Origin of the sequence: Arthrobacter sp. 754, assembly GCF_040548695.1 — a bacterium.
GTDB lineage: Bacteria > Actinomycetota > Actinomycetes > Actinomycetales > Micrococcaceae > Arthrobacter.
Genome location: NZ_JBEPSC010000005.1, coordinates 402,429 through 447,261, shown reverse-complemented (window position 1 = coordinate 447,261; position 44,833 = coordinate 402,429). Strand labels below are relative to the sequence as shown.

The 44,833-nt window shown below is 64.9% G+C and carries 44 protein-coding genes and 3 pseudogenes (1 of these 47 running past the window's edge); 15 read left to right on the top strand and 32 right to left on the bottom strand.

The window, feature by feature from the left end:
* From ABIA70_RS16745 to tatA, 6 genes and pseudogenes are all read left to right on the top strand, one after another.
* Positions 1 to 132: pseudogene (locus ABIA70_RS16745) on the top strand (carbohydrate ABC transporter permease); the annotation flags it as partial.
* A gap of 102 nt (positions 133 to 234) precedes the next feature.
* Positions 235 to 2,226: a polysaccharide lyase family protein gene (locus ABIA70_RS16740; RefSeq protein ID WP_354148690.1), complete on the top strand. Its 1,992-nt coding sequence runs from the start codon at positions 235 to 237 to the stop codon at positions 2,224 to 2,226.
* Positions 2,227 to 2,303: 77 nt separating this feature from the next.
* Complete coding sequence (locus tag ABIA70_RS16735) at positions 2,304 to 4,325, top strand: beta-galactosidase (RefSeq protein ID WP_354148689.1); 2,022 nt, start codon at positions 2,304 to 2,306, stop codon at positions 4,323 to 4,325.
* A gap of 57 nt (positions 4,326 to 4,382) precedes the next feature.
* Positions 4,383 to 5,423: a family 43 glycosylhydrolase gene (locus ABIA70_RS16730; protein ID WP_354148688.1), complete on the top strand. Its 1,041-nt coding sequence runs from the start codon at positions 4,383 to 4,385 to the stop codon at positions 5,421 to 5,423.
* Positions 5,424 to 5,433: 10 nt separating this feature from the next.
* Positions 5,434 to 6,408 (top strand): hypothetical protein, encoded by a 975-nt coding sequence (locus ABIA70_RS16725; RefSeq protein WP_354148687.1) that lies wholly within the window; start codon positions 5,434 to 5,436, stop codon positions 6,406 to 6,408.
* A 53-nt stretch (positions 6,409 to 6,461) separates the two neighbouring features.
* On the top strand, positions 6,462 to 6,695 hold the full coding sequence (gene tatA / locus ABIA70_RS16720) for a Sec-independent protein translocase subunit TatA (protein ID WP_354148686.1): 234 nt from the start codon (positions 6,462 to 6,464) through the stop codon (positions 6,693 to 6,695).
* Positions 6,696 to 6,736: 41 nt separating this feature from the next.
* Here the strand turns inward: tatA and ABIA70_RS16715 are convergent, their stop codons facing one another.
* The 4 genes and pseudogenes from ABIA70_RS16715 to ABIA70_RS16700 form a co-directional block, all read right to left on the bottom strand.
* Positions 6,737 to 7,168 (bottom strand): (R)-mandelonitrile lyase, encoded by a 432-nt coding sequence (locus ABIA70_RS16715; RefSeq protein ID WP_354148685.1) that lies wholly within the window; start codon positions 7,166 to 7,168, stop codon positions 6,737 to 6,739.
* A gap of 54 nt (positions 7,169 to 7,222) precedes the next feature.
* A pseudogene (locus ABIA70_RS16710) lies at positions 7,223 to 8,007 on the bottom strand (aldo/keto reductase).
* 60 nt (positions 8,008 to 8,067) lie between these two features.
* Positions 8,068 to 8,898, bottom strand: a complete 831-nt coding sequence (locus tag ABIA70_RS16705) for an oxidoreductase (RefSeq protein ID WP_354148684.1) — start codon at positions 8,896 to 8,898, stop codon at positions 8,068 to 8,070.
* A 49-nt stretch (positions 8,899 to 8,947) separates the two neighbouring features.
* Positions 8,948 to 9,985 carry a zinc-dependent alcohol dehydrogenase family protein gene (locus ABIA70_RS16700; RefSeq protein ID WP_354148683.1) on the bottom strand — a complete coding sequence of 346 codons (1,038 nt, stop codon included), beginning with the start codon at positions 9,983 to 9,985 and terminating at the stop codon, positions 8,948 to 8,950.
* A gap of 292 nt (positions 9,986 to 10,277) precedes the next feature.
* On the opposite strand from ABIA70_RS16700, the gene ABIA70_RS16695 reads away from it, so the two are divergent.
* Positions 10,278 to 11,054: a type 1 glutamine amidotransferase domain-containing protein gene (locus tag ABIA70_RS16695; protein ID WP_354148682.1), complete on the top strand. Its 777-nt coding sequence runs from the start codon at positions 10,278 to 10,280 to the stop codon at positions 11,052 to 11,054.
* A 75-nt stretch (positions 11,055 to 11,129) separates the two neighbouring features.
* On the opposite strand, the gene ABIA70_RS16690 is transcribed toward ABIA70_RS16695, so the two are convergent.
* Complete coding sequence (locus ABIA70_RS16690) at positions 11,130 to 11,657, bottom strand: DUF427 domain-containing protein (RefSeq protein WP_354148681.1); 528 nt, start codon at positions 11,655 to 11,657, stop codon at positions 11,130 to 11,132.
* Positions 11,658 to 11,769: 112 nt separating this feature from the next.
* Between ABIA70_RS16690 and ABIA70_RS16685 the strand changes: the two genes are divergently transcribed.
* Complete coding sequence (locus ABIA70_RS16685; protein ID WP_354148680.1) at positions 11,770 to 11,973, top strand: hypothetical protein; 204 nt, start codon at positions 11,770 to 11,772, stop codon at positions 11,971 to 11,973.
* A 200-nt stretch (positions 11,974 to 12,173) separates the two neighbouring features.
* Here the strand turns inward: ABIA70_RS16685 and ABIA70_RS16680 are convergent, their stop codons facing one another.
* The 3 genes from ABIA70_RS16680 to ABIA70_RS16670 form a co-directional block, all read right to left on the bottom strand.
* The gene (locus ABIA70_RS16680; protein WP_354148679.1) at positions 12,174 to 13,238 is read right to left on the bottom strand and encodes a spore photoproduct lyase family protein; all 1,065 of its coding nucleotides are present in this window, start codon (positions 13,236 to 13,238) and stop codon (positions 12,174 to 12,176) included.
* A 135-nt stretch (positions 13,239 to 13,373) separates the two neighbouring features.
* Entirely contained in the window at positions 13,374 to 14,822 is a 1,449-nt protein-coding gene (locus tag ABIA70_RS16675; RefSeq protein ID WP_354148678.1) for an SLC13 family permease, read from the bottom strand.
* A gap of 13 nt (positions 14,823 to 14,835) precedes the next feature.
* On the bottom strand, positions 14,836 to 15,954 hold the full coding sequence (locus ABIA70_RS16670; RefSeq protein WP_354148677.1) for a PrpF domain-containing protein: 1,119 nt from the start codon (positions 15,952 to 15,954) through the stop codon (positions 14,836 to 14,838).
* A gap of 240 nt (positions 15,955 to 16,194) precedes the next feature.
* On the opposite strand from ABIA70_RS16670, the gene ABIA70_RS16665 reads away from it, so the two are divergent.
* Positions 16,195 to 17,133, top strand: a complete 939-nt coding sequence (locus tag ABIA70_RS16665) for a LysR family transcriptional regulator (RefSeq protein ID WP_354148676.1) — start codon at positions 16,195 to 16,197, stop codon at positions 17,131 to 17,133.
* Positions 17,134 to 17,189: 56 nt separating this feature from the next.
* A complete protein-coding gene (locus tag ABIA70_RS16660; RefSeq protein WP_354148675.1) occupies positions 17,190 to 17,654 on the top strand; it encodes a DUF8821 family protein in 465 nt (154 codons plus the stop codon).
* Here the strand turns inward: ABIA70_RS16660 and ABIA70_RS16655 are convergent.
* From ABIA70_RS16655 to ABIA70_RS16645, 3 genes are read right to left on the bottom strand one after another with little or no spacing between them, the layout of a single operon-like run.
* Positions 17,627 to 19,156, bottom strand: coding sequence for a carboxyl transferase domain-containing protein (locus ABIA70_RS16655; RefSeq protein ID WP_354148674.1), 1,530 nt, complete (start codon positions 19,154 to 19,156; stop codon positions 17,627 to 17,629). The two genes, ABIA70_RS16660 and ABIA70_RS16655, sit on opposite strands and share 28 nt — an antisense overlap.
* Before the next feature lie 2 nt (positions 19,157 to 19,158).
* Entirely contained in the window at positions 19,159 to 20,421 is a 1,263-nt protein-coding gene (locus ABIA70_RS16650) for a CaiB/BaiF CoA transferase family protein (RefSeq protein WP_354148673.1), read from the bottom strand.
* Between the two features lie 48 nt (positions 20,422 to 20,469).
* On the bottom strand, positions 20,470 to 21,870 hold the full coding sequence (locus tag ABIA70_RS16645; protein ID WP_354148672.1) for an SLC13 family permease: 1,401 nt from the start codon (positions 21,868 to 21,870) through the stop codon (positions 20,470 to 20,472).
* A 119-nt stretch (positions 21,871 to 21,989) separates the two neighbouring features.
* On the opposite strand from ABIA70_RS16645, the gene ABIA70_RS16640 reads away from it, so the two are divergent.
* From ABIA70_RS16640 to ABIA70_RS16630, 3 genes are all read left to right on the top strand, one after another.
* Positions 21,990 to 22,697 carry a FadR/GntR family transcriptional regulator gene (locus ABIA70_RS16640; RefSeq protein WP_354148671.1) on the top strand — a complete coding sequence of 236 codons (708 nt, stop codon included), beginning with the start codon at positions 21,990 to 21,992 and terminating at the stop codon, positions 22,695 to 22,697.
* A 162-nt stretch (positions 22,698 to 22,859) separates the two neighbouring features.
* Complete coding sequence (locus ABIA70_RS16635; RefSeq protein WP_354148670.1) at positions 22,860 to 23,378, top strand: flavin reductase family protein; 519 nt, start codon at positions 22,860 to 22,862, stop codon at positions 23,376 to 23,378.
* 91 nt (positions 23,379 to 23,469) lie between these two features.
* Positions 23,470 to 24,171, top strand: a complete 702-nt coding sequence (locus ABIA70_RS16630) for an LmeA family phospholipid-binding protein (protein WP_354148669.1) — start codon at positions 23,470 to 23,472, stop codon at positions 24,169 to 24,171.
* 4 nt (positions 24,172 to 24,175) lie between these two features.
* Here ABIA70_RS16630 and ABIA70_RS16625 read toward each other — a convergent pair whose 3' ends face one another.
* The 7 genes from ABIA70_RS16625 to ABIA70_RS16595 form a co-directional block, all read right to left on the bottom strand.
* On the bottom strand, positions 24,176 to 25,000 hold the full coding sequence (locus tag ABIA70_RS16625; RefSeq protein ID WP_502917221.1) for an urease accessory protein UreD: 825 nt from the start codon (positions 24,998 to 25,000) through the stop codon (positions 24,176 to 24,178).
* Between the two features lie 185 nt (positions 25,001 to 25,185).
* Entirely contained in the window at positions 25,186 to 25,803 is a 618-nt protein-coding gene (ureG, locus tag ABIA70_RS16620) for an urease accessory protein UreG (protein WP_354148668.1), read from the bottom strand.
* Positions 25,804 to 25,815: 12 nt separating this feature from the next.
* Positions 25,816 to 26,484, bottom strand: coding sequence for an urease accessory protein UreF (locus ABIA70_RS16615; protein ID WP_354148667.1), 669 nt, complete (start codon positions 26,482 to 26,484; stop codon positions 25,816 to 25,818).
* Between the two features lie 172 nt (positions 26,485 to 26,656).
* Positions 26,657 to 27,142: an urease accessory protein UreE gene (ureE, locus tag ABIA70_RS16610; protein WP_354148666.1), complete on the bottom strand. Its 486-nt coding sequence runs from the start codon at positions 27,140 to 27,142 to the stop codon at positions 26,657 to 26,659.
* A gap of 25 nt (positions 27,143 to 27,167) precedes the next feature.
* A complete protein-coding gene (gene ureC, locus ABIA70_RS16605) occupies positions 27,168 to 28,913 on the bottom strand; it encodes an urease subunit alpha (protein WP_354148665.1) in 1,746 nt (581 codons plus the stop codon).
* Positions 28,910 to 29,239 (bottom strand): urease subunit beta, encoded by a 330-nt coding sequence (locus tag ABIA70_RS16600; protein WP_354148664.1) that lies wholly within the window; start codon positions 29,237 to 29,239, stop codon positions 28,910 to 28,912. Before ABIA70_RS16600 ends, ureC begins: the two co-directional genes overlap by 4 nt.
* Positions 29,240 to 29,247: 8 nt before the next feature.
* On the bottom strand, positions 29,248 to 29,550 hold the full coding sequence (locus ABIA70_RS16595) for an urease subunit gamma (protein ID WP_354148663.1): 303 nt from the start codon (positions 29,548 to 29,550) through the stop codon (positions 29,248 to 29,250).
* A gap of 246 nt (positions 29,551 to 29,796) precedes the next feature.
* Between ABIA70_RS16595 and ABIA70_RS16590 the strand changes: the two genes are divergently transcribed.
* Complete coding sequence (locus ABIA70_RS16590; RefSeq protein ID WP_354148709.1) at positions 29,797 to 31,155, top strand: protein kinase domain-containing protein; 1,359 nt, start codon at positions 29,797 to 29,799, stop codon at positions 31,153 to 31,155.
* Positions 31,156 to 31,181: 26 nt separating this feature from the next.
* Here the strand turns inward: ABIA70_RS16590 and ABIA70_RS16585 are convergent, their stop codons facing one another.
* The 5 genes from ABIA70_RS16585 to ABIA70_RS16565 form a co-directional block, all read right to left on the bottom strand.
* Positions 31,182 to 31,946, bottom strand: coding sequence for an ABC transporter permease (locus ABIA70_RS16585; protein WP_354148662.1), 765 nt, complete (start codon positions 31,944 to 31,946; stop codon positions 31,182 to 31,184).
* Positions 31,943 to 32,749, bottom strand: a complete 807-nt coding sequence (locus ABIA70_RS16580; protein WP_354148661.1) for an ABC transporter ATP-binding protein — start codon at positions 32,747 to 32,749, stop codon at positions 31,943 to 31,945. Before ABIA70_RS16580 ends, ABIA70_RS16585 begins: the two co-directional genes overlap by 4 nt.
* A gap of 25 nt (positions 32,750 to 32,774) precedes the next feature.
* Positions 32,775 to 33,137: a DUF1048 domain-containing protein gene (locus ABIA70_RS16575; protein ID WP_354148660.1), complete on the bottom strand. Its 363-nt coding sequence runs from the start codon at positions 33,135 to 33,137 to the stop codon at positions 32,775 to 32,777.
* A gap of 2 nt (positions 33,138 to 33,139) precedes the next feature.
* Positions 33,140 to 33,490: a PadR family transcriptional regulator gene (locus ABIA70_RS16570; protein ID WP_354148659.1), complete on the bottom strand. Its 351-nt coding sequence runs from the start codon at positions 33,488 to 33,490 to the stop codon at positions 33,140 to 33,142.
* Between the two features lie 366 nt (positions 33,491 to 33,856).
* Entirely contained in the window at positions 33,857 to 34,648 is a 792-nt protein-coding gene (locus ABIA70_RS16565; protein WP_354148658.1) for a PIG-L deacetylase family protein, read from the bottom strand.
* A 90-nt stretch (positions 34,649 to 34,738) separates the two neighbouring features.
* Here ABIA70_RS16565 and ABIA70_RS16560 point away from each other — a divergent pair, with 90 nt between their 5' ends.
* Positions 34,739 to 35,980: an NAD(P)/FAD-dependent oxidoreductase gene (locus tag ABIA70_RS16560; protein WP_354148657.1), complete on the top strand. Its 1,242-nt coding sequence runs from the start codon at positions 34,739 to 34,741 to the stop codon at positions 35,978 to 35,980.
* 37 nt (positions 35,981 to 36,017) lie between these two features.
* On the opposite strand, the gene uraH is transcribed toward ABIA70_RS16560, so the two are convergent.
* The 9 genes and pseudogenes from uraH to ABIA70_RS16515 form a co-directional block, all read right to left on the bottom strand.
* The gene (gene uraH / locus ABIA70_RS16555) at positions 36,018 to 36,356 is read right to left on the bottom strand and encodes a hydroxyisourate hydrolase (protein ID WP_354148656.1); all 339 of its coding nucleotides are present in this window, start codon (positions 36,354 to 36,356) and stop codon (positions 36,018 to 36,020) included.
* Positions 36,353 to 36,865, bottom strand: coding sequence for a 2-oxo-4-hydroxy-4-carboxy-5-ureidoimidazoline decarboxylase (uraD, locus tag ABIA70_RS16550; RefSeq protein WP_354148708.1), 513 nt, complete (start codon positions 36,863 to 36,865; stop codon positions 36,353 to 36,355). Before uraD ends, uraH begins: the two co-directional genes overlap by 4 nt.
* Positions 36,854 to 38,185 (bottom strand): annotated as a pseudogene (allB, locus tag ABIA70_RS16545) (allantoinase AllB); the annotation flags it as partial. The gene uraD and the pseudogene allB, both read right to left, overlap by 12 nt.
* Before the next feature lies 1 nt (position 38,186).
* Complete coding sequence (locus tag ABIA70_RS16540) at positions 38,187 to 39,017, bottom strand: bifunctional allantoicase/(S)-ureidoglycine aminohydrolase (protein WP_354148655.1); 831 nt, start codon at positions 39,015 to 39,017, stop codon at positions 38,187 to 38,189.
* Positions 39,014 to 40,324, bottom strand: coding sequence for a DUF6986 family protein (locus ABIA70_RS16535; protein WP_354148654.1), 1,311 nt, complete (start codon positions 40,322 to 40,324; stop codon positions 39,014 to 39,016). The genes ABIA70_RS16540 and ABIA70_RS16535 overlap by 4 nt, the downstream gene beginning before the upstream one ends.
* A 3-nt stretch (positions 40,325 to 40,327) precedes the next feature.
* The gene (gene aceB, locus ABIA70_RS16530) at positions 40,328 to 41,941 is read right to left on the bottom strand and encodes a malate synthase A (RefSeq protein ID WP_354148653.1); all 1,614 of its coding nucleotides are present in this window, start codon (positions 41,939 to 41,941) and stop codon (positions 40,328 to 40,330) included.
* A gap of 45 nt (positions 41,942 to 41,986) precedes the next feature.
* On the bottom strand, positions 41,987 to 42,895 hold the full coding sequence (gene pucL, locus ABIA70_RS16525; RefSeq protein WP_354148652.1) for a factor-independent urate hydroxylase: 909 nt from the start codon (positions 42,893 to 42,895) through the stop codon (positions 41,987 to 41,989).
* An 81-nt stretch (positions 42,896 to 42,976) separates the two neighbouring features.
* Positions 42,977 to 44,221 carry a non-homologous end-joining DNA ligase gene (ligD, locus tag ABIA70_RS16520; RefSeq protein ID WP_354148651.1) on the bottom strand — a complete coding sequence of 415 codons (1,245 nt, stop codon included), beginning with the start codon at positions 44,219 to 44,221 and terminating at the stop codon, positions 42,977 to 42,979.
* 53 nt (positions 44,222 to 44,274) lie between these two features.
* Positions 44,275 to 44,833, bottom strand: partial view of an aldo/keto reductase gene (locus ABIA70_RS16515; RefSeq protein ID WP_502917220.1) — the 3' portion only. Its footprint extends 302 nt past the window's final position; 559 of the gene's 861 nt are visible here — the last part of the coding sequence; its start codon lies off the right edge, out of view; its stop codon occupies positions 44,275 to 44,277.

Here is a 44,833-nt window from a genome sequence, read left to right as displayed (position 1 = left end):
CAGACCCAGTCCTCGGACTACGGAGCCATGATCGCCATGTCCGTCCTGGCCCTCCTCCCGGTCCTGATCTTCTTCCTCGTCTTCCAGCGCTACATCGTCGAAGGCGTCTCCACCCAGGGCCTCAAGGGCTGACAGCCGGTCCACCCGGCTCCCAATTGATTGACCCGGAATACAAAACCTCTGATTGAAACGATTCGATCAGTGCTCATGCAACGACGCAGAAGGAGATCTTCCATGTCCAATTCCATCGCCCGCCGTACCGTCCTGGGGCTCATGGGGGCGGCCGCAGGTGCAGCAGTCCTGCCCACATATGCCTCCTCACGGGCCTCGGCCTCGAACGATGCCGACGTCTCAATCGTCGACAACGGTTCGACAGTCACCCTCAGCAACGGCATCGTCAAGTTCGACGTGGTCAAAGCCAGCGCAGACATCAAGAACCTTTACCTCCTCGGCAGCATCCAAGGGAACGCGGGCTTGAACCTCCTCAGTGGCCCGCGTGGTCACGGGTACACAACCTTCGACTACTCCGGCGCAGCGAGGTCCACTGGCATGAAGGGTGGAGCTTTCCGTGTGGTCAGCCAGAGCCCGGACCGTATCGAAGTCTCCATTCTCTCGAACGACCCCACCAAGAACACGTTCTACGTGGACATCCGGATCGCCCTCGAACGCGGGTCCTCAGGCCTCTACCAGTACTGGATCACCAAGTACACGGAGAACATGCCGGACGGCCTCACATTCGGACAACTGCGGTATGCCTTTTCCACCGGCGATGATCCCGCCTTTAAGTGGTTCGTCGTCGACGATGAACGGGGAATCCAGCAGCGTCCGACCATCGCAGACACCCAGAACTGGGTTGTCCTCCAGGATTCGACTGAAGTCTTGCCGGATGGCTCCATCTATTCCAAATACCAGAACTCAACAAACCTTGAGGGAGACAACCATGTCTTCATGATCTCCAACGGCAAGGTGGGGCTGTCTCTCGTTCAGGCGAGCAAGGAAGCCTTTGGCGGCCCCACCCGCCCCGAGCTCACATGCCACGACTACTACGAAGGCATGATCCTGCTCTGGCACCCGCTCACGGGCCACTACGGCGAGCCTGATACCCAACCCGCCCGAGGCTGGGAAAAGGTATACGGACCTTTCTTCCTCCATGTGGGCGAAGCGGCTGTGGGCGACGAACGCGCGAATGTCGCAGCCCTTTGGGATGACGCAAAACGTGTAGCGGACCGCGAACAGGCCGCGTGGCCGTACGCCTGGGTCACCGAGCCGATCTATGCGGCCAAGGAACGTTCCACCGTCACCGGCAAGCTGAATGTAGCCTCCTTGGGGGCTGTCGACAACGGCTGGGCCATCCTGTACCAGCCCGGACCAGACCGCGAGTTCCGGGGCGTCACCCTGGACGGGACCGACTGGCAGTACCTGAGCCTCGACTACACCTACGCGGCCAAGATCGGCCCGGGCGGCAGGTTCAGCATCCCGGCCGTCCGCCCCGGCAACTACACACTGGCCGCCTTCACGAAAGGCGCGATGGGGGAGTACCGGAGGGAGAACATCACCGTCCCGGCCGGCACGAGCATCGACACCGGCACCCACATGTGGCGTCCCGAGAATCATGGTCCAACGTTGTGGCAGATCGGCACACCGGATCGATCATCCGAGGAGTTCTTCATCCACGGCGGGCCAACCGGCTACAGGGAGAACCTGACGTGGCTGGAGTACCCCTACGACTTCCCCAACGGCGTGGACTTCAAGGTCGGGGTAGATGACCCTGCGAAGAAATGGAACTACTTCCACCCGGGACTGAAGACACCCGGAACGGCAAAACAGCTCGAATGGCGCGGCACCACACCGGATACCTCGCTCGAGACCTGGAAGATCCGCTTCGACGCCCACCGCTACCAGCGCGGCACCGGCTATCTCGACATCGCGTTGGCGGCGCAGGTGTACGCGACACTCGCGGTCACGCTCAACGGAACCCCGATTGCCACGTTCGACCCGCTGCCAGGTGTCCCCGGAGACAACTCCTCCTACCGGCTTACAGCCCGCGCAATGTACCGGAAGCTCCAGACCATCGAGTTCCCGGCGACGCTGATCCAGGACGGGGAGAACGTGATCACACTGGCGAACGTGCGGCCACCACAGGTGCCCATCGCCGACAACTGGATGGCACCCATGGGCGGCATCATGTACGACAGCCTCCGCCTGCAGGTCAACGAAGGCTCATAAGGTCTCCCTCCTGGCCTTTCCCCGTGTGTGAGGACACGCGGGGAAAGGCCCCAAATCATCAAGCACCAGGAAATATCGTGATCAAACCGCCGCACCCACGCCTAGAGTCCGCACATCTTTACGTCGGAGCCAACTACCATCCGCACGACTCTGGCCCGGAACAGTGGGAGCGTGACATCAGCATGATGTCAGCGGCCGGGTTCACCGTCGTCAGGCTCGGGCACCTCGCCTGGGACAGCTACGAACCTGAGGACGGACGGTTCGAATTTGATTGGTTCGACCGCGTCATGGACCTGATGCACGGCGCGGGGATCGGTGTGATCCTCGACATCGCGGTGCGCCCCGCGCCGCTGTGGCTGCATCGAAAACACCCCAGCATGGACATCACCGACTCAAGCGGCAACCGGCTGCACGCCAATACGCGCTACATGGTCGACGTCGGCGACCCGGCCTTCCGGGAACACGCTCTACGCCTCACCGACAACCTGACGCGTCGCTACGCCGATCACCCGGCCCTTCTGGCTTTCGGCATTGACAACGAGCCGGGGGATGGACCCTTCTCCTACAGCGAGTCGGTTCGGGTGCGCTTTATTGGCTGGCTCCGAAAGAAGTACGGGACTCTGGAGGATCTCAACCATTCCTGGGCCAGCCAGCGGTGGTCGCGCCGCATTGGGGACTTCAATGAGATCCGACTGCCGAGATCGGGGTCGATCGAGGGTGCGCCGGAGCGCGTACTCGACTTCCGCCGCTTCGTCTCCTACGAGATCAATGAATGCCTGCTGGCCGTTATGGAGCGGGCCGAGCAGAATGCGCCCGGAGCGCTCCTCACCACGAACGCCTGGTACTACAAAGAGGACGGGCGCTATTTCGACTACGCGGAGATCGCGTACACCGGCAGAATGAGCCGGGGAGGGATGGGGTTTTATCCAGGCTATTCGATCACGAACAACGAGGGGATTTACGAAGCCCTCCTCGGGCTTGCGCGTATCCAGTTTGAAAATGAAACACCGTTCTGGTGCACGGAGTTCACCACCATGACGGCTGTTCCGGGATCTGTCCGGAAGAGCGCCTACGCCTCGCTTCTCTTCGGAAACCAGATGGTCTGTGGCTGGACCTGGCAGTCGATGCACGGCGGTGAGGAACAGTACCTGCAGGGGATGGTGGACTGGGACGGTGAGCCCAACCGAAAGTACGCGGAGTACCGACAGTTCGCGGAAGAATTCGCCAAGATCGAAAACTTCGGGTTTCCATACCGGCCCCAGGCCGAGATCGCACTGGCTTTCTCTTTCGACAGCCAGCTTGCAAGTGCCTCCTTCCCGGAACAGCACGACCAACAGCTCCAAACATGCTTCAACGCGGTCCTCGAACGCAACCTTGACCAGCGGGTAGTGGACCTGGGCCGAAGCACACTGGACTACAAGATCCTCGTCATTCCCGGCGCTGCCCTCATCGATGAGGCCTCCGCGGCCAACATCCGTAGATTCGTGGCAAACGGTGGAACCGCCATCATGACGTCCTACTCCGCCTTCGTAGACACCAATGGTCAGGTCTTCTGCACCACGCGGCCGGGCCTCCTCGATGATGTCTTCGGCATACGGCTCGGCGGCTACCAGGAAACGGCACTGCTCAACGAGCTGACCTCGGGACGTTTGCCTGGCAACTCCCTGGACATCATGTTCGGTGAGGCACGTATCCGGACCGAAGCACCACGCATCGACGAGATCCACCTGCGCGGGGCCAGGGCAGTGGGCTCAATTGTTGGGCTGGACCGCGGGTACCCGGCAGTGACGGTCCACGCATTCGGGCTGGGACGCGCGGTTTACATCGGGATTCCAGCGCGGCGAGCCCTGTTCGACGCCGTCCTGGACTCAGAGATCAAACGCAGTCACATCCGTCCGGCCCCTGACGTTCCCCCCGGTGTCCTCGTGCGGTTGATGGACGAAACACACGTTCTATATGTAAACCTCGACGGAATGGACAAGTCGATCGCGACCGGCCCAGCGAGGAGCATCCTGTACGACCGCGAGTATCCGAACGGTTTCGTCCTCGCGCCATTCGATGCGGATTTCGTCGAAATCGCTGAACCCGCCACCACCTGACCTGCTGGAATCCCAGTCCAGGTTTCACTGTCCAAACCACACTCTGAAAGAAGTAATATGTCCAAGATTTTTCCCGGACAGCCATGGCTCGACACCAACGGCAACCGGATCCAAGCACACTCCGGCTACATCTTCTCCGAGGATGGAGTCTTCTACTGGTATGGCGAAAACAAGGAACGGACGGCGCCCGGGTCCGGCATCTGGCACTGGGGGATCCGCTGCTACTCCTCGACCGACCTCATCAACTGGGAAGACCGCGGCCTGATCATCCCGCCGGCTCCCGACGACATTGAATCCCCACTGCACCCCACAAAGCTGCTTGACCGCCCCCACATCATCAAGCACCCGGAGACCGGCAAGTACGTGTGCTGGGTGAAGATCATGGGAGAGGGCCTGAACCAGCGCACCACTGTCCTGACCGCTGATCATCTCCTTGGCCCCTACGAAATCGTCAGCACAGGCCTCAAACCCCTCGGAATGAATGCCGGCGACTTCGATCTCGTCGTCGACCCGACTGATGGCAAGGCTTACTACTACTTCGAGCGGGTCCACAGCGAGATGATCTGCGCAGATCTCACGCCCGACTTCACCGACGTTACCGGCTACTACTCAACCCACTTTCCCCAGCCGGGCCCGCCGGACGTGCGGGAGGCCCCCGCGTACTTCCGCAGAGGTTCCAAGCACTACCTCATCACGTCGGGGACATCGGGATACTTCCCCAACGCATCAGAGATCGCGGTGGCTGATACGTACCACGGGCCATGGACCGTCCTGGGCGATCCGCATCCCGGCGACACCAGTAGGACCTCATACCGGACACAGATCAGTTCCGTCTTCCGGCACCCCCACAAACGTGACCTCTACATCGCACTGGCTGACCGGTGGCTGCCTGACCTCTCGCCGGAAGAATCCAACCAAACGGAACGGTACCGGCGGCTGTTCAACGGAGAGGAGGCGAACACGGAAAAAACGGATGAGTCTGTCCAGCATCAGTCAGACCTGCGCGTTGCCGAGTATGTCTGGTTGCCCATCAGTTTCGATGGCGATGTGCCACGCATCGACTGGCGCGACGCATGGTCACCCGAAGAGTTCGACTGAGCCGCCCCGATTGAAGGAGTCACCGTCCCCGAAAGCCGTGGCCACCGCCCGCGTGGACAGCGGCGACCCCGACCTGGACATCCTTGAGGTCGACACCGGCCCGTTACGGGCAGTCTTCCTGCCCTCGGTCGGGGGCCGCCTGCTGTCACTGCGCGTCAAGGGGCATGAGCTTCTCTGGGTAAACCCGCGCATCTTCGACGCTTCCTTCAAAGCCCTCGTGCCTCGGGCAGCCTGGCCGGCAGTGGACGGAACCTTTCCGTCCTGGACAAACGTGGGCGGATCCAAGACGTGGCCGGCACCGCAGGGCTGGGACGGGAACCACCAGTGGCCCGGACCTCCCGACGACGTACTGGACTCGGGCCAATGGTCGATTGACACGACGCGTAAATCCGGGTCACTGGTAGTGACAATGGTCAGCCCCAATGACACCCGGACCGGGCTATGCATCACCCGCGAATTCACCTTCACCGCAGAATCGCGCAGTTTTCACGAAACCATCCGCTTCTTGAACGTCTCCACCCGGGAGGTGGAGTGGTCACTCTGGGAGGTCGTGCAAACCGACACGTCGGCCGGGGGAGTGGTTGACGTGCCAGTCTCGGCAGATGCGGCCCCGATCGACCTCGGCCGGTATGCCGGATCGACGGACGTGACGGTTACAGACGGGATTGCCCGGTTGCCGGTTGCACCTGGTGTGGCGAAATTCGGCTTCCCGAACGCAACAGGTTGCGTCACATGGTCGGGTCCGGACGGTGAAAGTCTGCGACTGACCGTAGAAGTGGACGAAGCCGCCCTGTACCCGGACAACGGATCCAGGGTTGAGCTCTGGACCCAGTCACCGCTCCAGCAACCCTTGGACCAACTGGACGGCTTTCACCTGGAAGCTTGGCTGGTGGAACTGGAAGTCCTCTCGCCGCTGCACAAGCTCAGGCCCGGCGAAAGCGCCGACTTCGCCATCGAGTGGGATGCCGTTGGTCCGCGCGTTTAGGCTGCGAAGGACATTCAAATATCAGTAAGCACTGAAGAGGAAGGGACCTCCCCGTGGGAAGACTGTTTGACGGCCCGTGGCCAATACTCATCATCGTAGTTGTTGCACTGCTTCTCTTTGCCGCGCCCAAACTCCCGGCGATGGCCCGAAGTTTGGGGCAGTCGATGCGGATCATCAGGTCCGAGGTGAAGGAAATGAAGAACGACGGCGGGGCCGCCGGCACGGAAGGGTCGGAGCCCACGGCGGATGCTGCCGGTCGGCTCCCTTCAGCGAGGCCGACGACCTGACCATCCGCGCCGCAGCCCCCGCGGCACCGACGCCGTCGAAATCAGGGGCTGGCGGGACGTGAGCGCCAAGGCTGGTTGCCGTTGTATTCGTCGTCGGTGATGTGCTCGCCCCACGTCGTGGTTGTGGCGGGGTCCCCGTCGTTCTGGAGCATGGCGATGTGTTCCATGAAACAGCCCGGAGCAGCGGCGTGCCAGTGCTCCTCGCCCGGCGGAGTGTAGAGGGTCTGGCCGGGGTGGACTTCAATGATCCTGCCGTCCCTGCCGCCGAAGCGGCCAATGCCCTGGGTGACGCGGAGGTACTGGCCGTGCTTGTGCGAGTGCCAGGCGGTGCGGGCTCCGGGAGCGAAGCGGACGGTCGCGACGACCATGGTCTGGCCCCTCTCATGGGGCAGGGCGATCGGGTCGAGCCAGACGTCGCCGGCAAACTGGGCCGGCGGGTTCTTCGCCGTCGGCATGGTGGGTTCGATGTTCATAGGTCTTCCCTTAATTCTTGTCGTCAAGTCTTGTCTTCGGTGAACAGTTGGCAGTCAGTATCCGGTGGGCATCCGCAGGGTGTACGGCTTCTCGAGCTGCTGCACCTGGACGTCGGTAAGTTTGATCGCCAGGGCCGCGACGGCGTCGGCCAGGTGAGGGGTTTTGGTGGCTCCTACAAGCGGCGCTGCACCGGGTCTGTGTCGGCACGTTTGGTGTGCTCGCCCCACGGCCTGGTGAGCCGTCCCTTGGCCAGCGGGCTCCACGGGATACTGCCCACCCCCTGGTCGGCCAGAAGCGGAAACATCTCCCGTTCCTCCTCCCGCTGCATGAGGCTGTACTGGTTCTGCATGGAGACGAACCTGGTCCAGCCGTGCAGGTCGGCGGTGTGCTGCATTTTCGCAAACTGCCAGGCCCACATGGAGGAGGCTCCGATGTAGCGGGCTTTCCCGGACCTGACGACGTCGTGCAGGGCTTCCATGGTTTCCTCGACGGGCACGTCGGGATCGAAACGGTGGATCTGGTACAGGTCAACGTAGTCTGTGCCGAGGCGGGACAGGGACGCATCGATCTGTTCCATGATGGCCTTGCGCGACAGGCCGGACCCGCCGGGGCCGCCGTGCATCTTGAAGTGCACCTTCGTGGCGAGTACGACGTCTTCGCGGCGGGTGTATTTCCTGATGGCGCGGCCCACGATCTCTTCAGAGCTGCCGTAACCGTAAACGTTGGCCGTGTCCCAGAAAGTAATGCCCAGGTCGACGGCCTGGCGGAAGATCGGCTCGGCATCGTCATCGCCGAGCGCCCATTCGTTGAAGCCTTGCGACGTGTCGCCGAAACTCATGCAGCCCAAGGCGATGCGGCTTACTTTCAGGCCGGACCGGCCCAGGCGTGTGTATTCGACTTAGTCCTCAATTCCTGTGCTGAGGCTGAGTTCCCGCCAACGGTCCAGTTCGGCCAGTTCTGCCTCGGCAACAGCACCAAAAGCGCCGAACGCGTCCTGTCCGAGCACCAGCAACGACGGCGGCTCCGCACTTTCGACGACCTTAAGGATGGCTTCGGCTGCTTTGGCAGGATCGCCGGGCTGTGTGCCGTGAATCGTGTCGTTTTCCTTCCGCCGCTTGCCGGCAGTCTCCGCGTAGTCTCCGATCGGCATCGCCGACTGGGTGAGTGAGCGGCCGGCGAAGTCGGTGCGGAAGGCGCCCGGTTCGACGACGGTGACGCTGATCCCCAGCGGCTGCAGCTCCCTGTGAAGGGAGCCGGAGAGCCCCTCCAGGGCGGCTTTGGTTGCCGAGTAGTAGCCGGATCCGGCCGGTTTGATGCGCGCTCCGATGGAGGAGATGTTCACGATGGAACCGGATCTTTTGGCACGCATGTCCGGCAGGACTGCTTTGATCATGTCCACTGCGCCGAAAACGTTAGTGTCGAACAATTGCCGGATGTCGGCGTCGTCCGCTTCTTCCACCGCGGCGCGGTATCCGTACCCGGCGTTGTTGACGAGCACATCGACGCTGCCGAAGCGCGTCTGCGCCTGCTGCACCACCGTGCCGATTTGGGCCCGGTCGGTGACGTCGAGGGGCAGGACCAGTGCCGTGTCGGGGTAGGCGGCGGCGATGTCTTCGAGCGTCGCCGAGTTACGGGCGGTGACGACGGCGTTGTGCCCGTGGGCGAGCACTGCCTGGGCGAGTGCCCGGCCGAGTCCGGTGGAGCATCCTGTGATGAGCCATGTAGCCATGAACGGCTTCCTTTTCGTTGTGACCGGTGGTTGGGGTTGGTGGTTGGGGTTAAGGGCGGACGAGGACTTTGAGGGCTTCGCGGGAGTCCATGGCGCGGTATCCGTCGGGGACCTCGTCGAGGCTGATGGTGCGGTCGAAGACTTTGCCCGGGTTGACGGTGCCGTCGAGGACACCTGGGAGCAGCGTCCCGATGTAGGCCCGAACGGGGGCGGGGCCGCCGGTGAGGGTGATGTTGGGCCCGAACATGGAGCCGAAGCCGATCGGTGCGTCCTCGTACTGCGGCACGCCCACGCGGCTGATGACGCCGCCGGGGCGGATCACGCCGAGCGCCTGGTCGTAAGCGGGGCGGTGTCCTACGCATTCGAGGACGGTGTGGGTGCCGTCCCCGCCGGTGAGCTCACGGACCTTCTCGATGCCCGCCTCGCCGCGTTCGGCCACGACGTCGGTTGCGCCGTATTCGATGCCGAGGTCGGTGCGGGCTTTGTGCCGTCCCATCAGGATGATCTGCCCGGCACCGAGCTGTTTGGCCGAGAGTACGGCCATCAGGCCCACGGCGCCGTCGCCGATTACCGTCACGGTGGTCCGGCTGTTGACGCCTGCCTTAATGGCGGCGTGGTGGCCGGTGCCGTAGACGTCCGACAAGGTCAGGAGCGAGGGCAGCAGTTCGCTGTCCTCGCCCACCGGGGCCTTGACCAGCGTGCCGTCGGCGAAGGGGACGCGGACAGCTTCCGCCTGCGCTCCGCCGATTCCGTTGGAGGCCCAGAACCCGCCGTGCCGGCAGGAGGTCTGCAGGCCTTCGCGGCAGAAGACGCAGGTCCCGTCCGACCAAGCGAACGGGGCAATGACAAAGTCGCCCTTTTTCAGGGTTGAGACGTCTTGGCCGGTCTCCTCGACGACGCCGATGAACTCGTGGCCCATCGGGGAGCCCTGATGGGACTTGGGCATGCTGTGGTACGGGTGCAGGTCGGAGCCGCAGACGCAGGACCGGACTATCCGGACCAGCGCGTCGGTGGGGTCCTGCAGGATCGGGTCGGGCACGTTCTCCACCCGCACATCGCCGGCGCCATACATAAAGGTTGCTCGCATCTGAATTCTCTCCGCTTTTCGGTGGCTTGATGAAAAGCTCCAGGTTCCACTGCTTAGGTAACAGCAGAAAAGTTCCCCTGAACAGGTACTGTCAGGGCCTGGTACGGGGTGCCCCTTTGACAAGGACCCGGCTGGTTTGTTCAAAAGAGACCGGGACCAGGCGAACATGCCCGCCGAAGCCGAACCGGACCAAGTACGCCGCGACCTTGGCGCGTTGAAAGCGAAAAACCAAGCGAGGGAGGCCCGAATCGGGGCTGGGCGTAGGGTGGAAGCTGGACGAAAGGAGCATTTCATGAAGAAAATCCTCATGGTACTAACCAGCGTTTCCGAGATCGGCGATACCGGAGAGACGACGGGCTACAACGTGGCCGAGGCTGCACATCCCTGGAAGGTCTTCAAGGATTCGGGCCATTTCGTCGACTTCGCGTCCATCAAGGGCGGCCAGCCCCCGCGTGACAAGGTGGACCCGGCAGATCCCGTGCAGGTCGCTTTCACGGAGGACGAGACCACGCGCGCCGGTCTCTACAACACTGCGCGGGTCGACGTCGTTGATCCCGACCAGTACGACGCCGTCTACCTCGTGGGGGGCCACGGCACCATGTGGGACTTCCCGGACAGCGAGGGTCTGCAGAATCTCGTGGCCAGCGTTTACAACGCCGGCGGTGTAGTGGGCGCTGTCTGCCACGGGCCGGCCGGGCTGCTGAACGTCGAGCTGGCCAACGGCTTCCGCTTGGTCGAGGGCAGGAAGGTAGCAGCCTTCACCAACGACGAGGAGGTTGCCGCAGGGAAGGACAAGGTCATCCCGTTCTTCCTCGCAGACCGGCTCGAGGAACAGGGCGCCACGCACGTCTCCGCTGGTGTCTTTGAGGAAAAGGTCGTGGTTGACGAACGGCTGGTGACCGGTCAGAACCCGGCCTCAGCCGCCGGCGTCGCCAAGGAGATGGAGAAGCTCCTGGCGGAGGTCATCCACCAGGAGAAAGCCGAGGAACAGCACGAGACGGAGGCCCTGCGCGCGGCGAAGGACGCCGAGAAGAGCGCCAGGAAGGCTGCCGCAGAAGCGGATCACTAGCAGTCGCAGCGCACTGAAACTGACGGCCACCCCGACGAAGGGGCGGCCGTCAGTTTTCGTTGCTGCCCCCTCTGCTCACCACCCGGCCGTGCCCGGGCCACCCTTGAACGGACCAACGATCTGCCTGGTGATCCAACCGCCGTAGAAGTCACCGTCCTGGGAGGTCACCTGCTCGCCGTTGACTTCGCAGGAGTCCATGCGACCCGGGTAAAGGGCCACCCGGGTACTCAGCGCCTCGAATCCACGGGTGGGTTCCGGGTAGGTCCATCCCGCGCGCGAAACGACCACTCCGCCGGCGACGACGTCGAAGTAGTGCGCTTCTCCCTTGAACTCGCAGAAGGTGGTGCCCCCGACAGGGACAAGTACCCCGGAAGGGAATGAGTCCAATGGCAGGTAGTAGACAGGCGGATGGCTCGTCTCCAGGACGCGCACGGAATCGGTGGTATCCGCAATCACCTGCCCGCCGACTCTCACGATGACCCGCTCGGATCGCGGCTCGACCTGTGGCGGCCGCGGGTAATCCCACACTGATTCCTGTCCCGGCCCGGGTGTGATGGGCCGTGGACGCCGGAAGAAGCCGGTAAAGCCGTGAGCAGGTGTCATCTCCCCATGTTGCCACTTTCCGAGGCATCGCCGACCCCTACAGCGAGGACGCCCGGCAGGTGCCGAAGTTCTTTCAGGGGTAGGGTTTGCGGTACTCGACGAAGGGGTCAACATGAGCTACAAATTTCGAACAGTCCGGGTCCGCGGTACCGAGCTGGTGGGAACGATTGCCAGGAAGCACGGGAGTGCGGCTGAGATCTACGAGACCTCCAAGGACCCGAGCACATCGGTGGTTCCGGTGTTCTTCGAGGCGACGGGCGAGGTCCGTTTCTTCGACAGGTCGGTGCTGGAGGACGTCGTGGCGCCCGCCGGTTAGCCGCGGAAGTACACCTGTCGGCGCCGTGCCTCATTCGGTGGCCGAAAACTACCCCAGAGTGATGGCAATCAGCGGAAAGATTTTGCCTGCGGCAACATAACCGGCGCCCGACGGCGGCACGTGCCTCACGCCGTCGGCCGGGGGTTTGGTGCCCGCTCGCCCGGCCCCCGGGGTGCGCCAAAAGCCCTCTCCCTGCAACCTCAAAAGGCGTAGCGGATACGGCAGTAAGGTGCGACCTCGTCAATCAGGGCAGTCAGTTGCCGCACATAGCCGGCCTTGGTTCCGGACCGGTAGCGGACGTTGGTGAAGCCGTTTGAGGAGACCTTCGATTCCTGGAGGTCCGGGCGCCACAGCACGTTCTCCGCCTGCGGATGCCAGCCCAGGTTGACCTCGTGGAGCCGCTCGTTGTGGGTCAGGAAGATGACTTCCGCCGCGAGCTGGTCCTTGGCGGCGGCGGTCAGGGTGGCATCGAGCTGGCGCAGCAGCTGCTCCCAATCCCTGAGCCAGGTGTCCGTAATGATGACGGGGGAGAAGTTCACGTGGACCTCGTACCCGGCGTCGACGAAGTCGTTGATTGCAGCCAGGCGTTCAGCCACCGGCGACGTCCTGACGTCAACGGACCTGGCCAATTCTGCGGGCATGAGGGAAAAGCGTATCCGGGTGTGGCCGCCGTGGTCCCAGTCGAGCATTACCGGGTTCACGTACTTGGTGGCAAAGGAAAGCTTGGCGGTGGGCAGTTCGCGGAAGAGTGTGACGAGGTCTTTGACGTTGTCGCTGATCAGGGCATCCACCGAGCAGTCGCTGTTTTCGCCGATGTCGTATACCCAGAGGTCTGGGTCGCACTGGTTGGGCTCCAGCTTCATTCCCTGGCGTGCGGCGTGCCGCTCAAGCGCCCCGGCAATCTGGTCGATGTTCGCGAACACGGTGACCGGGTTGCTGTACCCCTTATGCCGGGGAACGTAGCAGTAGGCGCATGCCATGGCGCAGCCGTTCGCGGTGGAGGGCGCAATGAAATCCGCGGAACGGCCGTTTGGCTTGACTGTCAGCGCCTTCTTGACGCCGAGGACCAGCGCCTCGGTCTTGATCCGGGACCAGCGTGGCACGTTCGTTTCGTCACCGTGCACTACCGGAATGTTCCAGTGGTTCTCGACAAGAACGACGTCGGCGCCCGGCCAGCGTTCGACGATCTCTTTTCCCCGGGGGAGCTCCAGTGCAGCGGGCTGGGCGTAGATGCGCCGGATCTGCAGCAGCCGGTTGAATTCCATGATTCCATTCTCCCAAGGCGCCGAAGAAGAACTGAAACGCCAAAGGCAGGGCCGCCGTTCTGGCACGCCCTGCCCTGGTGTGTAGCGACGTCAGGTTCTGCGCCCGTCTGCCGGGCCGCCGTCGGCCGCCGAACCCTACATAATGCCGGTGGGTACGAGCAGGGCCCAGGCCAGCGCGGGAGCGACCAGTACCACTCCGCCGGCGTACATCATCAGTTGTTTGTAGACGCGCTGGCGGTCGTCTTCGCGGGCGTTGGCGACAACCAGTGCGCCGTCGGTGGAGAAGGGGGAGACGTCCACCACCGTTGCGGCAATGGCGAGTGCTGCGACGGTTCCTGAGGCGCTTAGCGAACTGGAGGCCAGCAGGGGACCGGCGAGGGGGATGAACGCGGTCAGCAAAGCGGTGGACGAAGCGAACGCGGAGCCGACGCCAATCACGTAGCAGAGGACCAGTGCGATCAACAGCGGCGCACCCAGTGCCAGGGCCTGCTCGGCGAGGGTGTCGATGACGCCGACGTGCTGGAGCAGGGAGACATAGGTGATCATGCCGGCCACCAGAAGAACGGTGGACCAGGAGACGCCGCCGATGAAGGTCCGGTGTTCTTTGATGTTGACCAGAGCCAGAAGGAGCCCGGCAGAGAGTGCAACGAAGCCGATAGGCATGTGGAAGCCCAGCGTGCATATAAGCATTGCAGCGATCAACACGAGGGTGAGGATTTGCTGGCCATGGGGGCGGCTCGTGCGGGGCGAATCAAGGTCGATATGGTGGCCGCCCTGGCCGTCCTTCAGCTTGCCCAGGAGTGCAAACAACACCACCGTCAGTGCCGACAGGATGAGATTGAGGGCGAAGCTCGCCGCGAACAGTCCGCCTTGGGAGATGGGGAAGCCGTTTTCGAGGGCGATGTTGTGGACCAGGACGCCGGCCACGGAGAGCGGGGAGAACCCTCCTGCGTGTGCTCCGTTGATGATGAACGCACCCATGAGTACTGGATGGATGCGCGATTCGTAAGCGAAACCGAGGGCTGCGGGGGCGAGGAGTGCGACGGCGGCGGGGGAGAAGGTGCCCAGGGACGTCAGCGCGGCAGCAATGAGGAAGAAGACCCAGGGCAGCAGGAGTGTTTTACCCCTGACGAGGCGCACACAGGTTTGGACGATGATGTCGATGGTCCCGTTCGGCTGCGCCATGCTGAAGAAGTAGGTGACCCCGATGATCGTCAGGACGATGCTTGCGGGGAATTCCTTGAGGATCTCCTTGTCGGTCATTCCGAGCATGAAGTACCCGACGCCGAACGAAGCCACCAGGCCCATGACGCCGATGTTCAGTGGCCATTTCGTGGCGACGACGAACATCACGACAAGTATGACCAGCGGGATGATCTGTGTAACGGTCATTGCCGGCTCCGATTCCGAGGTGGCCGCCGGGTTGAAGATGGCACCCCCGAACACGAGGGCGGCCAGGCCCAGGATGGCGATCGCGGCTACCGTTATCAGCAGGATACGGCGGCGACGATTCGGAAGCCTGGCAGGGGCTTCCCCGGTTTCGGTCCCGGCCTGCGGATTGGACTGGTAGATGGTCTTCATCATTGGTCTTGGCTCCTCATTGAGTGGCTGATGCTAGGGAGGCTTCGACGGCGGTGCCGAGGGCTTCCGGAAGATGGATGATGCTTGTGGCGATGGTTCGGGCCGTTCGGTCGACGCCGACCAGCTGTGACCCGTCGCGATGCTCGCTCCAGGTCTCGATTACCCCGGCTGGTGTGCGCAGTCTCAGCGTGGGTCGCGGCGTGGCGCCTGTGATGCTGTTGAGAACGGTGCCCGGGGTCCTTGCGGCGAGTGTCAGGGCGATGCTGCCGGTGATTGCCAGGGCGGGGTGGGGCTTGCCCATCGAAAGCATCATCACGTTGACATCGCAGACCGGGTCCGGCTGCGTGGGGGAGGCCACTATCGCCAGCTTCGGGATGGCACGGGCAGCTTCGGCGATGGTGGGCGCCAGCCCCATCCGCACGGCCGCCTGTCGGCGGATGTGGTCGAGGGTTTCCAGTTGCAGTTCCACGCCGGAGGCCCAGCTGTCATATCGGGAAGGGTCCAGGCCCAACTCCTCAGCGCGGACGATCACTACAGGGGCGCCGGCGTCGACCATCGACACGGTCCAGCGCGTTCCACCGGCAAGTATCGTGTCGGTGGCCGCACCGGTGGGCAGCAGCTTTCCGGTGGTCTTGCCGGCCGGATCCTGGAAGCCGAGACCGACCCGGTAGCCGGCGAACGCAACCCCGGGCATCCGGGCATCAGGAACGATGGGCAGGGCACCGGCGGGGGTGGAGACCCGCTGGATGATGATCTGGCCGGTGTTCGTGTTGCGGGTAACGATCCTCGTGACGTCTCCGTGCGGGACCACCCAACCTTTTTCGATCGCGTATAGCCCTACAACCGCAGAGCAGTTCCCGCAGTTGCTGCTCCAGTCCACTTCGGCCTCTTCGATGCCGACCTGGGCGAAGGTGAACTCGACATCGACCCCTTCCTCGGCCGGCCGGCGAAGGATCATGGCCTTGCTGGTTGTTGAAGTTGCACCTCCGACGCCATCAATCTGCCGGGAGTCCGGGCTCCCGAACAGCCGGGGGAGCAGCTCATCCAGGCTGGTGCGGACCTGATCCAGGTGCTCCGTTTCGAAGACCCAGCACTTGCTGGTGCCTCCGCGCATCCATTCAGCTTCTATCTTCATCGTGTTCCCTACATCTCCTAGTGCCATGCAGATTCTTCAGGGCCTGGTAAAAGAATGAGCCGGATCACAAGTGAAGACAATGTTCAATTATTGTGGGGGGATGTAGAGATGCTTAAGTCATTGCTGGTAAAGCGTCTTTTGCCCTCTCAAGCAAAGAGACCCCGGCGCCGGATGCCCGGATCCGCTCAGTTACACGAGCAGGTTGCATAGAATGAACCAAACAAACAGAAGGGTGAAGAGATGCTTAAGGATGAAGAACAAAACTTATTCGACATCCGGCGGTTGGCCCTGTTGGTTGAGGTCGTCGAGCAGGGATCGATCACGGCGGCGGCGGAGCTGATGATGTACACCCCGTCGGCGGTTTCCCAGCAGTTGCGGAAACTCGAACAGGAGGTGGGGCAGCCGCTGCTGAACCGCCGCTCCCGCGGGGTTGTGCCAACAGAGGCCGGCCAGGTGCTGGCGGGGCACGCCCGCAAGATCGTTGGCCAGATGCGCGCCGCCCAGTCGGACCTGGACCAGATCGCCGGTCTCAGGCGCGGATCTTTGACCGTGGGTACATTTCCTACGCTGGCAGGCTCGTTCCTGCCTGTCGTGATCCGCGCCTTCAAGAAGCGATACCCTGCGATCGGCCTCTCGCTGCGCAGCGCACGCTTTGATGAACTCGTCTCGGACCTCGAGTCCGGAGTCACCGGTCTGTGCCTGTTGTGGGACTACCCGTGGAATCGCTTCCAGGACGACTCAATCCGGGTAACCGAAGTCTTTCAGGAGAGCACCGTGATCCTGGTAGCCAAGGGGCACCCGCTCGCCGGCCGCGATGAAGTGAGGATGGAGGATCTGCGCAAGGAATCGTGGATTGTCCGCGCTGAGGCGCACCCGGTGGTGGAGGTCCTGCAACGCTCCGCCCACGACGCGGGTTTCGAACCGACCATCGGCTTCCTGGCCAACGACTACCAAGAGGCCCAGGCCATGGTCAGCGTCGGAATGGGAGTGGCCATGGTTCCCAAAACCGCCGTGGCCCTCCAGCATCCTGACGTGAGGGTGTTGAGTCTTGGTGATGCCGCCCCGCTGCGAAGGGTGTTGCTGGCCCAACGCCAGGACAAGGTCTACGCCCCGGCCGAGGTCGCCTTCCACACAACCCTGCTTGAAGTCGCCCGTGAGCGGGCCGGTGACTACCTCTAGCCAAAGCGTGCACACGTTATCGTTGGTCTACCACATCTCATCAGGAGCGCGCACACATGCCGTACGTTGTTGACTTCAAAAAGGTTTCTACAGTCGGGCTGGAATCGTCACCGGTCGCCGACGCCCTCGCCGGGCTACGCGCCAACGAGGGACGCTACTACCACAACAAGTACGGCCACGCCTTCACCGTTCGCCCTGCCACCGAGGTTCCGGAGGTGGTCGACCGCGTAACCCGCATCCTCAAGGACGAGCGCGACATCGTCATCGGCTCCCGTCCGCTCGAGGCAACAGCGTTCGAAGTTGACGGTCTGCGCATGGATTACGTGTTCTACGAGTCGGGGCTGGCGGTCAACGTCATGTACAGCATCGAGGACGGCGGGAAGCGGGCGGTCGGATTCAAACTGTCCGAGGGAGTGGAGATCCCGGAGGAACTGGCATCACGTTTCAAGTTCGCCCGCCAGAAATCAAAGCTGGCAGGAGTCATCCGCGGCTCCTACTTCGTCATCAAGGGCGAGGACTGATCCCCCAGCCTCCGGTACTTGGCCAGCCGTTGCGGCAGCAGTGTGTTGATCCCGGCATTGGACAGTGTGGCGAGTTCGTATTCGATCGCCTGCCCCATGCGCAGGCAGAACGCTTTCGGCTCCTGTGACGCGTCCGGGCGTTCGTCCACGATGTGCTCAACGAGTCCGTTGGCGTAAAGGGATGCAACGTTGACTCCCTGGGTTTCGGACATTGCCGGCGCGTGGTCGGTGTTCCGGTGGACGATGGCGCTCGCACCTTCGGGGGGAAGCGGTGAGAGCCAGGCGTGGTGGGCTGCGATGGTGCGGTCCGCGGGCAGGAGCGCCAGTGCCCCGCCGCCGGCGCCCTGGCCTAGAAGCACAGACAGGGTGGGGGAGTTCAGCCCGATCAGATCGTGCAGTGAACGGGCAATTTCACCCGCGAGCCCTCCTTCTTCTGCCTCCTTGGAGAGGGCCGCGCCGCTGGTATCGATGACGGTCAGCAGCGGCAGCCCGAGTTCCTCGGCCAGGCGCATGCCGCGGCGGGCCTCCCGGAGGGATGCCGGGCCCATGGCTGTCTGTTCCGAAGGGCGGGGCCTGGTGTGGCCGATGACGACGCAGGACTCCTGGCCGAAGCGTGCCAGGGCAAGCTGAAGGCCGGGGTCCTTTTCGCCCTGCCCGGTGCCGTTAAGCGGCAGCACATCCCTGGCGCCATAAGCGAGCAGCTGCCGCAGGTCCGGCCGCCGCGGATTCCGGGAGATTCCGATCGATTCCCACGCGCCGGCGTCGGAAGGTCTGACCGAAAGGGTCCTCGGCGGCGCAAGTTCCCGGTGCGGACCGGTGACCAGGATGCTCAAGGCGCGGTCGACGACGTCGGACAGCTGACCGGGCGGGACCACCGCATCGATCAGGCCCTTGTCGAAGAGGTTTTCCGCGACCTGGACGTTCTCCGGAAACGGCGTGCCGTTGATCGCCTCGTAGACGCGCGGGCCGAGGAATCCTAGCAGCGCACCCGGCTCGGCGACCGTGATGTGGCCCAGGGACCCCCAGGAGGCCATGACTCCGCCCGTTGTGGGGTGGCGGAGGTAGACCAGGTAGGGCAGCCCTGCCTGGCGGTGGGCGCGGACAGCCGCGCTGATTTTCACCATCGACAGGAACGCGATGGTTCCTTCCTGCATGCGGGTGCCGCCCGACGCCGGCCCGGCAAGGAGCGGCAGGCCCTCCCGGGTTGCCCGTTCGACGGCGGTGACGATGCGTTCAGCCGCAGCCAGCCCGATGGAGCCGGCAAGGAAGCGGAATTCGCTGACGATGACGGCTACGCGCCGGCCGCGGATATGTCCTTCGCCGGTGAGCACGGATTCGTCCACTCCGGTCTTTTCCCGCGCGGCCGCCAGTTCCTGAAGGTACTCCGGACCCGGATCCGGGTCCACGACGGGGGCATCCCAGCTTCGGAAGGTGCCCGGATCCAGCACCGCGGTGATGAGTCCGGCCGCGTCCAGATGCCGTGCCTTCTGCTCGGTCAGCATGATCAGCGCCTTTCCTGGTGGTCCGGCACGGTCGTGACGGCGTCAGCCGCTGTTCGCCCGGTTCCCGCCGGCACCAATCCGAGCCACTGCCGGATCTGTTCCCCGTCCTGGTCCAGCAGGGGCGGTGCGGTGTGCGTCTTAAGCGTGGTTTCGGTGGTGTCTGCGGTGCTGAAGAACCGCAGCGGCGGCCCGGGCAGGCTCACGGTGCCGAGGATCTTATGGTCGACGTCGATCATGAGCCCCTGGGAATGGACCTGGTCCCACTCGTAGACCTCGTCCAGGGTGCGGACTTTGCCGGCCGGGATGCCCGCCTCGTTGAGTTTGGCCAGCAGCGGTTCCGCCTCGAATTCGGAGAAGGCCTGTTCCACGACGTCGATGACTTTCTGCCGGTTGCGGACCCGGTCCGCGTTCGTGGCGAATTCGGGCTGCCCGGCGTCAATTCCAAAGGCGGATGCGAAGGTGCGCCAGAGCTTTTCGCTGCCGACACTGATCTGGACGCTGCCCTGACGGCAATGGAACAGTCCGTACGGGGCGATGGAGGGGTGGTGGTTGCCCTGGGCCTGGGGGACTTCGCCGGCGACTGTTGCCCGGGTGCCCTGGAAGGCATGCACCCCGATGAGGGCTGCGAGCAGCGAGGTGCGCACGATCTGGCCCTTCCCGGTCCGCTCGCGCTGCAGCAGGGCCGCCAGGGTGCCGAAGGCGCCGTACATGCCGGACAGCAGGTCGGCGATGGGTACGCCCACCCGCTGCGGGTCGTCCGGCCCGGACCCGGTAAGGGACATGAGGCCCGCCTCGCCCTGCAGGATCTGGTCGTAGCCGCTGCGCTGCGATTCGGGCCCGTCGTGCCCGAAACCGGTGATGGACAGGATGACCAGTGCCGGGTTCAGCGCATGCATTTCCGCGGTGGAGAAGCCGAGCCGGTCCAGGACTCCGGGACGGAAGTTCTCGATCACGACGTCGGCCCGTTCCAGCAGTTCGCGCAGTATTGACCGGCCGTCGTCGCTCTTCAGGTCCAGGGCGATGGATTCCTTGTTGCGGTTGCAGGACAGGAAGTACGTTGCCTGCGGGTCGTCCTCGGGTCCGACGAACGGCGGCCCCCAGCCGCGGGTGTCATCGCCGGTGCCGGGGTTTTCGACCTTGATGACCCGGGCGCCCAGATCAGCCAGCATCATGCCGGCGTGGGGCCCGGCCAGGGCGCGGCTCAGGTCCACCACAAGGTAGCCCGACAGCGGGCCTTCGGTGCGGATAGTCGGTTCGGTGCTCATGGCGGTAGTCCTCTTTTTGGAGTGTGGGGCGCGTGCTGAACGGGGCGGCTACATCCAGCCCGGGACCACCATGACCAGCCATGCGATGGCGGGTCCGGCAGCGACCACGATGCCGCTGTACGCAAGGATCTGCTTGTAGAACTTTTCCTTGTCCACGTCTTCGGGTGCATTGGCGAGCACCAGGGCGCCGTTGGTGGAGAACGGTGACACATCCACGATCGTGGAGGCGACGGCGAGGGCGGCGATGACGCCCACCGCGCCGATCTCGCCGGTGGCCAGGAAAGGAACCGCGAGCGGAATGAGGGCCGCGAGGATGGCGGTGGAGGAGGCGAATGCCGAGACGATTCCGCCGATGTAGCAGATCAGCAGGGCTGCCAGCAGCGGCATGCCCAGGTGGGCGACGCCGTCCGAGACAAACTTGATGGTGCCGGCTTTTTCGAGGACACCGACGAAGGTGAGCATGCCGCAGATGAGCAGAACGGTGGACCAGCTGATCTTGTTCACAGCGCCCTTTTGGGCAGCCGGGGAGACCAGGGCCAGGATGATGGCGATGGTGATGGAGACGAAACCGACGTCCACCTTGAAGCCGAGCGAGATGACGGCGAGGGCGATCAGGCCCAGGATCGTGACGAGCTGGGGGATATTGGCCCGCGCTCCGGTGGAAGAGGCGCCTGCTTCGTTCGCAGCGGGTGTACCTGCGCCGCCGGAGGTGCCCTTGGCAGCAACGCCGGCGGGGGAGATGTCGGAGCCGGAACCCTGCAGGGTGACGCCGGCCGCACGTGCGCCGACGCTGGCGGACATCCGCGTTTCAGCCGCACGTTCCACAACGCGCCCTGCCTTCGTGGAGCGGAACCTGTTGCCGCCGAGGACGAGGGACAGGACCACGGCGATGGCCAGGTTGAAAAGGAAGCTGGCCAGGAAGATGGCCATCGGGCTGGCTTCCAGGTCCGTCTTGGCGATGATGCCGTTGACGGTCACGCCATAGACGGCGATGGGGGAGAAGCCGCCGGCCTGGGCTCCGTGGATGACCATCATGCCCATCATGAGCGGATTGATTTTGTGTTTGGCCGCAAAGCTCAGGGCGATGGGGGCGATGATGGCGACGGCGGCGGGAGACAGTGCCCCGACGGCTGTGATAAGCGCGGTGATGGCGAACATGACCCAGGGGATGAGTGCCACCTTATTGCCCACGAGCCGGACAGCGCCGCGGACCAGCAGATCAATGGTGCCGTTGTTCTGGGCGATGGCGAAGAGGTAGGTGACGCCGACGATGGTCAGGAACAGGCCGCCGGGGAAGTTCGAAAGGATGTCGTTGGTGGACATGCCGAGAACCACCGACCCCAGCAGGAACGCTCCTACGAAGGCCAGGGCCCCCATGTTGAGGGGCAGCACCGTGGCAAGCAGAAACATCGCCGCCAGGATGATGATGGACAGGACGGGAGCGGACATCTTTGTGCCTCCGGATCGAAATGGGCTGTGAAGTGGATCACTGGCCTAGCCTCCTAGACACTGGGTGTCTTTGTCAATAGTCCGGTATTGTTAAGGCACAGAGCCCCGAAAGGATGCGCATGCCAAAGCAGACAGCAACGCAACAGATCTCCCGTGTTGCGCGGCCCCGGCTCTATGAGCAGCTCGTTGAGCAGATCATGGACTACATCGAGGCTGCACAGCTGGCTCCCGGGGATACGCTGCCCGCTGAGCGAGAGCTTGCCGAACGGCTTGGCGTTTCGCGCGCCACGCTGGCCCAGGCCCTGGTGGCGCTGGAGGTGCTCGGCGTGATTGATGTCCAGCACGGTACCGGAGCCGTGCTGGTGTACCGTCCCAATGTCCCGTCCGTGATCAAGGGTCTCCGCGAGCACCGCAGCCGCTTGCCCGAGATCGTGGAGGCACGGAGCACCCTCGAGGTGAAGCTTGCCGAGCTCGCGGCCGCCAGGCGCAGCGCCGGCGACATGAAAGCCATTGACGCGGCGCTTGAGGCCATGGCTGACGAGGTCGCGTCGGGAGCCAAGGGCGCGCGCGGTGACGAATTGTTCCACCAGGCCGTGACCGCTGCCGCTCATTCTGCCGTGCTGGCCCAGCTGATGACCTTCATCGCCGGGATGGTCCTGGAAACCCGGCTCGAATCCCTGGGTCAGCCGGGCCGTCCTGAGCAATCCCTGGCGTCCCACCGCAAGATCGCCGACGCCATCAGGGCCCAGGACTCCGAGGCTGCCTCCGCGGCAATGCTGGAGCACATCGAGATGGTCTCCGATGTAGCCCTCCTCAAAAACGGCTGACGCCTTGCCGGGCCGCAGCACTTTGCCGCAGCGGCGGCTTTCGTTACCCCGCGCTTCGGGCCATGACTTCGCATGTCCTACGGCGTCCGTGCGTTTCATGACCGATTGAACAGAGCGCACGCGGGTGGTTGGTTTGGATAACCGGCCTCGAAAGGAACGAACATGACGGAACATTTTGATCTCGCCCCCCAGCGTTTGCGCCACGTCCTAGGCCACTTTGCCTCCGGGCTGACTGTGATCACAGCCGCCACTGACGACGGTCCAGCCGGCTTCACCTGCCAGTCCTTCTCTTCACTGTCCCTCGACCCGGCCCTTGTCACATTCAGTCCCGCCCGCAGTTCAAGGACATGGCCACAGTTGCGCAAGGCGGCCCGCTTCACTGTCAATATCCTGCCCGCCGAGCACCAGCACTTGGCTGCCCGGTTCGCCCGTTCCGGTACCGACAAGTTTGCCGGCGTGGCCCACTCCGCGTCGCCGCTGGGCAACCCGGTGCTGGACAGGGCCCTCGCCTGGGTGGACTGCGAGCTCCAGGATGAATACGACGGCGGCGACCACACCATCGTGGTCGGTGCTGTCCGGGCCCTTGGTGCACGCGACGGCGCGGAGCCCCTGCTCTTCTTCAAGGGCAGCTACATGGGAGGAGCAGATGTCCGGCCCAGCCTGCTGGAGCGTGTCGCATGACGTAGGCAAAGCCGCTTTTACGCAGTACGTGGCTTTGGCAGCGTGATGGTTCGGGTTAGCGCCCTGCTCATCGAGCCATCAGACTGTCCTCATGATGTGGACGCGTGCGAAGGACTGGCTGATCGGTGCCACGGGGATGGTCCTTGTTTTGGGGGTAACATTTGCGATCCTCTGGTGGACGGTGAGCGATCCGGCCGGTGGGGGAGAGCCAGGGGCTGCTGCGCCTTCTCCGTCGACGGGTGCCGGGAGCCCGCCGGGAGCAGAGCCTCCCGCCGGCCTGGGCGGGGATCAGGTGTGGCTCGCTGACCTGGCGCTGGATGCGGGGACGGTGGTGGCCGCGGGCTCGACGCTCCGCGACGTCCGTGCCGTCGGGCAGGACGTGGTCACTGGGCCCGGGGGGCTGGTGGCTGCCCGGCTTGCAGTGGACGCGACCGTCCCGTTCGACGTCGTCGCCGGCGAGCTCGGTAACGGGACGGTGGTCCGCGCCGCCGACGGCGGCCAGGCCACGGTGGTCCGCACCGTTGAGGCTCTGGGCCGCGAACTGAGCGTCATCGCGACAGGCACGGTCGAGGTCCAATCCGGCAGGCTGGTTGTTGAGCCACGCTCGATCGACTTTGGTGGTCCGGACTTCCTCTCCGACGCCACTGCTGCCGTCGTTCGCAGGTTCGTGACGATTGAGCACGACATCAAGGGCCTGCCCGAGGGCCTCGTGCTTCAGGACGTCACCGTCCAAGGCGACGGCTTCCGTGCCAACCTCCGGGGCGAGGACGTCAAGCTCGCGCCAGGTCGGTGATCACTCAGTACTTCCTCAGGTTCGGTGGTTCCTGCCCGTGCCACCTTTCACGGAGCAGGGCCGTGCACGCGCCGAGCAGCCGGTTCAGTTCTGCCGTGCTGTGGGAGAGCGAGCGCAGCACCAGTCCCGTGGTTCCGGCCAGAGTGCGGGTCAGCGAGATGCCGGTGTGTGCCTCGTGGTTCGCCGTGAGGGCGTGAAGTTCGTCCGCCAGCGCCTGGTTCACACGTGCATCCACCACCACCAGCGAGCCCAAATGACTGAACCCCTCCATATACCCCATGCCGGTGACGTCGCCGGCGGGCGGCCGGATCAGCAGGTTATCGAGGGCCAGCAGCCGGCCGCCGTCGTCGGTTTCCACCACGATTTCATTCCGGAGCCGCAGCTCCTCGTACCGGAACGACGCGCCGTCCGGCGACCAGCCAGGAGTGATGACCTCGGCCATGACCAGGCTCGACGACGGCCGCACCGTGACGTAGGTGTTCTGCCGGTAGGTGGCCTCGCGGTAGGCGATCAGCTGGTCCGGCGCCAGCTCCAGCCGCGCCCCTTCCCCAAGCCGCAGGCTCATCCGCTGCTCAGCAAAAGACCCAGGAGTCCGGTAAATCTTCGTCGCAGACTGTGTAGTCAGCAACAAATCAGCCCCGTCCCCCACCTCAACATCAATGAGGAACAAATCAGCCCCAAGATAAGCCCCGCCAGGATTAACGAGCACATAACAAACCTGCCCGGAGTCATCCAGATAATGCGGCCGCAAAACCCGGAGCGCTCCCTCGTGAAATTGCCGGGAAGCTATAGATCTTCCGCGGCGTCGGGTGATGACGAGCTCCAGCACTCCGCGAGGCGGCTCAACCGCTGAGGCGGTGGGGCCGGATATTAGGGGCCGCGGCGTGGTGGCACTCGTGGGGGGCCCACTGCCGCGAGGGCCCCGACTCGAGCTTGCGAGAGTTGGGAGCGGCTGGGGACGGGCACGGCCCCTAATATCCGGTGAAGCCGCCGGAGGAACGGCCGCCGACGTGCTCATGGCGCGAGGTCGAGCATCAGGACATCGCGCCGCATCCATTGGATGACGGCGTCGAGCCCTTCGTCGGTCTTGAGATTCGTGAAGCAGAACGGTTTCGTGCCCCTGAACTCTTTGGAGTCCCGTTCCATGACGGAGAGGTCGGCGCCGACGTGGGGTGCGAGGTCGGTCTTGTTGATGATGAAGAGGTCGGACTTGATCATGCCCTGGCCGGCTTTGCGGGGGATCTTTTCGCCCTGGGCCACGTCGATGATGTAGATGGAGAAATCGACGAGCTCGGGGCTGAAGGTGGCGGAGAGGTTGTCGCCGCCGGACTCCACGAAGATCACCTGCAGGTCGGGGTGCCGGGCTTTGAGTTCCTCGATGGCGGCCGTGTTCATGGAGGTGTCTTCGCGGATGGCGGTGTGCGGGCAGCCGCCGGTTTCGACGCCGATGATCCGGTCCTCGGGGAGGATGCCGTTGGCGGCGAGGATTTTGGCGTCCTCGATGGTGTAGATGTCGTTGGTGATGGCGGCCATGGAGATGTCCTGGCTCATGTGGCGCGTGAGCCGCTCGACGAGCTGGGTTTTGCCGGCGCCTACCGGGCCGCCGATGCCGATCTTGATGGGTTCAGTCATGTTGTCCTCCTGCTAGCTCATGAACATCCGGGCGCGCTGACGCTCGTGCCGCATCTGCGAAATTTCCAGTCCGGGGCTGACGGCCCCGAAGTCGTCCGGCGTCAGGCGCCCGATCCGCCCGACGGCGGCAGCGACGTCGTCGGCCGCTGTCCGCAGCAGCCGCTGCCCGGCGTTCTGCCCCAGCGGGATGGCACGGACCGCATTCTGCGTCAGCGACGTGACAGTGGCGAAAAGGTACGCAGCCAGCGCTTCATTCGGCGGCACGCCCAGGGAACGGGCGACGACGGCGAACGCCAGCGGCTGGTGCCCGGCGGCACGGCCACTGGTCACCAGGTCCCGGTACAGTCCCAGCTGCTCTGACGGAAAAACCTCAGTCCCGATCTCCAGCAGCCGCCCGCCCATCTTCACACTCGCCTCCCGCACCTCCCGAGGCAACAAAGAAGCAGACAAGTGCTCATCCAGCTCCCCAACATCCCACCCCTCATAAAGGAACCGGATCGCCAGCCCATCAGAGTAGGAAAGCTGCGGCCCGATGAACGCCCCGAGCCACACGCCAAAAGACCCCTCATCAAAAATGACCCCGGCGTCGACGTACGTCTCGAATCCAAAGGAGTGAGCAAAAGCCCCGGTAGGTAGCGCTGAGTCACAAAGTTGCTGCAGCGCAAGCTGGTAGCTGGGCACATCGGTGGAGGCGGGTGAAGGGGGCTGCGGTGTGGTGGCACTCGTGGGGGGCCCACTGCCGCGAGGGCCCCGACTCGAGCTTGCGAGAGTTGGGAGCGGCTGGGGACGGGCACGGGCCCTATCTCCCGCCGAAGCCTCAGAGGCAGTCGAACGCGCCGCGTCAGGGGCGAGGTCAGTGGCTGTGTTCAGCATGGCGGAAGGGCACAGGCATGACGCGTTCCTGGCGGGTATAGTGCACTCCAACGTGGCGAAGATAGTCCTCGACGGTGTGGTCGTAGGCGCACACCATGACGTCGGCCTCATACTCAGAGGCAGCGTCGAAGAACTGGGCCTGCAGGTGCCGGTTGCCGAGCGAGTGTGCCACGACGCCCATTTCGTACACGGAACGCGGCGCCACCACGAGGACGTCGGTGGGCAGCACGGACACGACGATCATGTTGGTCCCCTCGACGTGCAGGATGTCGCCGTCGCGGAGGTCGCCGGAGCCGGAGGGGAGGCGGATCCCGATCTCTTTGCCGTGGTCGGTGATGACCCGCTGGATGCGTTTGACCAGCTGGGCGCTGGGCAGCACCACTTTCTCGCGGTGCAGACCGGTGTAGGTGGCCAGGTCCGATGCGGGCAGCTCGTGCAGGTTGCCAAGGACTTTTTCGATGATCACGTCAGGCTCCGGGTGGTCGGGACGGTTAGAAGAGGAAGTAGCGCTGGGCCATGGGCAGGACGTCGGAGGGCTCGCAGGTGACGTCCTCGCCGTCGACCGTCACCTGGTAGGTTTCCGGGTCCACCTGGATGTCCGGGGTGGCGCCGTTGTATTTGAGGTCCGCCTTGGTGAGCGTCCGGATGCCGGAGACGGGCCGGATGACCTTCCCGAGGCCTAGCTCCTGGGGGACACCTGCGTGGATTGCTGCCTGGGACAGGAAGGTGATGGAGGACTGCTGCACCGCCTTGCCGAAAGTTGCGAACATGGGCCGCATGGTGCGCGGCTGCGGGGTGGGGATGGAGGCGTTGGCGTCACCCATCAGTGCATAGGCGATCTGGCCGCCCTTGAGCACCAGCTCGGGTTTGACGCCGAAGAAGGCGGGATCCCAGAGCACCAGATCGGCGAATTTTCCTTCCTCGACGGATCCGATGGAGTCCGCCATGCCCTGCGCGATGGCGGGGTTGATGGTGTATTTCGCCACGTACCGCTTGAGCCGGAAATTGTCACTCTGTGAACCCAAACCGTCGGCAGAACCGTGAGTGCCGCCGTCGGGATCTTCCAGGACGCCGCGCTGTTTCTTCATCTTGTCCGCCACCTGCCAGGTGCGGGTGATCACCTCGCCCACGCGGCCCATGGCCTGGGAGTCGGAGGAGGTGATGGAGAAGATGCCCATGTCCTGCAGGACGTCCTCGGCGGCGATGGTCTCGGCGCGGATTCGGGAATCGGCGAACGCCACGTCTTCCGGGATGTCCGGGTTGAGGTGGTGGCAGACCATCAGCATGTCAAGGTGCTCTTCGATGGTGTTCCGCGTGTACGGCAGGGTGGGGTTCGTCGACGCCGGCAGGACGTTGGGCAGCCCGGCGATCCTGATGATGTCCGGCGCGTGCCCGCCGCCGGCGCCCTCGGTGTGGAACGTGTGGATGACCCGGCCGTCGATGGCACGGATGGTGTCCTCCACGAAGCCGCATTCATTGAGGGTGTCGGTGTGGATGGCAACCTGGACGTCGAACTCGTCGGCCACCTTCAGCGAGGTGTCGATGGAGGATGTGGTGGATCCCCAGTCCTCGTGGACCTTGAGCCCGATTGCGCCGGCGCGGATCTGCTCGGCGAGGGGCTCGACGGCGGAGGCATGGCCCTTGCCCAGCAGGCCGATGTTGATGGGGAGCCCCTCGGCGGCCTGCAGCATGCGCTGGATGTGCCATTTGCCGGGGGTGACGGTGGTGGCTTTGGTGCCTTCCGCCGGGCCGGTCCCGCCGCCCACCATGGTGGTCACACCGCTGGTCAGTGCGGTGGGTACCTGGTCCGGGGATATGAAGTGGATGTGGCTGTCCACACCGCCGGCGGTGAGGATTTTCCGCTCGCCCGCGATGATTTCGGTGCTGGCGCCGATGACGATGTCGACGCCGTCGGTGATCTGCGGATTGCCGGCCTTGCCGATCCTGAAAATGTGGCCGTCCCTGATCGCCACGTCGGCTTTGTAGATGCCCGTGTAGTCGAGGATGACGGCGTTGGTGATGACGGTGTCCGGGACGTCGTCCTCACGCGTTGCTTGGCCGTTCTGGCCCATGCCGTCGCGGATCACCTTCCCGCCGCCGAAGACGACTTCCTCACCGTAGACGGTGAGGTCCTTCTCGATCTCGAGGAACAGTTCGGTGTCCGCCAAACGGATGGCGTCGCCCGTCGTCGGGCCATAGAGGTCGGCATACTGCCTGCGTGGAAGATCGAAGCTCACTTGCCACCTTCCTTGCCTGCATCGAGGGGGCCGTTAACGGCGTTGCTGAGGCCGTAGACTTCCCGGCGGCCGGCCAGCTCAATAAGCCGTACGGTCTTGCTGTCACCTGGCTCGAACCTCGCCGCCGTGCCGGCGGGGATGTCCAGCCTGCGGGCATGGGCAGCCTGGCGGTCGAATGTGAGCGCACTGTTCGCCTCGGCGAAGTGGAAGTGCGAACCCACCTGCACTGGGCGGTCGCCGGTATTGGTGACGACGACGTCGATCGCCTGGCGCCCGGCGTTCAGCGTCACGGGCCCGGGCCTGAGGATGTATTCGCCTGGAATCATGGCCTGCCCTATCGGATCGGATCGTGGACGGTGACCAGCTTGGTGCCGTCGGGGAAGGTGGCCTCTATCTGGACGTCATGGATCATCTCCGGGACGCCTTCCATCACGTCGTCCCGCCTGAGTACGGTGGTGCCGTAACTCATCAGATCCGCCACGGTCCGGCCATCCCGCGCCCCCTCGATGAGTTCGTAGCTGATGATGGCCACGGCCTCGGGAAAGTTCAGCTTAAGCCCGCGCGCCTGACGGCGCCGGGCAAGGTCGGCCGCCACCACAATCATGAGCTTTTCCTGCTCTCGGGGCATCAGATGCACTGGGTTCCCTTCCATCGCGTCGCCGGAGTGTAACCAGAGTAAGCCGCCCACGTTTCCGGGGCATTTCAGGATAACCGCCTCCATACCGCCGGATCTCGCTTACGATATAGGGCGGGCCGTTGTTACCCCCGACTCCTGCCAGGAGACGGACGGCCGAATGTCTTGGTGTGCGCCAATCCCGGTATTGACTTCTTGGTCCGGCAGGCGGCGCAGGCCCTGGATCAAGTAAGGACCACGAATGTGGGCATGATGCGGCGCGGCGATCTCCTAAGCGGGCGGTACAGGATTGAAGAGCTGATCGGCTCGGGTGCTCAATCGACCGTCTACCGTGCCATTGACGAGCTGCTCCAGAGGGACGTGGCGCTGAAACTGTTCCGCCGTAACCGCGCCGACGTCGAGCAGATCCGCCGGCAGGACGCCGAGGTCCGCATCCTGGCGGGGATGAGCCATCCTGCGCTGGTGACGCTGTTCGACGCCGGAGCGGACCTGAGCGATCCCGATGACCCGCACAGCTACCTGGTGATGGAGCTGGTCCGGGGTCCAGACCTGCGCGCGCGGGGCAGTCTTGGATCGATGTCGGCGGCCCACGTCGCGCATATCGGGCATGACCTTGCCGACGGCCTTGCCTACATCCACCATCACGGAATCGTTCATCGGGACGTCAAGCCCGCGAACGTCCTGCTCGTTGATGACGGGAGCGGGGAGAGCAGGCCACGCGCCAAGCTCAGCGACTTCGGCGTCGCGACGCTGCTGGATGAAGGCCTCGACACGTTCAAGAGCGGTTCGTCAGGGACGCCACACTATCTGAGCCCGGAACAGGCCGCGGGTGAGCCATCCGGGAAGCCCGGCGACGTTTACTCGCTGGGGCTGGTGCTCCTGGAAGCCTTGACCGGACGCGTCGCCTATCCGGGTGCTCCCATCCAGTCGGCTCTGGCACGGCTGCTGCGCGATCCGCACATTCCGGAGGAAGTCGCACCCAGATGGGCAAACCTGCTCACCTTTATGCTCGCCCGGGATCCGGCTGCACGCCCTGACGCCAAGGACGTGTCCCTGTCCCTCCGGCAGGAGATCGCAACCGGAGCCGCCAGGCACCGCGACGGCTCCCAGGAAACGGTGGACGCTGAAGAAGCCAGAATGCGGGCCGTGCACCGGTACCGGATCCTCGATACCCTCCCTGACGGGACCTTTGACCGGGTTGTGGCTGTCGCGGCCCGGATGTTCGCTGTCCCGGTGGCCATCGTGAGCATTGTTGACAACGACCGTATCTGGTTCAAGGCCCGGTACGGCACCGATGTTGAACAGATCGGCAGGGATCCGGGGCTGTGCGCCTCGGCGATCCTTCAGGACGATGCCTGGATTGTGGAGAGCGCCGCCACCGATCCGCGCACTCTGGCCAACCCGTTGGTTGCCGGCGAGGCGGGGATGCAGTTTTATGCGGGCGTGCCGTTGCGCACGCCCGACGGGTACAACCTCGGAACCCTGTGCGTGCTGGACACCCGGCCGAGGCATTTCAGCGAGGACGACACCAGTACTCTGGAGAACCTCGCAGCGATCGTGATGAATGACCTTGAACTAAGGCTCCAAACGAGGCGGAGCCTCGCGTAGTCAGCCGGGCCCGGAAATGCCCGGCCTCAGCTGATCCGGCGACGGTACGTGGCGATCGCGAAGGCATAGGCCAGGACGAGGAGGCCTACGAGCCAGGCGAGGGCGGTCCAGATGTCACTGCCTACAGGTTCCTGGGCGAGCAGGGCGCGGAGGGTGTTCACGATGGAGGTCACAGGCTGGTTCTCGGCGAACCATGCAACCGGGGCGGGCATCGTGGCAGTGGGCACGAACGCCGAACTGATGAACGGCAGGAAGATCAGCGGGTAGCTGAATGCGCTCGCACCGTCGACCGTCTTCGCGGACAGTCCGGCGATGACGGCGATCCAGGTCATTGACAGGGTGAAGAGGATCAGGATGCCGGCGACGGCGAGCCAGGCGGCCACCGATGCTCCGGTGCGGAAGCCCATGATCAGTGCAACGCCGATGACGATTCCCACCGAAGCCATGTTGGCGGCCAGCGAGGTGAGCACGTGGCCCCAGAGCACGCTGGACCTGGCGATGGGCATCGACTGGAAGCGTTCGAAGATGCCGCCCTGCATGTCGAGGAACAGCCGGTACGCGGTGTAGGCGACACCGGAGGCGATCGTGATGAGCAGGATGCCGGGGAGCAGGTAATTGACGTACGACTCGTCGGATCCGGTGGTGATTGCGCCGCCGAACACGTAGACGAACAGCAGCATCATGGCGATGGGCGTGACCGCGGTGGTCATGATCGTGTCCGGGCTGCGGAGGATGTGGCGCAGCGAGCGGGCGGTCAGGACACCGGTGTCCCCGAGGACATGGGTGGTCATCGTGGTTCCTTTCGTACCGGGACGGCACCTTGGGTGCAGCCGTCATTGACGAGGGCGAGGAAGACATCCTCGAGGGAGGGCTGCTTCTCGACATATTCGACTTCAGCCGGCGGGAGGAGCTGCTTGAGCTCGGCAAGGGTGCCATCCTGGATAATCGTGCCGTTGTGCAGGATCGCGATGCGGTCGGCGAGCTGTTCGGCCTCCTCAAGCTGCTGAGTGGTGAGCAGCACCGTCGTGCCCTGGCCGGCAAGCTGCCTGACGGTCTGCCACACCTCGAGCCGCGCCTGGGGATCGAGGCCCGTCGTCGGTTCGTCAAGGAAGATGATCGGCGGGTTCCCTATCAGGCTCATCGCGATGTCAAGCCGGCGCCGCATGCCGCCAGAGTAGGTCGACGCCTTGCGGTTCTGCGCTTCGGTGAGCGTGAAGCGGGCGAGCAGGTCGTCGGCGATCGCGCCCGGGTCCTTCAGATGACGTAGTTTGGCGACCAGCACAAGGTTCTCCCGGCCGGTCAGGACCTCGTCGACGGCGGCGAACTGGCCCGTCAGGCTGATCGACTCGCGCACCTCGCCCGGGTTCTGTGCGACGTCGAATCCGTGGACGGTGGCAGTGCCGCCGTCGGCCTTCAGCAGTGTGGACAGGATCCGCACCAGCGTGGTCTTCCCGGCGCCGTTCGAGCCGAGAAGTGCGAAGATGCTCCCTGCCCTCACCTCGAAGTTGACGCCCCGCAGCACGTGCAGGTCCTTGAAGGATTTCTCGATGCCCTGCACCCGGATTGCCGGTTCCAAGGGCTGTTCTGTGGTCATTCCTGGTACTCCGTTCGGTGCCTGTTCAGGCGTCGTCGGCGGCCTGATCGATGGCGTCGGTCAGGCGCTTGCGCTCCTTGTTGATCCACTGGCCGTCCGAGTAGTTCCGGATAAAGGTGTCTGCGAACTCCACCGGGTCGTCCCCGACGATGTCGCGGATGGGGGTGCCGTCCACGGCGGCCCGCTCGATCAGGTCTGCAAGGTCCTCCAGCATCTGCATCAGGACATCGCCCTTGACGATCGACCCGGCGTACATGAAGTAGCGCTCGAGTCCGTCGATCGCCGTTCGGTAGGCCGGGGGAAGCTGTTCCTTGCGGGCCTTGTACCGGCGCCAGCGTTTCTTGTCTTCGAATGAGCCGGTGATCTGCTCGATCCATTTTGCGGCCATAATCATGCTCCTTTGTCCTGCGGACGTTCGATGTGGTTCCGGAGCTGTTCGATCCGATTCTCGAGGAAGCTCCAGGACCGCCAGAATTCTTCGAGGTATTCGCCGCCCAAAGCGTTCAGCGTATAGACCTTCCGCGGCGGCCCCTTCTCGGACGGGATCTTTGCCACGTCCACGAGGCCACGCTGCTCGATCCTGACCAGCAGCGCGTAGACGGTGCCCTCGACGATGTCGGCGAAGCCCTGATCACGCAGGCGCGCCGTGATCTCATAGCCGTACGCCGGCTGCACGGCCAGGATGGCGAGGACGATGCCCTCCAGCGTGCCCTTGAGCATTTCGGTCATCTGCTTGCCCATGGATTGCACCTCCGACTACCTAGCGTTGCTGACTACCACTACATAGTATCGCTGAATAGCGGGATTGCAAGGGCTTCCCAAGGGCCCGGCGCATGGGAACGCAGCGCCCTTGGCTGGGACCTACGGGCGCTTCGTACCGTCAGTTCCTGGCTTGCCGGCGAGCCACTCCTGTACCATCCTGAGGACCTCGTCCGGATCCGCGCTGGCCACAGTGTTGTGCCCGCTGCCGGGAGTCTGCCCATAGGTTATCCGCGCGCGGAAGCCGTGAGGGTGACCAGGCTCGTGCCATCTGCTGATGATCATCGTCTCCACTGCCGGGACCCCGGGGTCATCGGCTTCTTCAGCGGAGTCCGGCCTCTGCCCGGCTCAAAGACCTTCGAAGAGATCGGTAAGCAGCGCAGTTCCGGCAGGCCGGCCCGGCCACGCCATGACTGACGATTCCCGGGATACGATCCTGGCCCAACGGCGCTCATCCACGCCCGGGTCGATCAGGACATCCCGCTGCGACCGGTGCTCCAGCAGGCCTGCAACGATCCGGGACGCCACCGCGCTCGTGTCCACCTCGATGTCGATCCGCTCATCGGGAACGGGGCGCAGGTGGTATTCGCGGGTCGGGTCCCAGGGTGTCAGTCCCAGGCGCTGCCGGCTGATGTTCCAGCGGTCAAAGGTGGAGGCGCGCATGGCACCGTGCACCAGTCGCCGGAAGCCCGGGCCAGGTGTCTTCCGGGCCCGGGCAAAGGCCTCGTCCGTGGCCCTGCCCACTGCGATATGGTCCCGGTGACCGGTAATTCCGTCGGGTCCGAATGTGGCCACCACCTGCGGGCGTTCCTGAAGCAGGATCTCCAGGATCCTGCCCACCAGTTCCTCGAAGTCGACTTCCGGGACCCTCCCGTCGGCGTAGTCCAGCCATTCGTGCCGGTCGGGGATTCTGCCGTGGGCTTGCCACGCGTTGGCGCTCTCCTGGCGCCGCCAGGCACCCAACTCTGCGGGCGTCGTCGGGACACCCTTGCTGATTTGTCCGGCTCCGCCGTCGGTTGCAAGCACCAGGCAGAACCTGAACCCAGGGTCGTTCTCGTGCAGGGCGATTGAGCCCGCGCACCCGTAGGCATCATCATCGGGGTGGGCAACCACTACGGCCAGGGAATGGGGCTCATTCACAAAACAGACGCTAAACCCTCAGGCAGCAGAATCTCAATGCCACGGTTTGGCACCCTGTTGCTTGGACGTCAGGTGGAGTAGGTTGCTCGGATGGAGCAGACTTATCAGGTCATCGTGGTCGGGGCCGGGTTTGCCGGCCTGACAGTTGCCAGGAAGCTTGGCCGCAAGGGCATCAATGTGTTGCTGATCGACGCCAACAACTATCACCAGTTCCAGCCCCTCCTTTACCAGGTGGCGACGTCGCAGATCGGGGTGTCGGCCATTGCCAGGCCGATCCGTTCTGTTTTCCGACGCATCAGATCGGTCAGGGTGCTCACTGCGGAAGTGGCAACGGTGGACGCAGCCAACCGCACGGTCACTACCGTTGCGGGCGACACGTTCCAGGCTCAGGTCCTCGTCATTGCGGCCGGCGCCGTGCCCAACTATTTCAATACCCCGGGCGCTGAAGAGATCGCCTTCCCGTTGTACTCAGTTACCGATGCCACCAGGCTCGGAGGCAGGCTGACACAGCTTCTGGACGAAGCGGACCGGGAATCCGGTGGTTCCGTGGACGTGGTGGTCATCGGCGGCGGCCCGACAGGCGTGGAGACGGCCGGTGCCATGGCGGAAAACGTGAAGTACGTGGTCTCCAAGTACTTTTCGCCGGAGCTCGCCGCCCGTTGCCGTGTACATCTGGTGGACATGATCCCGACCGTAATGAATGCGTTTTCGGCCAAGTCGCAGGACTACACCAGGCGACGCCTCGAGAAGATCGGCGTCCAGCTGCACCTGGGGGTCGGCGTCACGGAGGTCCGGGCCGACGGCGTGACGCTGGCCGACGGGGCGTTTATTCCAGGCCGGGTGGTGGTTTGGGCGGGCGGCTTGAAGGCCGGCAAGATCATCACGGACTCCGGCATCCCGCAGGGCAAAGGCGGGCGGGTCGACGTGCACCCGGACCTGACTGCACCGGATTTCGACGGTGTGTACGTCCTGGGCGACGCGGCCAACATCACCGATTCGACGGGGGCCAAACTGCCGCAGCTGGGCTCAGTGGCACAGCAGGCCGGGAAGTGGGCGGCGAAAAACATCCTTGCCGATCTCACCGGCGGCACACGACAGCCATTCAAGTACTTGGACAAGGGGTACATGGGGATGATCGGCCGGGGCGCTGCGGTGGCCGAGATCGGGCGCAAGCGCGTCCAGCTGCAGGGGCCGCTGGCGTTCGTGGCGTGGCTGCTGGTGCACCTCGCCTTGCTGTCCGGCTTCCAGCAGAAGGTCCGCGCACTGTTTTCCTGGCTCAACGGCTACATCACCCACAGCCCCGCCCAGGTGGTGGTGGGCCGGCCGGAGTGAAGGCCTCACGCGGATCGATTACCGGCGCAGCTGCCGGTCAGCTGCCCCGGTACGTTGAGTAGGCGAACGGGCTGAGCAGCAATGGCACGTGGTAGTGCTCGGCGCCCGTCACCGAGAAGACCAGGTCCACTTCCGGGAAGAATGTGGGGGTCCCGAGGCTTTCGTAGTAGGGGCCGGTGCCGAAGTTGAGGCGGTAGGTTCCCGGCTCCAGCCGCTCGGGACCGAGATCTTTCGCCCGCCCATCGGAGTCTGTGGTGCCGCTGCCCACGGGAGTCCACGTCCCGCCCTCGCGCCGGTGGAGTCCGACGGCGACGCCCGCGGCAGGGCGCCCGGAGCCGGTGTCCAGAATGTGTGTGGTGACCTGTGAGGTGCTCATGGGCTGATGGCTCCTTGAAGGCGCAGCAGCGCGATTTCCCGCAACTGCTGGGCGATGATGGGTTCTTCCTGCTCCGGGGTATGCGCCAGCCTTTCCCGGAGGACGGTGAGGATTTCTTCGCCAGTGCGCCCCGCGGCGCGGATCAGGAACACCCGGCCGAACTTGTCCTCATAAGCGCGGTTCCCCTCAGCCAGGGCCGCTGCCAGGGTTGCGTCCGCCGGGCCCAGCCCAGCCTGCTCGGAACGGGACATGGCTGCCTCGGCGGTGCGCGCCGTCGGGCTCTCCCCGATACGCGGGTGGTGGGCCAGGGCGGCCTCAACCTCCTCCGCTGTGAACGGATCGGCGGCGTGCCTGGCGAAGTCCAGCAGGTGCTCCTCGGAGGCGAACGGGCGGGCTCCGGCGATCTCATCCACCCAGCGCCGGACATCGACGCACGGGCGCAGGGTGGCCTCGGCCTGCGCCGCGGATGCAGCGTTGAAGGCCGCCAGTTTTACGTTTCGGCGAAGCAGTTTCCCGGTGGGGGTACGGCCGTCCGCTACGCTCCCGCGGAGGTAGGTGCGCCGGACCACGCCGGTGAGGGCCTTGCCGTCATACGGGGTGATGGGGTTCTTGTGCTGGAGCTTGGCCACGTCCACCACGAACGCCTCGTCCGGGGCGAACACGGCGAAGTCCGCGTCGAAACCGGGGGCGAGCCGGCCCTTGTTGGACACGCGGGCGAGGGCTGCGGGCTTTTCCGCCATCCAAGCGACCACCTGTTCCAGCGGAATGCCACGCTGCCGCGCTTCCGTCCAGATCAGGGACAGGCCAAGCTGGAGTGAGGACACCCCGCCCCAGGCCACGGCAAAGTCACCGTTTTCCAGGTCCTTGAGGTCCAGCGTGCTGGGGGAGTGGTCCGAGACGATGCAGTCGATGGTGCCGTCCTGCAGGCCCTGCCAGAGCAGTTCGCGGTTTGCGGCTTCGCGGATGGGCGGGCAGCACTTGAAGGCGGTGGCGCCGTCCGGGATTTCCTCGGCCGTCAGGGTCAGGTAGTGCGGGCACGTCTCAACGGTGAGCTTCACGCCGTCGCGCTTTGCCGCGGCAATCATGGGCAGCGCGTCCGACGACGAGAGGTGCACGATGTGCGCACGCGCGCCGGTGCGACGGGCCCGCTCTATGACCTCGGCGATGGCGGTGTTCTCGGCACCGCGGGGGCGGGAGGCCAGGAACGTGGCGTAGCTGACGCCGCCGGGGTGGGGTGCGCTCTCTATCTCGTGCGGATCCTCCGCGTGGACCAGCATCAGGGAGTCGAGGGACCCGAGTTCGGCCATGTCCTCTTCCAGTTCCTCCGCGCCCAGGTCCGGAAACTCGTCGACGCCTGAATGCAGCAGGAAGCATTTGAAACCGAACACGCCCTCGTCATGCAGCGGGCGGAGGTCCTTCGTGTTCCCCGGGACCGCGCCGCCCCAGAAGCCCACGTCCACAAACACCTGGTCCTCGGCCACCTCGCGTTTGAGCTTGAGGCCTTCCACGGTGGTGGTGGGCGGAATGGAATTCAGCGGCATGTCGATGATGGTGGTCACGCCGCCGGCGGCAGCTGCCCGGGTGGCGGAAGCGAACCCTTCCCACTCGGTGCGGCCGGGCTCATTGACGTGGACGTGGGTGTCCACCAGGCCCGGGATCAGGATCTCGTCACCGGTGAGTTCAACTACGTCGGTGCCGATGAGGCCGGCGCCGAGCGGCTCGATCGCGGCGATCTTCCCGCCGCGCACGCCCACTTCCCGGGGCGAGATGACGGCGCCGGTGAGGATCCGCCGGCCCCGGATGACCAGATCGAACGTTTCTGCAGGCATTTCAGGACTGCCGGGTGAGGCGGATCTGGCGGTTGACGTCCTTGTACAGGAGGTACCGGAACGGGCCGGGGCCGCCGGCGTAGCAGGCCTGCGGGCAGAAGGCGCGGAGCCACATGAAATCGCCGGCCTCCACTTCCACCCAGTCATCGTTCAGGCGGTAGACAGCCTTGCCTTCGAGGGCGAACAGGCCATGTTCCATCACGTGGGTTTCGGCGAACGGGATGGTGCCGCCGGGCTGGAACGTGACGATGTTGACGTGCATGTCGTGGGCGAGGTCGTCCGGGTCCACGAACCGGGTGGTGGCCCAGGCGCCGTTGGTGCCGGGCATGGGACGCGGCTCCACGTCCTGGTCGCGGGTCACGAAGGACTTCGCGGTGAAGCCTTCCAGCGGTTCGTAGGCTTTGCGGATCCATTGGAAGGAGGCTGCTTCCCCGTCGCCAGGCGCGGGATTCCGGACCTTCCAGTCGGCGCCTGCGGCGAGGTAGGCGTAGGCGCCGGCCTGGAGCCGGTGGATTTCGCCGTCGAGCGTCAGGGTCAGTTCGCCTTTGGTCAGGAAGATGACACCTTCGACGCCGGCCTCGGCCTCGGGCTTCTCGCTGCCGCCGCCGGGGGCCACTTCCACGATGAGCTGGCTGAAGGTGGTGGCGAAGCCGGCGATGGGCCGGGCGATGATCCAGGACCGGGTCTTCTCCCAGCCCGGCAGGTTGGAGGTGACGATGTCGCGCAGCACGCCCTTGGGGATGACCGTGTAAGCCTCCTTGACCACGGCGCGGTCGGTCAGGAGCTGGGTCTGCGGCGGCAGGCCGCCCTCGGGGGAAAAGTACGTGCTCATGGCTGTGCTCCTTGGGCGGTGGCAGAGTGTGAGGGCTCTGGGGAACGGGCGAGCCGGGGGTGCGCCAGGCCCGTCAGCTGCGGGATCCCGACGCCGGCCAGCGCCGCGACCTCCTCGGCACCGACGGCGCCGCACTGGACTCCGCGCAGGACGAAGGCTGCCAGCGCACGGGCGGTGGCTGGCTCGTCCATCACGTCGCCTTCGGTCCGTCCGACATAGTTGTGCAACCGCGCGGCGGCGGCGGGAAGCCCCTGGCGGTAGAACGCGTAGGTGGCGGCGAACCTACTGGGCAGCTGGGCCGGGTGCAGGTCCCAGCCCTGACAGTAGCCCCGCTCCAGGGATCGCCGGACCAGCCGGCCATGCAGTTGCCAGGCGCTCTCCACGTTGCCGCCCACGGGCATGATGTTGGTGGAGCCGTCCGAAAGCCGGATGCCCGTCCCGGCCACGGCCAGTTGCATGACCTCCTTGGCGAAGTCGGCCACGGGGTGCTCCATGGACTGGTACTCCGCAGAGATCTGCAGGGACGCGGAGTAGTCATAGGTCCCGTAATGCAGGCCGCTGATCCGGCCGGGGACCGCATGGGGCAGGTGGGCCACGGGGGAGGTTCCGTCGGGGCCCAGGATCAGCTGCGGCGTTTCCACCTGGACCTCGAACCGCAACCGCCCCGCCGGCAGCCCGTGGACCTCCTCCAGCCTGGACACCGCGTAGGCCATGGCCTGCACCTGCGCCACGGTGGTGACCTTGGGCAGGGTCAGGATCAGTCCGGCCGGGAGGCCGCCGGCCGAGACCAGCCCGGAGACGAAAAGGTCCAGGGTGCGCAGGCCGCGGGCCCGGGTGGCGGCCTCAAAGCATTTGAACCTGATCCCGATGAACGGGGGAGCGGAGCCGGCAGCGACGGCGGCGGCCACGGCCGCTGCCGCCCCGACAGCGGCGGCGTCCTCGGCGTCGTCGCCCCTGTCCCCGTACCCGTCCTCGAAGTCGAGGCGGAGGTCCTCGACCGGTTCGGTCTCCAGCTTCGCCTGCACCCGCGAGGCCACAACCTCGGCAAGTTGGGCGTCCTGGCCCAGCAGACTCCCCAGCCGTTCCAGCCCGCCGTGGGCTGCCGCGGCGGTCAGCGCCTGGGAACCCCAGTCGGCAGCGAGCGACGCCGTGAACCGGTCGGCGGGGACGTAGACGGTGTGCACGGGCTGGCGTGAGCCGTCATCGCCCGGGTAGTTCCGGTCCAGCAACCGGTCCGTGGCAGCCAGCTGTGCGTCGATGTGGGCGGTGTCCGCAGCTGTGAGGGAAGGCGTGGGGGTGGCTGCCATTCCTCAGTCCAGCAGTTCGTAGGCGGGGGTGGTGAGGAAGTCGGTGTAGTCCTCGGACAGGCAGATCTCCTTGATGAGGTGGCTGGCCGGTTCGTAGTAGCCCATGAATGCCTCCTCGCCGACTTCGCTGCGGAGCCGTTCGGTTTCCTCGGCCAGGATCCCTTCCACGAGTTCCCGGGTGACGGTGTGTCCGGTGTCGGCGAGGGCTGATTTGTTGCGGATTTGCTGCCAGACCTGGGAGCGGGAGATCTCTGCGGTCGCGGCGTCTTCCATGAGGTTGTGGATGGCCACGGCGCCGTTGCCGGAGAGCCAGACAGCGGTGTACGCGATGGCGACGTAGAGGTTCAGGCGGAGCCCGGCTTCGGTGACCTGCCCGCCGGCGGACGCGATGTCCAGCAACTGGTCCGCGGTGACGGAGACTTCGGGGCGCTGCTTGTCCAGCTGGTTGGGGCGGCCGCCCTTTTTGGGGTCGCCCAGGACGGAGTCGAAGACTTCCTGGCAGGTGGGGACGAGGTCGGGGTGGGCCACCCAGGAGCCGTCGAAGCCGTCATTGGCTTCCCGGGTCTTGTCCGCGCGGACCTTGGCGAAGGCGGCCTCGGTGACCTCGGGCTGTTTCCGGTTGGGGATCACTGCGGCCATGCCGCCCATCGCGAACGCGCCGCGCCTATGGCAGGTTTTGACCAGCAGTTCGGTGTAGGCGCGCATGAAGGGGGCGGTCATCACCACCGAGGCGCGGTCCGGGAGGACAAACTGTTCGCCGGCATCGCGGAAGTACTTGATGATGCTGAACAGGTAGTCCCAGCGGCCGGCGTTCAGGCCCGAGGCGTGGTCCCGGAGCTCGTAGAGGATTTCGTCCATTTCGAACGCGGCGGGGATGGTCTCGATCAGCACGGTGGCGCGGATGGTGCCCTGCGGGATGCCGAGGTAGTCCTGGGCGAAGACGAAGACCTCGTTCCAGAGCCGGGCCTCAAGGTGGCTTTCCATCTTGGGCAGGTAGTAGTAGGGGCCCTGGCCGTTGAGGATGAGCTGTTTGGCCACGTGGAAGAAGTGCAGGCCGAAGTCCACCAGCGCACCCACGGCACGGTCGCCGTCGACCATCACGTGCTTCTCCGGGAAGTGCCAGCCGCGCGGGCGGGCCACCACCACGGCGAGCGGCGCGTCGGTGCGGAGGGTGTATTCCTTGCCCTCGGCCGAGGTGTGGCTCAGGGTGCCGTTGGCGGCGTCGCGGAGGTTCAGGATGGAGTCGATGACGTTTCCCCAGGTGGGTGTGGAGGCGTCCTCGAGGTCGGCAAGCCAGATTTTGGCTCCGGAGTTCAGGGCGTTGATGGCCATCTTGGCGGGGGAGGCGGGGCCGGTCATTTCGACCCGGCGGTCCTGCAGTGCCGCCGGTGCCTCTGCGACTGTCCAGTCGCCGTCGCGCACGTCCTGTGTTTCCGGGAGGAAGTCCAGTTTACCGGTGTCCGCGACCCGCTGGCGCTTGATGGCACGGGCGGCGAGGAGTTCGTTGCGGGTGCCGGCGAAGCGGGTGTGGAGTTCTTCGATGAACCCCAGCGCCTCCGGGGTGAGGATCTCCTCCGCGCGGTCGATCGGCCGGGGGTCTGTGACAGTGATGGCCATTGCTGGTCCTTTCGTTGGCTGCGAAGACGCTGGGCCTAATCTAACTCAGCAGAAGCCGGCGATTCCTGACCAGGCGGCGGGCGCCGGGGTGGCGTCGTCGCGCTGGACGGTGGCCTCGATCAGGCCGTAGGGGCGGTCTGCCGCGAAGAAGACCTCGTTGGGGTTGTCGAGGCCAAACGGCGCGAGGTCCACCAGGAAGTGGTGTTTGTTGGGCATGGAGAACCTGATCTCCTCGATCCCGCTCTGCGCTTCCAGGACCTTGGTGCCCATTTCGAACAGTGTCTGCTGCAGGGCGTGGGAGTACTTTTCCGTGAAGCCTTCGAGCAGGAGGGCCTTGACGTCGTCGTAGCTTTTGTTGAAGTCCAGCGTGCTGAAATCAGTCCCGGTCCGGTAGCGCCAGCGGGCGGAGACGTCGGTGGCGAGGATGCGGTCCGTGGTTTCCGGGAGGGTGGTGTATTTGTCCCGGACGTAGCCCACAAAGCCGGACTGGGTGGTTTTCAACACCGTCAGGTCCTTCAGTCCCGAGATCAGGTGGCTGGCGGCGCCGTCGCGGACCAGGACGGCGGTCCGGATTTCCTGGCCGTTGCGGACAAAGGAGTGATCGTGTCCGCTGCCGTGCGCCTGGATCCGGTCCCAGCTGTAGGACTCCGCTTCCCAGCGGCCCCCCGTGACCCAGTCGAAACCGGACGTGAAGTGCTCGCCCAGGCGCAGGAGGAAAGCTTCGGGGGAGCCGATGCCCTCGCGTGCGAAGGCGTAGATGGTGTTTTTCTGGGTGTCCGTGGCCACCACGTGGGCATTGTCGCCCTCAAGGTGGGCCGCCGCGAAATCGCCCCGCAGCTGCGAGGTGACGTTCAGGTCCTCGATCTCGTGGCGCTCGGTGTCCCGGGTGATCTTCACAACCCGGACCTCGGCCTTCCCGTACTGGTTCTCGCCGAGGATGATCTTGCTGCTCATGGTCTGTTTCCCAACTTCCGGTAGGTGGAGCATACGTTCCAGCACTGACATTAAGCGCGCGTTACCAGTGCGTTTCCGGTGTCAGGACCCAGGACGCCCCGGCCACTCCTTGCCCGCCCACGGATCGTAATCGGCAATGAGATCCTCCTGCGTCGGACGCTCTGCCTCGGGGACGTGCTGCAGGTTCACCCGCACCCGGTACCAGAGCGAGCTCGATCCGCGCATGCCATCGACCATCACGTCGGCGGGGTGCAGGGCCGAGACAACATCCGCGTGGCCGGACTTCCACTCCTCGAGAGCCGCGAGCGCCTCCGGTTTGGTCTTAGTCCGGGCCACCTCGATCAGCGGCATCACCGACTGCCGGCGGCCCGAGCCGTCACTGCTCCGGGGCGGTTTCTCGGCGGGACCGAGCTCGGCTGCCAGGGCCAGGAGCCCGTCCAGTGAGCCGACGGCGTCGTCGATCCCTTCGTGGGGATCGCCGATATCCGCGAACCGCCCCGGCACGGTAAGGACCGTGAACTGTTCCGGCCGCGCGGAACGGACTTCCTCCCAGGTCAGCGGCGTCGAGACGCGGGCATCGGGAAGCGGGCGGACGGAGTAGGCCGAGGCCACTGTGCGGTCCTTGGCGTTCTGGTTGAAGTCCACGAACACACTCTCGCCGCGCTCCTCCTTCCACCACCGGGCGGTGGCAAGGCCAGGTGCCCGGTTCTCAACCTCACGGGCGAGCGTCTCCGCGGCGAGCCGCACGTCGCGGTAGGACCACTGCGGCGCGATGCGCACTAGGATGTGGAGGCCGCGCGAGCCGCTGGTCTTGGGCCACCCCACCAGCCCGACGTCGGCGAGCACCTCCTGCGCCACATAGGCAACGTCCACGACCTGGGACCAGTCCACCCCCGGCATCGGATCCAGGTCAACGCGGAGTTCGTCCGGGTGCTCCAGGTCCTCGGCGCGGACAGGATGCGGGTTGAGGTCCAGGCAGCCGAGGTTCACCACCCACGCCAACCCCGCGGCGTCCCGGATGACGGCCTCTTCGGCTGAGGTGCCGGATGCGTAGTGCAGCGTGGTGGTGTCGATGAAGTCGGGGTGGTTTTCGGGCACGCGTTTCTGGAAGAACGGCTCGGCGTCGATGCCTTTGGGGAACCGCTTGAGCACCATGGGCCGGCCACCGGCGCCGCGCAGCGCACCATCGGCGACGGCGAGGTAGTAGTGCACCAGGTCAAGCTTCGTCACCCCGGGCTTGGGGAACACCATCTTGTCCGGACTCGAGATGCGGACCTCCTTTCCGTCAATGCTGAGGGTCTCGGCCGGAGTCTTCGACGGGTTCATGCCGTCACGCTAGCAACGATCGGATGCCTGAACCAGAGCCCGGCCCCTGGTGGTCAGCTGAGCCGGTAGCCGCCGAGCCGGCGGACCATCTGCGGGTCCGTGTGTTCGAAGAACAGTGACTCTCCGCCGTCCAGGTGCGCGATCTGCGCCATCTGTCCGTCGGTGAGGGCGAAGTCGAACACGTCGATATTCTCTGCCATCCGGTCCGGGTTTACGGACTTGGGGATGACGACAACGCCGCGCTGGATCATCCACCGCAGCACGACCTGCGCGACGGACTTGCCGTGCTCGGCACCGATCGCGGCGAGGGTCCCGTTCGTGAAAAGCCCGTTTTTGCCTTCGGCGAAGGGGCCCCACGACTCGATCTGCACACCCTCGGCGCGCATCAGCTCCTGGTAGTCGGTGTTCTGCTTGAAGGGGTGCGTCTCGATCTGGTTGACCGCGGGCACGATCTCGTTGTTAACGATGAGGTCCACCAGCTGTTCGGGGGCGAAGTTGGACACCCCGATGGCGCGGGCACGGCCGGCCTTGTGGATTTCCTGCATGGCACGCCATTCGGAGTAGTAGTCACCGAACGGCTGGTGGATCAGGTACAGATCGACGTAGTCGAGG

What these genes read in the sequence shown, in the direction of transcription:
- ABIA70_RS16590 (WP_354148709.1), top strand. Translation starts at nt 29,797, where the DNA reads ATGATGCGGCGCGGCGATCTCCTAAGCGGGCGGTACAGGATTGAAGAG.
- ABIA70_RS16535 (WP_354148654.1), bottom strand. Translation starts at nt 40,324, where the DNA reads ATGGCAGCCACCCCCACGCCTTCCCTCACAGCTGCGGACACCGCCCAC.
- ABIA70_RS16585 (WP_354148662.1), bottom strand. Translation starts at nt 31,946, where the DNA reads ATGACCACCCATGTCCTCGGGGACACCGGTGTCCTGACCGCCCGCTCG.
- ligD (WP_354148651.1), bottom strand. Translation starts at nt 44,221, where the DNA reads ATGAACCCGTCGAAGACTCCGGCCGAGACCCTCAGCATTGACGGAAAG.
- aceB (WP_354148653.1), bottom strand. Translation starts at nt 41,941, where the DNA reads ATGGCCATCACTGTCACAGACCCCCGGCCGATCGACCGCGCGGAGGAG.
- ABIA70_RS16570 (WP_354148659.1), bottom strand. Translation starts at nt 33,490, where the DNA reads ATGGGCAAGCAGATGACCGAAATGCTCAAGGGCACGCTGGAGGGCATC.
- ABIA70_RS16695 (WP_354148682.1), top strand. Translation starts at nt 10,278, where the DNA reads ATGAAGAAAATCCTCATGGTACTAACCAGCGTTTCCGAGATCGGCGAT.
- ABIA70_RS16690 (WP_354148681.1), bottom strand. Translation starts at nt 11,657, where the DNA reads ATGACACCTGCTCACGGCTTTACCGGCTTCTTCCGGCGTCCACGGCCC.
- ABIA70_RS16600 (WP_354148664.1), bottom strand. Translation starts at nt 29,239, where the DNA reads ATGATTCCAGGCGAATACATCCTCAGGCCCGGGCCCGTGACGCTGAAC.
- ABIA70_RS16560 (WP_354148657.1), top strand. Translation starts at nt 34,739, where the DNA reads ATGGAGCAGACTTATCAGGTCATCGTGGTCGGGGCCGGGTTTGCCGGC.
- ABIA70_RS16540 (WP_354148655.1), bottom strand. Translation starts at nt 39,017, where the DNA reads ATGAGCACGTACTTTTCCCCCGAGGGCGGCCTGCCGCCGCAGACCCAG.
- ABIA70_RS16670 (WP_354148677.1), bottom strand. Translation starts at nt 15,954, where the DNA reads ATGAAGATAGAAGCTGAATGGATGCGCGGAGGCACCAGCAAGTGCTGG.
- ABIA70_RS16730 (WP_354148688.1), top strand. Translation starts at nt 4,383, where the DNA reads ATGTCCAAGATTTTTCCCGGACAGCCATGGCTCGACACCAACGGCAAC.
- ABIA70_RS16630 (WP_354148669.1), top strand. Translation starts at nt 23,470, where the DNA reads ATGATGTGGACGCGTGCGAAGGACTGGCTGATCGGTGCCACGGGGATG.
- ABIA70_RS16705 (WP_354148684.1), bottom strand. Translation starts at nt 8,898, where the DNA reads ATGGCTACATGGCTCATCACAGGATGCTCCACCGGACTCGGCCGGGCA.
- ABIA70_RS16715 (WP_354148685.1), bottom strand. Translation starts at nt 7,168, where the DNA reads ATGAACATCGAACCCACCATGCCGACGGCGAAGAACCCGCCGGCCCAG.
- ABIA70_RS16640 (WP_354148671.1), top strand. Translation starts at nt 21,990, where the DNA reads ATGCCAAAGCAGACAGCAACGCAACAGATCTCCCGTGTTGCGCGGCCC.
- ABIA70_RS16635 (WP_354148670.1), top strand. Translation starts at nt 22,860, where the DNA reads ATGACGGAACATTTTGATCTCGCCCCCCAGCGTTTGCGCCACGTCCTA.
- uraH (WP_354148656.1), bottom strand. Translation starts at nt 36,356, where the DNA reads ATGAGCACCTCACAGGTCACCACACACATTCTGGACACCGGCTCCGGG.
- ABIA70_RS16675 (WP_354148678.1), bottom strand. Translation starts at nt 14,822, where the DNA reads ATGATGAAGACCATCTACCAGTCCAATCCGCAGGCCGGGACCGAAACC.
- ABIA70_RS16700 (WP_354148683.1), bottom strand. Translation starts at nt 9,985, where the DNA reads ATGCGAGCAACCTTTATGTATGGCGCCGGCGATGTGCGGGTGGAGAAC.
- ABIA70_RS16575 (WP_354148660.1), bottom strand. Translation starts at nt 33,137, where the DNA reads ATGGCCGCAAAATGGATCGAGCAGATCACCGGCTCATTCGAAGACAAG.
- ABIA70_RS16685 (WP_354148680.1), top strand. Translation starts at nt 11,770, where the DNA reads ATGAGCTACAAATTTCGAACAGTCCGGGTCCGCGGTACCGAGCTGGTG.
- ABIA70_RS16645 (WP_354148672.1), bottom strand. Translation starts at nt 21,870, where the DNA reads ATGTCCGCTCCCGTCCTGTCCATCATCATCCTGGCGGCGATGTTTCTG.
- ABIA70_RS16650 (WP_354148673.1), bottom strand. Translation starts at nt 20,421, where the DNA reads ATGAGCACCGAACCGACTATCCGCACCGAAGGCCCGCTGTCGGGCTAC.
- pucL (WP_354148652.1), bottom strand. Translation starts at nt 42,895, where the DNA reads ATGAGCAGCAAGATCATCCTCGGCGAGAACCAGTACGGGAAGGCCGAG.
- ABIA70_RS16680 (WP_354148679.1), bottom strand. Translation starts at nt 13,238, where the DNA reads ATGGAATTCAACCGGCTGCTGCAGATCCGGCGCATCTACGCCCAGCCC.
- ABIA70_RS16665 (WP_354148676.1), top strand. Translation starts at nt 16,195, where the DNA reads ATGCTTAAGGATGAAGAACAAAACTTATTCGACATCCGGCGGTTGGCC.
- ABIA70_RS16740 (WP_354148690.1), top strand. Translation starts at nt 235, where the DNA reads ATGTCCAATTCCATCGCCCGCCGTACCGTCCTGGGGCTCATGGGGGCG.
- ABIA70_RS16655 (WP_354148674.1), bottom strand. Translation starts at nt 19,156, where the DNA reads ATGCTGACCGAGCAGAAGGCACGGCATCTGGACGCGGCCGGACTCATC.
- ABIA70_RS16580 (WP_354148661.1), bottom strand. Translation starts at nt 32,749, where the DNA reads ATGACCACAGAACAGCCCTTGGAACCGGCAATCCGGGTGCAGGGCATC.
- ureG (WP_354148668.1), bottom strand. Translation starts at nt 25,803, where the DNA reads ATGACTGAACCCATCAAGATCGGCATCGGCGGCCCGGTAGGCGCCGGC.
- ABIA70_RS16660 (WP_354148675.1), top strand. Translation starts at nt 17,190, where the DNA reads ATGCCGTACGTTGTTGACTTCAAAAAGGTTTCTACAGTCGGGCTGGAA.